The organism is Methylohalobius crimeensis 10Ki, from assembly GCF_000421465.1.
In the GTDB taxonomy this organism is placed as follows: domain Bacteria; phylum Pseudomonadota; class Gammaproteobacteria; order Methylococcales; family Methylothermaceae; genus Methylohalobius; species Methylohalobius crimeensis.
In genome coordinates this window covers 2,361,029-2,417,906 of sequence record NZ_ATXB01000001.1, presented here as the reverse complement: position 1 = coordinate 2,417,906, position 56,878 = coordinate 2,361,029, and the positions used below count along the sequence as shown (strand labels likewise).

Annotated in this window: 54 protein-coding genes and 1 tRNA gene (2 of these 55 cut by a window edge); 23 read left to right on the top strand and 32 right to left on the bottom strand. The window is 57.8% G+C overall.

What is annotated here, in order from left to right:
- The 10 genes from H035_RS0111915 to amoB form a co-directional block, all read left to right on the top strand.
- A protein-coding gene (locus H035_RS0111915; protein ID WP_022949204.1) for a type IV pilus assembly protein FimV crosses the window boundary here: on the top strand, nt 1–634 show its 3' portion. 47 nt of this gene lie to the left of the window's left edge; only the last 634 of its 681 coding nucleotides appear in the window; the start codon falls outside the window, past its left edge; the stop codon is at nt 632–634.
- Nucleotides 635–640: 6 nt separating this feature from the next.
- Complete coding sequence (locus H035_RS0111910) at nt 641–1,729, top strand: hypothetical protein (RefSeq protein WP_022949203.1); 1,089 nt, start codon at nt 641–643, stop codon at nt 1,727–1,729.
- Between the two features lie 6 nt (nt 1,730–1,735).
- A complete protein-coding gene (locus H035_RS0111905) occupies nt 1,736–2,305 on the top strand; it encodes a GTP-binding protein (protein ID WP_022949202.1) in 570 nt (189 codons plus the stop codon).
- On the top strand, nt 2,280–2,933 hold the full coding sequence (locus H035_RS0111900; RefSeq protein ID WP_235044576.1) for a hypothetical protein: 654 nt from the start codon (nt 2,280–2,282) through the stop codon (nt 2,931–2,933). The genes H035_RS0111905 and H035_RS0111900 overlap by 26 nt, the downstream gene beginning before the upstream one ends.
- 25 nt (nt 2,934–2,958) lie before the next feature.
- On the top strand, nt 2,959–3,321 hold the full coding sequence (locus H035_RS0111895) for a roadblock/LC7 domain-containing protein (RefSeq protein ID WP_022949200.1): 363 nt from the start codon (nt 2,959–2,961) through the stop codon (nt 3,319–3,321).
- A 114-nt stretch (nt 3,322–3,435) separates the two neighbouring features.
- Entirely contained in the window at nt 3,436–3,939 is a 504-nt protein-coding gene (locus H035_RS0111890; protein WP_022949199.1) for a PAS domain-containing protein, read from the top strand.
- The gene (locus H035_RS0111885) at nt 3,936–4,694 is read left to right on the top strand and encodes a phosphate/phosphite/phosphonate ABC transporter substrate-binding protein (protein WP_022949198.1); all 759 of its coding nucleotides are present in this window, start codon (nt 3,936–3,938) and stop codon (nt 4,692–4,694) included. Before H035_RS0111890 ends, H035_RS0111885 begins: the two co-directional genes overlap by 4 nt.
- A 261-nt stretch (nt 4,695–4,955) precedes the next feature.
- Nucleotides 4,956–5,762, top strand: a complete 807-nt coding sequence (amoC, locus tag H035_RS0111875; protein WP_022949196.1) for a bacterial ammonia monooxygenase, subunit AmoC — start codon at nt 4,956–4,958, stop codon at nt 5,760–5,762.
- A gap of 142 nt (nt 5,763–5,904) precedes the next feature.
- Nucleotides 5,905–6,648: a bacterial ammonia monooxygenase, subunit AmoA gene (gene amoA, locus H035_RS0111870; protein ID WP_022947315.1), complete on the top strand. Its 744-nt coding sequence runs from the start codon at nt 5,905–5,907 to the stop codon at nt 6,646–6,648.
- A 52-nt stretch (nt 6,649–6,700) separates the two neighbouring features.
- A complete protein-coding gene (gene amoB / locus H035_RS0111865) occupies nt 6,701–7,942 on the top strand; it encodes a bacterial ammonia monooxygenase, subunit AmoB (RefSeq protein ID WP_022947316.1) in 1,242 nt (413 codons plus the stop codon).
- Nucleotides 7,943–8,039: 97 nt separating this feature from the next.
- Here amoB and H035_RS0111860 read toward each other — a convergent pair whose 3' ends face one another.
- The 9 genes from H035_RS0111860 to H035_RS0111820 form a co-directional block, all read right to left on the bottom strand.
- Nucleotides 8,040–9,497, bottom strand: a complete 1,458-nt coding sequence (locus H035_RS0111860; RefSeq protein WP_022949195.1) for a c-type cytochrome — start codon at nt 9,495–9,497, stop codon at nt 8,040–8,042.
- Between the two features lie 10 nt (nt 9,498–9,507).
- Nucleotides 9,508–9,927: a hypothetical protein gene (locus H035_RS0111855; protein ID WP_022949194.1), complete on the bottom strand. Its 420-nt coding sequence runs from the start codon at nt 9,925–9,927 to the stop codon at nt 9,508–9,510.
- Nucleotides 9,928–9,937: 10 nt separating this feature from the next.
- On the bottom strand, nt 9,938–11,440 hold the full coding sequence (locus tag H035_RS0111850) for a c-type cytochrome (RefSeq protein ID WP_022949193.1): 1,503 nt from the start codon (nt 11,438–11,440) through the stop codon (nt 9,938–9,940).
- 19 nt (nt 11,441–11,459) lie between these two features.
- Complete coding sequence (locus H035_RS21990) at nt 11,460–11,627, bottom strand: hypothetical protein (protein ID WP_022949192.1); 168 nt, start codon at nt 11,625–11,627, stop codon at nt 11,460–11,462.
- Nucleotides 11,628–11,644: 17 nt separating this feature from the next.
- A complete protein-coding gene (locus tag H035_RS0111840) occupies nt 11,645–12,982 on the bottom strand; it encodes an NADH:flavin oxidoreductase (RefSeq protein WP_022949191.1) in 1,338 nt (445 codons plus the stop codon).
- Nucleotides 12,979–14,295, bottom strand: coding sequence for a patatin-like phospholipase family protein (locus tag H035_RS19510; protein WP_022949190.1), 1,317 nt, complete (start codon nt 14,293–14,295; stop codon nt 12,979–12,981). The genes H035_RS0111840 and H035_RS19510 overlap by 4 nt, the downstream gene beginning before the upstream one ends.
- Nucleotides 14,296–14,308: 13 nt before the next feature.
- Nucleotides 14,309–16,822 (bottom strand): hypothetical protein, encoded by a 2,514-nt coding sequence (locus H035_RS0111830; protein ID WP_022949189.1) that lies wholly within the window; start codon nt 16,820–16,822, stop codon nt 14,309–14,311.
- Nucleotides 16,819–18,840 carry a GMC family oxidoreductase gene (locus tag H035_RS19505; protein ID WP_022949188.1) on the bottom strand — a complete coding sequence of 674 codons (2,022 nt, stop codon included), beginning with the start codon at nt 18,838–18,840 and terminating at the stop codon, nt 16,819–16,821. The genes H035_RS0111830 and H035_RS19505 overlap by 4 nt, the downstream gene beginning before the upstream one ends.
- Before the next feature lie 280 nt (nt 18,841–19,120).
- Entirely contained in the window at nt 19,121–21,970 is a 2,850-nt protein-coding gene (locus tag H035_RS0111820) for a valine--tRNA ligase (protein WP_022949187.1), read from the bottom strand.
- 85 nt (nt 21,971–22,055) lie between these two features.
- Between H035_RS0111820 and H035_RS0111815 the strand changes: the two genes are divergently transcribed.
- The 3 genes from H035_RS0111815 (at nt 22,056) to H035_RS0111805 (ending at nt 24,312) form a co-directional block, all read left to right on the top strand.
- Nucleotides 22,056–22,673: a DNA-3-methyladenine glycosylase family protein gene (locus H035_RS0111815; RefSeq protein WP_022949186.1), complete on the top strand. Its 618-nt coding sequence runs from the start codon at nt 22,056–22,058 to the stop codon at nt 22,671–22,673.
- Nucleotides 22,674–22,692: 19 nt separating this feature from the next.
- A complete protein-coding gene (locus H035_RS0111810; protein WP_022949185.1) occupies nt 22,693–23,010 on the top strand; it encodes a DMT family transporter in 318 nt (105 codons plus the stop codon).
- 96 nt (nt 23,011–23,106) lie between these two features.
- Entirely contained in the window at nt 23,107–24,312 is a 1,206-nt protein-coding gene (locus H035_RS0111805) for a nitroreductase family protein (RefSeq protein ID WP_026596555.1), read from the top strand.
- Between the two features lie 12 nt (nt 24,313–24,324).
- On the opposite strand, the gene H035_RS19500 is transcribed toward H035_RS0111805, so the two are convergent.
- From H035_RS19500 to rplM, 19 genes are all read right to left on the bottom strand, one after another.
- Nucleotides 24,325–24,729 carry a DUF779 domain-containing protein gene (locus H035_RS19500; RefSeq protein WP_022949183.1) on the bottom strand — a complete coding sequence of 135 codons (405 nt, stop codon included), beginning with the start codon at nt 24,727–24,729 and terminating at the stop codon, nt 24,325–24,327.
- On the bottom strand, nt 24,729–26,249 hold the full coding sequence (adh, locus tag H035_RS0111795) for an aldehyde dehydrogenase (protein WP_022949182.1): 1,521 nt from the start codon (nt 26,247–26,249) through the stop codon (nt 24,729–24,731). Before adh ends, H035_RS19500 begins: the two co-directional genes overlap by 1 nt.
- A gap of 151 nt (nt 26,250–26,400) precedes the next feature.
- Nucleotides 26,401–28,782 (bottom strand): endopeptidase La, encoded by a 2,382-nt coding sequence (lon, locus tag H035_RS0111790; protein ID WP_022949181.1) that lies wholly within the window; start codon nt 28,780–28,782, stop codon nt 26,401–26,403.
- 17 nt (nt 28,783–28,799) lie between these two features.
- Nucleotides 28,800–29,207 (bottom strand): Hsp20/alpha crystallin family protein, encoded by a 408-nt coding sequence (locus H035_RS0111785; protein WP_022949180.1) that lies wholly within the window; start codon nt 29,205–29,207, stop codon nt 28,800–28,802.
- Between the two features lie 10 nt (nt 29,208–29,217).
- Entirely contained in the window at nt 29,218–30,279 is a 1,062-nt protein-coding gene (locus H035_RS19495; RefSeq protein WP_235044575.1) for an alpha/beta hydrolase, read from the bottom strand.
- Nucleotides 30,251–30,826 carry an IMPACT family protein gene (locus H035_RS0111775; RefSeq protein WP_022949178.1) on the bottom strand — a complete coding sequence of 192 codons (576 nt, stop codon included), beginning with the start codon at nt 30,824–30,826 and terminating at the stop codon, nt 30,251–30,253. Before H035_RS0111775 ends, H035_RS19495 begins: the two co-directional genes overlap by 29 nt.
- Nucleotides 30,823–32,160: a nicotinate phosphoribosyltransferase gene (locus H035_RS0111770; RefSeq protein ID WP_022949177.1), complete on the bottom strand. Its 1,338-nt coding sequence runs from the start codon at nt 32,158–32,160 to the stop codon at nt 30,823–30,825. Before H035_RS0111770 ends, H035_RS0111775 begins: the two co-directional genes overlap by 4 nt.
- Complete coding sequence (locus H035_RS0111765; RefSeq protein WP_022949176.1) at nt 32,157–32,738, bottom strand: isochorismatase family protein; 582 nt, start codon at nt 32,736–32,738, stop codon at nt 32,157–32,159. The genes H035_RS0111770 and H035_RS0111765 overlap by 4 nt, the downstream gene beginning before the upstream one ends.
- On the bottom strand, nt 32,735–33,934 hold the full coding sequence (gene ccmI, locus H035_RS0111760) for a c-type cytochrome biogenesis protein CcmI (protein WP_022949175.1): 1,200 nt from the start codon (nt 33,932–33,934) through the stop codon (nt 32,735–32,737). The genes H035_RS0111765 and ccmI overlap by 4 nt, the downstream gene beginning before the upstream one ends.
- Entirely contained in the window at nt 33,931–34,407 is a 477-nt protein-coding gene (locus tag H035_RS0111755) for a cytochrome c-type biogenesis protein (RefSeq protein ID WP_022949174.1), read from the bottom strand. Before H035_RS0111755 ends, ccmI begins: the two co-directional genes overlap by 4 nt.
- On the bottom strand, nt 34,404–34,934 hold the full coding sequence (locus H035_RS0111750; RefSeq protein WP_022949173.1) for a DsbE family thiol:disulfide interchange protein: 531 nt from the start codon (nt 34,932–34,934) through the stop codon (nt 34,404–34,406). The genes H035_RS0111755 and H035_RS0111750 overlap by 4 nt, the downstream gene beginning before the upstream one ends.
- A 1-nt stretch (nt 34,935) precedes the next feature.
- Nucleotides 34,936–36,909 carry a heme lyase CcmF/NrfE family subunit gene (locus H035_RS0111745; RefSeq protein ID WP_022949172.1) on the bottom strand — a complete coding sequence of 658 codons (1,974 nt, stop codon included), beginning with the start codon at nt 36,907–36,909 and terminating at the stop codon, nt 34,936–34,938.
- The gene (gene ccmE / locus H035_RS0111740; protein ID WP_022949171.1) at nt 36,906–37,367 is read right to left on the bottom strand and encodes a cytochrome c maturation protein CcmE; all 462 of its coding nucleotides are present in this window, start codon (nt 37,365–37,367) and stop codon (nt 36,906–36,908) included. The genes H035_RS0111745 and ccmE overlap by 4 nt, the downstream gene beginning before the upstream one ends.
- Nucleotides 37,364–37,534, bottom strand: a complete 171-nt coding sequence (ccmD, locus tag H035_RS21400) for a heme exporter protein CcmD (RefSeq protein ID WP_022949170.1) — start codon at nt 37,532–37,534, stop codon at nt 37,364–37,366. The genes ccmE and ccmD overlap by 4 nt, the downstream gene beginning before the upstream one ends.
- The gene (locus H035_RS19490) at nt 37,531–38,307 is read right to left on the bottom strand and encodes a heme ABC transporter permease (protein ID WP_022949169.1); all 777 of its coding nucleotides are present in this window, start codon (nt 38,305–38,307) and stop codon (nt 37,531–37,533) included. Before H035_RS19490 ends, ccmD begins: the two co-directional genes overlap by 4 nt.
- A gap of 61 nt (nt 38,308–38,368) precedes the next feature.
- On the bottom strand, nt 38,369–39,049 hold the full coding sequence (ccmB, locus tag H035_RS0111725; RefSeq protein WP_022949168.1) for a heme exporter protein CcmB: 681 nt from the start codon (nt 39,047–39,049) through the stop codon (nt 38,369–38,371).
- A gap of 44 nt (nt 39,050–39,093) precedes the next feature.
- Nucleotides 39,094–39,167 (bottom strand) — tRNA-Gln (locus H035_RS0111720).
- 10 nt (nt 39,168–39,177) lie between these two features.
- Complete coding sequence (gene rpsI / locus H035_RS0111715; RefSeq protein WP_022949167.1) at nt 39,178–39,573, bottom strand: 30S ribosomal protein S9; 396 nt, start codon at nt 39,571–39,573, stop codon at nt 39,178–39,180.
- Nucleotides 39,574–39,583: 10 nt separating this feature from the next.
- The gene (rplM, locus tag H035_RS0111710) at nt 39,584–40,012 is read right to left on the bottom strand and encodes a 50S ribosomal protein L13 (protein WP_022949166.1); all 429 of its coding nucleotides are present in this window, start codon (nt 40,010–40,012) and stop codon (nt 39,584–39,586) included.
- Nucleotides 40,013–40,183: 171 nt separating this feature from the next.
- Here rplM and H035_RS0111705 point away from each other — a divergent pair, with 171 nt between their 5' ends.
- On the top strand, nt 40,184–41,557 hold the full coding sequence (locus H035_RS0111705) for a KamA family radical SAM protein (protein ID WP_022949165.1): 1,374 nt from the start codon (nt 40,184–40,186) through the stop codon (nt 41,555–41,557).
- A gap of 19 nt (nt 41,558–41,576) precedes the next feature.
- Here the strand turns inward: H035_RS0111705 and mobA are convergent, their stop codons facing one another.
- A complete protein-coding gene (gene mobA / locus H035_RS0111700; RefSeq protein WP_235044574.1) occupies nt 41,577–42,197 on the bottom strand; it encodes a molybdenum cofactor guanylyltransferase MobA in 621 nt (206 codons plus the stop codon).
- Between the two features lie 134 nt (nt 42,198–42,331).
- Between mobA and proC the strand changes: the two genes are divergently transcribed.
- The 5 genes from proC (at nt 42,332) to H035_RS0111675 (ending at nt 48,058) form a co-directional block, all read left to right on the top strand.
- On the top strand, nt 42,332–43,162 hold the full coding sequence (gene proC, locus H035_RS0111695) for a pyrroline-5-carboxylate reductase (RefSeq protein ID WP_022949163.1): 831 nt from the start codon (nt 42,332–42,334) through the stop codon (nt 43,160–43,162).
- Nucleotides 43,159–43,737, top strand: a complete 579-nt coding sequence (locus H035_RS0111690; RefSeq protein WP_022949162.1) for a YggT family protein — start codon at nt 43,159–43,161, stop codon at nt 43,735–43,737. Before proC ends, H035_RS0111690 begins: the two co-directional genes overlap by 4 nt.
- Before the next feature lie 140 nt (nt 43,738–43,877).
- Complete coding sequence (locus tag H035_RS0111685; RefSeq protein ID WP_321162850.1) at nt 43,878–45,827, top strand: dynamin family protein; 1,950 nt, start codon at nt 43,878–43,880, stop codon at nt 45,825–45,827.
- Nucleotides 45,828–46,471: 644 nt separating this feature from the next.
- Nucleotides 46,472–47,311 carry a 4'-phosphopantetheinyl transferase family protein gene (locus H035_RS19485; protein WP_022949160.1) on the top strand — a complete coding sequence of 280 codons (840 nt, stop codon included), beginning with the start codon at nt 46,472–46,474 and terminating at the stop codon, nt 47,309–47,311.
- Nucleotides 47,312–48,058: a TonB-dependent siderophore receptor gene (locus H035_RS0111675; protein ID WP_022949159.1), complete on the top strand. Its 747-nt coding sequence runs from the start codon at nt 47,312–47,314 to the stop codon at nt 48,056–48,058. It begins immediately after the preceding gene.
- An 81-nt stretch (nt 48,059–48,139) separates the two neighbouring features.
- Here H035_RS0111675 and H035_RS0111670 read toward each other — a convergent pair whose 3' ends face one another.
- Both H035_RS0111670 and H035_RS0111665 read right to left on the bottom strand, forming a co-directional pair.
- The gene (locus H035_RS0111670; protein WP_022949158.1) at nt 48,140–48,871 is read right to left on the bottom strand and encodes an SIMPL domain-containing protein; all 732 of its coding nucleotides are present in this window, start codon (nt 48,869–48,871) and stop codon (nt 48,140–48,142) included.
- Between the two features lie 62 nt (nt 48,872–48,933).
- Nucleotides 48,934–50,355, bottom strand: a complete 1,422-nt coding sequence (locus tag H035_RS0111665) for an aminotransferase-like domain-containing protein (protein WP_022949157.1) — start codon at nt 50,353–50,355, stop codon at nt 48,934–48,936.
- A 242-nt stretch (nt 50,356–50,597) separates the two neighbouring features.
- On the opposite strand from H035_RS0111665, the gene ilvE reads away from it, so the two are divergent.
- On the top strand, nt 50,598–51,476 hold the full coding sequence (gene ilvE, locus H035_RS0111660; protein ID WP_022949156.1) for a branched-chain-amino-acid transaminase: 879 nt from the start codon (nt 50,598–50,600) through the stop codon (nt 51,474–51,476).
- Entirely contained in the window at nt 51,473–51,985 is a 513-nt protein-coding gene (locus H035_RS0111655) for a DinB family protein (RefSeq protein ID WP_022949155.1), read from the top strand. The genes ilvE and H035_RS0111655 overlap by 4 nt, the downstream gene beginning before the upstream one ends.
- On the opposite strand, the gene H035_RS19480 is transcribed toward H035_RS0111655, so the two are convergent.
- Nucleotides 51,982–53,595: a tetratricopeptide repeat protein gene (locus H035_RS19480; RefSeq protein WP_022949154.1), complete on the bottom strand. Its 1,614-nt coding sequence runs from the start codon at nt 53,593–53,595 to the stop codon at nt 51,982–51,984. The genes H035_RS0111655 and H035_RS19480 overlap by 4 nt on opposite strands.
- A gap of 309 nt (nt 53,596–53,904) precedes the next feature.
- Here H035_RS19480 and H035_RS19475 point away from each other — a divergent pair, with 309 nt between their 5' ends.
- Both H035_RS19475 and H035_RS20865 read left to right on the top strand, forming a co-directional pair.
- Nucleotides 53,905–56,814 (top strand): chemotaxis protein CheB, encoded by a 2,910-nt coding sequence (locus H035_RS19475; RefSeq protein ID WP_022949153.1) that lies wholly within the window; start codon nt 53,905–53,907, stop codon nt 56,812–56,814.
- A 15-nt stretch (nt 56,815–56,829) separates the two neighbouring features.
- Nucleotides 56,830–56,878 carry the start of a PAS domain S-box protein gene (locus H035_RS20865; RefSeq protein ID WP_084684901.1) on the top strand. Its footprint extends 2,156 nt past the window's final position, so 49 of the gene's 2,205 nt are visible here — the first part of the coding sequence; its start codon is at nt 56,830–56,832; its stop codon lies beyond the right edge, outside the window.

Below are 56,878 nucleotides of genomic sequence, written 5' to 3'. Positions count from 1 at the left end.
GTTCCTTCATTTACATGTGCCTGGGCACGTGGATTCGGAATCCGTTTATGATTTTTTGACGCGGCAAATCCGTCGGTGTCCGAATCTGTTGGCCTTGCATGTATGCCGCATTCGGGTTGCATTGAATCAGGATCCGGAAACACTGTTTGGCGCGTTGGTGGATTTGTTTTGGATGCTCGGGGAGAAAGGGCGGGGATTACGCAAGCGGATGTTGCGGGAATCGAGCGCGCGCATGCCTGAAGCCCGCGTTTCCTTATTGGAACAATGTCTGAGAGGGGAATTAGCGGTCCGGCAGTTGCCGTTTTCTCCCGCTTCGGTGCTGCATGACGGTATGCAGGCGAGTCAAACAAGCTTGATCCCATCCACTGAGGAGATATCGGAATCTGTGGATCCGGTCGCAGCGGCAAGGTTATGCCTGGAAGTGGGGCAACTGGAACAAGCTCAGGAGATATTGAGCGCACAGTTGCAGATTCAACCGGAAAGCGAGGTGGTGCGTCGGAATTTGCTGGAACTGTATCGAGCGAGCCGGGATACGGAAGGATTCTGGCAAGGTTACCGCTGGCTCAAAGACAACGGCCATCTGGATGAAGCCTGGGAGGCATCCGTCCCATGGTTCGAACGGAAGCGTGTTTAATTCGACATGGCTGCGGAACGCTTGAAAATCGCGGTACTGGGGTCTGCTGGTAAATTTCCCGATATCATTCGCGCATTTATCCGAAAGTATTACGGGGCAGGTATTTTAGTCGAGCCCTCGCTGGCGGATGTTTGCATCATCGATTTGGATGCCTATGAAGGAAAGTCCCTGTTGCAGGATTTGCGTCGGCAATATCCGGATCGGCAGGTGATTGCTTTGTCCCTCCGCGATCTAAAGGCAGAGAAAGTCATTCGGGTAAAAAAACCGTTACAGGCGAATGATTTGATCCAGTCTTTGGAGAAAGTACGCACGGAGCGGAATCCGACCAAATTGGTCGTAAAAGAGGAGGCGGACGAACAGTTGTCTCAGGCGGCGGCCGGCGTGGGAGAAAAGCATCGAGCGGATCCTTCCTATATCCGCTACGGTTGGGCGGGAGAATCCGATGGTACGCATTACAAGCCGGCCGACTATTTACAAGGCTTGTTGACCAGGGCTTATCGCCAATCCAGCCTGACAGGTATCGCGGTTAGAGTGGAAACGGGGTGGGAGCCGATTTTCATTTTTCCGAAAACGCGGAAAGTCTGGATCAGCGTCGACGACAAGAAATTGCACGCCTTTTGTCGAGTGCCCTTAAAGGTGTTTGCTGCTCTGCACGGCGATAAGGCGACGGCCTCTTCTATCGGGATCCATCCGGAGCCGGTGGTGGATCTTCGGGATTTTCCAGAACCCTTGCGGCCCATGGACGCTTTTTTGTGGAAGGTGGCGTGGTGGAACTCAGGCGGCCGTTTACCGGAGGCATTTCAACCTTCCTCTCCGGTTCGCATGAAGCACTGGCCCAATTTGACCCGCTGTGCCGGTCCGCCCGATTCGGTTCGGATTAGCGCGCTCCTGGTGCAGCAGTCTGTGTCGCCGCTGCGGGCGGCGAAAATGCTCGGTGTGGCCCCCAATACGGTATTTGGTCTAGTCAGCGCCGCTGCCGCTTTGAATTTAATCGAGCGGCTAAGGGAACCCGGCCCTGTTCAAAAGGAATCCGCGGCGCTCGTCCGGCATGCGGGATTGTTACAACGAATCTTACAACGACTTGGAAAAGGATAAGGAACGGTGGGGCAGTACAAGCTCATATTCACGGGACCTGTAGGTGCGGGAAAAACGACCGCCATCACCACCCTCAGTGACGAGCCGCCGGTTAAGACCGACGAAGTGGCTCGAGACATGACTAGGCAACGTAAGCCTGATACAACGGTAGCGCTCGATTACGGGGTGATGCGATTGGATAAAGGAGAAAAGTTGCATCTGTACGGAACCCCGGGTCAGGAACGATTCGATTTCATGTGGGATATTTTATCCAGCGGCGGGATCGGCTTGATTTTGTTGATCAACAATAACCGCCCCGACCCTTTTCAGGATCTCCGTTTTTTTCTGCAGCGTTTCCGTTCTTTGGTCGATTCGACGGCGGTGGCGGTCGGGGTGACCCAAATGGATCGCAAGCCCGAACCGCTCCTGGAAACCTATCATCAGGCCTTGGGAAAACAAGGATTGGAGGGAATCCCCTTATTTGAGGTGGATGCTCGCTCCCGAACCGATATGTCTTTGCTGGTGCAATCGTTGCTGTTCACATTGGATCCCGGTCTCAAGATGGATAAGGATGATGGCGAAATCTCGACTGCGTGAGGATGTATTTCTGTGGCCGACTCCGGCAGGAGCCTATTACGCGGTTTCCGAGGCGGAAAATACTTCTCCGCGAAGATTCCTGTGCAATCTATTGGGTTGCACGGAAACCCCTCGCTTGACCCAAGATTTTTTGGAGCAAATCAAAGAAGGGGAGTCCCTTGAACAAACGCTATCGTTGTTGCGTAGGATTCAATCTCTGTATTGGTTGCAAGGACTCAATGCCCCCTTATCCGTATTAAATCAACCATTGGAAGATATTCTGCCGGAGTTGCTTGCTGATTTGACGGAAAAAGGCAAGTCCCTGTTGGCCGACCCGCAGGGCTTTTATTTGGCTTCCAACGGTTTTCCTCATGAAACCGCCGAGGAATTGGCGGCCTTGAGTGCCGATGTATTGAGTTTGCAGGACCGCCATAAAGGGTTGCTGTTGAATAACCTGAATCTGGCTTCCCAGGCTTGGGGCGTGGTGGATGCCTCAGGTTGCAGCCGCCTGGGGATCTGGCCCTTGCAGGTGGGTAAATACCGCTTCGCATTGCTCATGACCGGAATTCCCCATTTCAATCATCCCAATTTCGTCCACTTGGTCTGGACACTGATGACCAGGTATGCCCCTTCATCGGTGCTTATCTGAAGCAGTTTTTTAAAGGAGATAATTTATGCGCGCTGATATGCTTTCATCCATTTTGACCGAATTGAACGGCACCTCCGCGGATATCGAAGCGTCGGGGGTGGTTTCCACCGATGGTTTGATGATGGCCGCGGTTTTGCCCCAAGGAATGGACGAGGACCGAGTGGGGGCCATGAGTGCGGCGATGCTGTCGCTCGGAGACCGCACCGCCCAGGAATTGGCCAGAGGGGAATTGGAGCAGGTATTGATCAAGGGAAAGCAAGGCTATGTGCTCATGACCCATGCCGGAAAAGAGGCGGTTTTGACCGTGTTGGCCAAATCCCAGGCAAAGCTCGGTTTGATTTTCTTGGACGTCAAACGTTCGGCGGAAAGCATTGCCGAATTGATCTGAGGGGTAAAAGCGCTCGATGAGGATTTCCGTATCATTTCCTTTGCAAAACCGAATTCGATGTAAAAGTGAGCAAAGCGCAGCAAGAATCGCGTCCCACTATCTATGAGAAAAACGATGTTTAAGGATATGGAACCTGCCGACGTCCAAGGAGATTATCGAACCGAAGTGTTGCAACTCCATGGCATCGGGTCTCGGCGGGTACTGGTAACGAAAGAGGAAGTGCCCTATCCGGACGGTCGATTAATCGTCTCGTGCACCGATCTCGAAGGTGTCATTACCCACGCCAACCGATCCTTCGTGGATATGTCGGGTTATACCAAGGAAGAGCTGATTGGCGCACCGCACTCCATTCTGCGTCATCCGGACATGCCCAAGGCGGCATTCCAGGAACTCTGGGATACGGTTCAGGCAGGCGAGATTTGGCAAGGCCATGTGAAAAATCTTCGCAAAGATGGGCGCTACTACTGGGTAAAGGCGACCGTGATCCCCAACGTTCGCGCCGGGAGAGCCGTTGGGTATACCTCGGTAAGACGAAAACCCAGTCGGCGCAGGGTAGAAGAATGCATCGCCCTCTATGCTCGAATGCGGGAGCAAGAAAATAAGGAGACTCGTGGATGACGAATACGTTCACCGTCAGCCCCGATTTTAGTCCGGATTATCTGGCCGGGTGGTTCGTCTTTAATACTTGGCTGCAAAGAACTTTGGGTTGCCCCTTTCATTTCGAGTTGATGAACGACTTCCAATCCCTTCATCGGGCGATCGAGGCGGATCGTATCGACCTCATCTATGCTAATCCGTACGACGCCGCTATGTTGGTGCGGGATAAAGATTTTACCTCAGTGGTAAAACCCCGCAACCGTCCCGATGAAGTGGTGGTCGCCGTGCCAGAAACCAGCGATCTACAGGCGGTGGAGGATTTGCCGAAAGGCGTCAGGGTTGCCAGTACCGACGATCCCGACGTCCATTTAATTGGTATGGTCATGCTTGAACCCTCCGGCTTGGTGGCGGAGGACATCGAGCTGAAGGTTGCCGGCAATTATGTGCTGGTGGCCAAACAATTACTTCAAGGCGCCTGTGATGCGGGCATTTTTCTGGACCGAGCTTTCCATGAGCTGAGCCGCCCGGTGCGTGATCAGCTGCACCCATTAGTGCGAAGTGATATCCAGGTGATTCACCACTCGTTGATGGCCGGTCCACGATTGAACGACCGGCTCGGTTCTCTGAGGGATGCATTGCTCGATATGGAGAATGATGCCAAAGGACAGGCTATCCTGAAGCAACTGGGTTTGTCCGCTTGGGAGAAGGTGGCGCCTGAGGAAACCGAGTTCATGATCGATCTGATGGAAACCTTGACCTATAGCTCGTTGATCTAAAAGGCCCTAGGATGTAGCGTTTCGGATTTTAAACCCGGCTTGCGGAAGCCGGGTTTTGGGTTTTCAGGAAGCTGCGAAGAGCGCTTGCTCCGCCGAATGGATCGGATTCGAAACGAGTCTTGACAACTTTCAACCGAATGCTAGACTGCCCGTTACCGAAAGGAAGGAGGTCGCCTTCTGGGTTAACCTGGGGGGTGAAAGGTTTTAAGGAAGGAGCGATTAAAAATAAACTTTGAGTGAACTGATAAGGAGGTAACTCAAATGGCTGCAACGACACAAGCAGTAGGCGCGGCAGCGCAAGATGCCCCGCTTCTGGACAAGAAATGGCTGGCGTTCGCGCTGGGCATTTACACGGTTTTCTACGCGTGGGTACGTTGGTACGAAGGGGTTTATGGCTGGTCGGCCGGTCTGGACTCGTTCGCTCCGGAATTCGAAAAATACTGGATGAACTTCCTGTACACCGAAATCGTACTGGAAGTGGTGACGGCCTCGGTGCTGTGGGGCTACCTGTGGAAGAGCCGGGACCGCAACCTGGACGCCTTGGCGCCGCGTGAAGAACTGCGTCGCAACTTCACCCACCTGATCTGGCTGGTGGCTTATGCCTGGGCCATTTACTGGGGTGCGAGCTACTTCACCGAGCAGGACGGCACCTGGCACCAAACCATCGTTCGGGACACCGACTTCACCCCGAGCCACATCATCGAATTCTACCTGAGCTACCCGATCTACATCATCACCGGGTTTGCGGCGATGATCTATGCGCACACCCGTCTGCCCTACTTCAACTACCAGAAGAAGGGTTTTTCGGTGGCTTATATGATCACCGTGGTGGGACCGTTCATGATTCTTCCCAACGTGGGTCTGAACGAATGGGGTCACACCTTCTGGTTCATGGAAGAGCTGTTCGTGGCGCCGCTGCACTATGGCTTCGTGTTCTTCGGTTGGATGGCGCTGTCGATTCTGGGCTTGCTGCTGCAAGTGTTCGCCAGCTTCGCCAACCTGATTGGAAGCGACCTGTGCGGTTCGGACGTATACAGCAGCGGCGACGCTGCCACCTGGGCGGACTAATCGCCTGCCGAGGTTAGAATCCATAGGAAGCGCGACCTGGGGGGCCGCTGGGGTGCTGGCGGCTCTCCTGCCAGGGAGGCGAAACCACAAGGCGTGAGTTCAATTAATGAACGAGCAACAACAAGAGACTTGGAGGTAAGTAATGAGCACTACAACGTCTGCAGTTCGGTCACACGCCGAAGCAGTGCAGGTGTCCAGGACGGTTGACTACCTGGGCCTGTTTATCCTGTTCTTCGTATTGACCGGTTCCTACCACATTCACGGCATGCTGACCATGGGCGACTGGGACTTCTGGTCCGACTGGAAAGACCGTCGTCTGTGGGTGACCGTCTACCCGATCGTCATGATCACCTTCCCGGCCGCGGTGCAAGCGGTGATTTGGGAACGTCTGCGCCTGCCTTTCGGGGCCACCATTTCCATTCTGGGCATTCTGCTGGGTGAATGGATCAACCGCTACTTCAACTTCTGGGGATGGACCTACTTCCCGATCAACTTCGTCTTCCCGACGGCGGCGGTCCACATGGCCATCTTCCTGGACGTGGTCCTGATGCTGTCCAGCAGCTTCCTGTTCACGGCCGTGGTTGGCGGCTTGGGCTGGGGTCTGTTGATGTACCCGGGCAACTGGCCGGTGATCGCACCGCTGCACGTGCCTGTGGAATACAACGGCATGCTGATGTCCGTGGCCGACATCCAAGGCTACCATTACGTCCGTACGGGTACGCCCGAATACATCCGGATGGTTGAAAAAGGCACCCTGCGTACCTTCGGTAAAGACGTGGCGCCGGTATCCGCGTTCTTCTCCGGCTTCATGTCCATCCTGATCTACTTCATGTGGCACTTTGTGGGCCGTTGGTTCGGCACTGTGAAATTCGTCAAGAAGACCTGATGAAGAATAGTTTGACGAACGACACACGAGACAACAATTGAGGAGGAAATCGATGAAAACGATAAGAGACAGGATCGCGCGCTGGTCGCTGGTTGGTCTGTTGATGACCCTGGCGGCGGCGATGATGTACACCCCGACGGCCTCGGCCCACGGTGAAAAATCCCAGGCAGCCTTCCTGCGGATGCGGACCATTCACTTCTTCGACCTGAACTGGTCCACGGACATGCTCAACATCAACGAAGAGATGGAAATCTCGGGCAAGATCCACATCTTCGAAGGCTGGCCGGACTCGGTGGATCCCCCGTCCGTCTCCTTCCTGAACATCGGCATTCCGGGCCCGGTGTTGATTCGTAAAGAATCCTACATCGGCGACCAATTCGTGCCGCGTTCGGTGGAACTGCACCTGGGTGACACCTACAGCTTCCGCGTGGTGCTGAAAGCACGTCGTCCCGGGGAATGGCACGTTCACCCCATGGTCAACGTCGAAGGCGGCGGTCCGATCATCGGCCCGGGTAAATGGGTCACCATCAACGGCTCCATGAGCAACTTCAAAAACCCGGTGACCACCCTGACCGGGCAAACCGTGGACCTGGAAGGCTACAACGAAGGCAACGTTTGGTTCTGGCACGTTCTGTGGTATGCCTTGGGCGTTGCCTGGATCCTGTACTTCGTGCGCAACCCGGTCTTCATTCCGCGCCTGTTGATGGTCAATGCGGGCCGTGGTGACGAACTGGTCACCCCGCTGGACAAAAAGGTCGGCATGCTGTTCGGTGCGGCCACCATCCTGCTGGTGATCTTCGGCTACAGCAGCGCGCAAAGCAAATACCCGGTGACCATTCCGCTGCAAGCGGGCACCATGCGGGGTATCAAGGCGCTGGAAATGCCGGCACCGCAAGTGTCGGTGAGCGTGGACGAAGCCACCTATCGCGTGCCGGGTCGCGCCATGCGGATGGTTCTGACCGTGACCAACAACAGCGATCGTCCGCTTCAGCTGTGCGAATTCAACACCGCCTCGGTTCGCTTCATGAACCCGGCAGTGTGTGAAGACGACAGCGGCTATCCGGAAGACCTGCTGGCGGAAGAAGGCCTCAACGTCGACGGCGGAGCGATCGGTCCGGGTGAAACCAAGACCATCAACGTCACCGCCTCTGACGCGGCCTGGGAAGTGTATCGTCTGTCAGACATCATCTACGATCCGGATAGCCGGATGGGTGGCATGCTGATGTTCTACGACGATGCCGGCAACCGTCAAATCGTGACCATCGACGCACCGCTGATCCCGACCTTCATGTAAGGTCCGGACCGCGACTGCGGTCACATATAACAACAATAACGACTGACCTATTCAAAGCCCCCTCATTGAGGGGGCTTTTTTAATGGCGCTGGAAAGTTCATAAGGTTTTGAGAAATTCCAGCAAGGCGTCTTTTTCCATCGCCGAAAGATTGATGCCATAAGTGTGTCCCTGGTTGCCATTACCCGGGATTCGGGTATCGAAACGAAAACCGGCTTGTCGAGCTTCCCTGCCGTGGGAGATGAAACCCAGATTGACCGGGTCGATTAGATCATGGCCGCGGTAAAAAACTTGAGGCCGCTGATCCGGCCCATTCAGCAAATCTCTGACAGTGGGTACAGAACCATTATGCAAATAGGGGCCTCGCAACCATAGTCCATCTAAAAGTACGGCTACGTATCCGTCTACGTTACGAAAATGCTCCATTCCCCAGTCGTATTCCTTTTGGTAGGCGTTATAGCGATTGGCTGCTTCTTGGGTCCACATATCCACCCGATGACGATCGGTGCCTAATTCTTTAACCGGAATTACTTTGCCGGTATGCTTGCCCTGCCGGGAATGACATTCTCCGCAATGCGCAATGAATAAGCTCTCGCCTGCCGCTAATTTGTCGGGGTCGAGGCGGTATGGCGATCCTTGGGGTTGCTCAGTATTGAAGGGAGATTTGGGGGCAGGGAATTCTTGAAGCCACTGCTCGATCCGGGCCAGATTTTCCTCCGGAATGGATTGATAGGTCATTCCGTCGCCGATAGCGGAACTTACAACCACTTCGTGATAATCCGTGTTAAGACCGTCCCAATGCAGATCGAAACCGGATCGCGCCGCCATGTCCCAAATGGGGACCATATCGGCACTTCCGATCGTGTTGTCGATACCCATCTGCAGGATGCCGAACTTGATCGGGTTGAAGGGATCGATGCGGCCCGGGCCCCATTCGGGTTTAGTAATGGTCCAGGCCAGTTGCCAGCCGTTTTTGACGAGTGCTTTTTTGGTGGCGGGAATGATGAAGTAGCGATAGAACAGTGTTTGGATCCACGACATGTCGTAGATGCGATCGATCTCCGGCATCAGCGTATCCGGGTTGAAACGGTCGTCGTTGCCGGCCCGGGCCAGGAATCGGGCGTAGTCCTGAGCGCGAATAGTATGGCCCGGTCCCGCCGCCACATGATGCGGTAGCTGATCGGGTTGCAAGCGGTAGCGGGTAATGTGACAAAATGCGCAATTGAAAGCCACGCGCTCGAAGCCGATGGTTTTCTTGGAAAACCCCACCGGCAATTCCCGGCCTTGTTCCCATACGAAACCGAATGACGTATAGCCACCCGGACCGGGTATATAATCGGGAAAAACTTTCGGTAACACCAGCCAGATCCAATAGGGTACGCCTTGACTGGATTCACTGCCGATGGAGCCGTACTTGAACCACTCTTCCGCCGTGGCGTCGGCAAGATGTTCCTGGGATCCTTCCCGAAACAACTGAACCCAGACGGTGATGCCGACGCTCACAGCTAAAAACAACAAGACGGCCAGCCATGTCAATTTTTTACCACGTGTGGTCATGGTGTTTCTCCTATTTCAAAGGCACGGGACTTCCGGAGGCGGCTTCGGCCTGAGTGACGTGCCAGAGGCAGTAACAGGTGCTCAGTCCGATAAGAGCGTCGACGATGGCAATCGATAGAAACCCCTTGGGGTGTCCGAAAACGAACACTGCGATAGTGAAGAAAGTGGCCCCGAAGGTACGGGAGGGAAAAATCGCAAACCAAGCCACCGCTCGGTAGCGTTTCAGATCCCAAGTAGGCGGGATATAAAACACGCTGATGATAAACAGCAGCATTCCCGAAGCACGTGCCCAGATCAGATGCTCCAGCGGGATGCTCAGAAAATCCAGAAGTTGCCGTGGAAAGAAGCATAAACCGACGACAAACAGCAGATTGATGGCGATTCCGATTTGGACCAGACGGGTATGCCAGATTTCATAGGAGGTTGTCATGGCGGGTTCCTCAAAAGGTTTTCATGTATTCAACCAGGGCGTCCTTGGCGGCGGGATCCAGATAGGTGCCGTATTCTTCGCCTTCGTGGCCGCTGTTGGAGTTGCCTTCCTGTCCGGTATCGAAACGGAAAAATGCCTGGCCGTTTTCCTTCGCTACCCTGGATACGAATCCCACCTTGTCCCAGTCATAGACGTCGTAGCCACGGTAGAAAACCGGGGGACGCCGGGATGCCGGTTCCAACAGGTCGCGCAAAGTGGGTACGGAGCCGTTGTGCAGGTAAGGTGCCCGAAGCCAAAGGCCATCCAGCGGCATATTGGCGTAACCGTTGGTCTTGCGGAAATGTTTGAAGCGCCAGGGATAGCCCGCGTAGAGGGTATTCTGAACGGCGGCGAGGGCTTCGGTATAGGAGTTCAATCTGCCCGGATCGGTACCGATATCGGCCAGCGGTTCCACCTTGCCCAAGCGTTTGAAGCGCTTCGTATCGAACACGTAGGTATCCTTTTCCTTTAGACCGTGACAATCGGCGCAGTATCTTTCATACAGCATCTTCCCCTGGGCGGCTTTGGTCCGGTCGATGGGTTTGGGGTAGGGCGGCGGCATGAGTTCCCAGAGCCAGTCCTCGATGCGCTCGATTCGCGCCAGGTCGATGGTCACGGGAGTTACCCCGGCCCCCAAGGCGGCGCTTTTGTTGCGTTCTTCCACCGAGGGATTATTGCCGTCCCAGTGCAATTGCATTCCCTGACGCGGACGTTGATGCCAGATGGAGGGGTAATCGGCCGGTCCGATCAGTTCCTCTCGAGGTACCCGATCCATGGGGAAATTGAACTGAATGGCCTTGTAGGGGTTGAAGGTATCCACCCGCCCCGGTCCCCACGGATGCTGTTGATCCAGAAAGGCGAGTTGACGCCGAAGATCGATCAGGGAGCCCCTCACCCGATCGACGACGAAAAAGCGATAAGCGATGGTTTCGGTCAAATCCAGATCGCCGTCCAGGGAATCAATCCGGGCCAGGACGTTGTCGGTATTGAAACGGTTGTCCAGAGCCGCATCGCGCAGAAACTGCACGAAGGCGTAAAGCTTAAAGTTGTTGGCCGGCATGCCCAAATAGGTCTTCCTGGGGGCATCCGGCGATTCGCGTACGGTGCCGGTGTGGCAGACGGCGCAATTGAGCCAGACGAAGTCGATACCTTGCACCCGCCGCTTGGATACCCCGATGGGAAGATCCCGGTCTTCCTCGTAAAGAAAGCCGAAAGCGCGGTAATCGCCGCCGCCGGGTATTTTTTCCGGGAACATCACCGGAAGGACCTTCCAGATCCAATAGGGCAGCCCGCTCATGGGTTCGCTTCCGATGGAGCCGTATTTGAAATGTTCTTCGATCTTTGAGTAATCCACCGGTCGTTCCACCTTGTAGCGATAGATTAAGGCAACGGCAAACACCGCCACCACGAGCACAATAATCAGGAGTACCGGATGCCGTTTGCATTTATCCCACCAGGATTTGAAAACGTTCATGGCGATCGCCTTTTTAAGTTCAATCGATCAGTTCGAGCGCAATCAGCGCCGCGAGCAAGACCAGTAAGGCCCAGAGGAGGCGAGTCCGAAACCGGGATTGATGGATGTCCACCGGACTTTCATAGACTTGGTCGGTCAATAGCCGGTCCCGGGCGGTTACTTTGACTTGGTCGGCTTTGCAAAACATGGCAGTCTCTCCTCTGCTCATTCGGGAAAGGCGGGGGGATGGAATACGCTCATGATGTCGGCGATCATGGCGTCGTAATCGCCGTCGAAGCGACGCAGGTCATAGCAGCCGAGGGGATTGGCCGGGGCGTTGAGCAGGCATCGGTTGCAGAAAGAGCAAGGTTTGTCCGGTTCGTCCCTGCCTTCGGCCAGGATATGGGGAAGGTCCGGGTTGGCGATGAGGGGACGGGCGATGGCCACGCCGTCGCAGATTCCAGCTTCGATCACCTTGCGAATCAGGACGCCGTTCTGATAGCCCCCGGTATTCAGGACAGGCACATTGACCTTGGCCTTGATTAGGCCGCAGGCCTCGGAGCTGACTCCCTCGATGGGATAACGTTTCTTGGTTCGGTTCCAGAGCCAGGCGAACAAGGGACGCAGGCAGCGATAGTGGAAGAAGGTGTAATTGAAATAGCCCCGCACCCCGCTGGAGATCATCGCTCCGTAGGTCCACTTGGCCACGTCCAGGGGAAAGCCGCCTGGGGGAACCAAGGGATGGGGGAACAGACTGCCGGCGGAGATGTGAAGGCAATCGACGTTTTCTTTTTCCAGCCACTGGCAGAGCTGAATGGATTCTTCCACCGAGTTCCCTTTTTTCTCCCAGGGGTAAAGGGCGTTGTTTTCGTCGAACGCGTTGATTTTCACCTGGAGGTGGTAATCGTCGCCCACTTCCTTGCGGATGGCGCGTACGGTCTCGATCAAGAAACGGGCCCGGTTCTCCAGGGAACCGCCGTATTCGTCCTTGCGGTCGTTGATGCCCGAACTCAGAAACTGGGTGAACAGGTAGCCGTGGGAGGCGTGTAGCTCGATGCCATCTAGTCCCGCTTCCCGTGCGCGGCGAGCGCCGGCGACGAAATAGCCGGTGACGTCGGCGATCTCTTTTTGAGTCATCGCTCGACAGAGCAGGCCGTGGAAGGTGTCCATCTTGTCGGTGGACGACAGGCCCACGTTCATCTGATTTTCGATTCCCGGCACGTCGCGCTGGCGGCCGGAATGGCTGAGCTGCATGATGAGTTTGCAATCATGGGTATGGACCCGCTTCACCGCCTCGCGCCAGAACGGGATTTTGTCGTCGTGGTCGATCATGGCGTAATTGGGCAGGATGCGTCCGCGCACGTGAACCGGGACGAAGGAAGTGATGATCGCGCCCACGCCGCCGCGGGCGAATTTTTCTTCCCAGTTGAGGCGGGCGTGGGTGCCGGAGCCGTCGTAGTTGTCCCAGCGCCCGGAAATGCTGGAGCGGAACAGGCGGTTTTTGACCGTGAGATGGCGGAACAGAAGCGGTTGAAAAATGCGGTCGGTGTTGTCGTTGTTCATGGGGAACCTCTGGTGGTAGGCGGGGAACGCCACCGGCAAATGGTGGCGTGATCGGGATTGTCTTGATCTTCCATCAGACGCATGATTTGCCGGAGACAGGCGTTTTCGGGCACGATCAGTTGGGCGGTGGCAATATCGATGGCATCGGCGTTTTCCGCCGCGATCTTGAAATCGGTTTTGATGGTTTGCAGTTGCTGGCGCAGCCCCTCGTCGCCCACTTCGTCGAAGCGCAAGTGGTAGAACACACTGCGATCGCCGAAAGTACGATCCAGGTAGGCGGAGAAAATTTCCAGAATCCGAGCCCGATTGACCGACAGCAGGGTGTCGAAGCTATCCAGGAAATTCAGGTCCACGCCGAAATCCAGGGTCCCGCGGCCGTCGTACGCATGGTGATCGATTCCTCCGCCGGGGGTGTAGGAATCGATCAGAATCACCACCGCCCGGTCGAATCGTTGAGCGTTGCTGGCCAATACCTGCATGGCGCTGAAAAGTCCCAAATTGTCGTAATTGCCCCCGTCGAATACATGAAAATAATGGCGGTCGTTTCCGTAGTCTTTCAGGGTCATGTAGTTGAACGCCCCGGGGAAGGCGGCCGAAGCCATCACCGCCCGAGCGATATCGTAATCGGCCAGATCGGAATCCATGGCTTGAAACTGTTCATAGGTGAATGTGAAAGGCAGACCGAAGTGATCGGCGGTGCCGTTGGTGGCGTTGATGATCAGGTTGGGCCGCTCCGGATTGAGATCCCGGTAGCGCAAATCCCAGCCGATGAACGACTGATCATAGAGATTGTCGGCCAGGGTCTGGGCCATGATGTCGGATCGATCGTAGGCGGTGAACCAATAGCGGGCGACGTTGACGGGCCAGAACCAGTTACCGATCCATTTGCCTCGGTAATTCTTGCGCATCAGTTCCCGCACCGTGGCGCGATCCCAGACCCGTCCCGACGACAAGCGCCCGGCTTCGGTTGGGCTATCGGCGCTGATGGCGTAGTAAGCGGCCGGAAGCGAACCGCCCGATACCGAGGAGATGGCATCCACTTCGTGGAGGAGGTTCCAGCCTTCGGTCTCGAACACTTTTTCCAAGGCCAGCATCACATCGCTCGACCAATAAGCGGCGCGGCTGCCGCCTCCGGACAAGGCCAAAATCATCAAAGTTTTTTCCGATCGGCCGCGGGGTTCGCCGATATGGAAGCTCGCTTTGCTTGCGGCAGGCTCCCCGGTGGTTCCCTGAACGTTGGTATGGGAGTACAGGGAACAGCCGGTCAGCAAGGCCAGAGCCGGTAGCCATCCCATGGTGGGTATTCGTTTCATTTTCCCTCCTCGTTCATAAGCGCTTCAGAAATGCGATCAGCGCCTGTTTGTCGGCATCGCTCAATCCGGTTTCCCCGGGAAGATAATCGGTGCCGAAGTAATGGCCCCGGTTGACCACGAAATCGGGGCATTTGTTGAACGCCAGCATCTCATCCACCAACGGGGAAAATACTTGGCGCGCTTCTTCGTCGCCCGCATCTTTGGGCAACGCCTTGAGCGCCTTGACCAATTTTGGCAACAGGTGGATGACTCCGGATTTGTTCTCCAAGTCCAAGTTGGCGATTAGATTGACCGGCGTGCCTTGCGGGATGGGACCCAGGTCGATGCCGTCCCGGAAGTCGGGCAAGACGCGTAGGAACTCGGGCACGAACCCAGGCGGCACCCTCAGATAACTGGTGGCGGTGGTGCGGTCGATGACGCCGGGCAGGTGCTTGCCCGAGCGGGTCAGGTATTGTCGATCGCCCTGGCGTTTCTCCGGCCACAGCATTTTTTCGATACCGTCATAGAACGCTTTCATCCGATCTTCGGTGGTTCCGGTGCAGACGTATTCGTCGCCCGCATCGTTCGCGTAGTTATGAGAGCGGGCGTAGTTTTGGCCTTCCGGTTTCTTCCAGCAAAATTCCCCTACCGTATTGTTCAGCAGGTAAGGAGCGGTGGACCAAAGGCTGATCAGGGAAGGTACTCGAAGATACCCCAGACCACCGGCCGGCATGGGGAATGCATAAGGCCGACCGGTGGTGGGGTGGTGGACTATGACTTCGCCCACCGCAGGCAGGGACTTGTACGAGGAGGAGGAGAAGTCGTGCCAGATGTTGTCCCGGATCGCGTTGGTGGCCAGAGTGCTGCAGGCGTTGCTTTCCAGCAAGGTCACCGGAATGCGCAGTTCGCTGGAGAGGTAATTGTCTTCGAGAAAATCTTCCTTGAGTACGATGGTTCGCATCTGCTTGTTGAATTCCTCGGTTCGGGTCCAGTTCCAATAGTTGTTCCAACATTGCAGATAATTGGGGCCGTTGCAGCCGTCGTCGGGAAAGAAACTGAAGGTTTTTTCCGGCAGCTTGCTGGAGTGGCAGCGGCCGCAGTTTTCGGCGAAAACGACCTTGCCGCGCTTCACCGTCGCCGGATCGTCCTGGAGATATCGGCTGCCGCCGGGAGCGTCCTTGAGGTAATCCGGGCGGGCGGTGACGAGGAAAAACAGCGCCACGTCGGGCGTTTGCATCTCGGTGGCGCGCCAATAGGCCGAGTTTTCCTCGGCTGTGGCGATTTTGAAGGGAGTGATGGGCTTGCCGCCGATAAAGGGCCTGAAGTGGCGCAACCACTCTTCGCTGAACAAGCCGATGTTGACGTAGACTCGGTTCAAAGCGCCCAAGGCGCCCACCGAATCGGCGCCGTCCTTGAGCACCATCGGCGTCCAAACCGTATCCGGTGCCTCAAAGAAGCGGTGCAGCGGACTGTTTTCGGGAATCGAGGGATAATCGCTGAAGCGCTTGTTGTCCAGTTCCCCGTCGGTGAGCTTTTCTTTGCCCAGCCTGAGCGCCACCGCCAGCCGGGGCCCCAGGTCGTAGACCGCGTTCATGGTGCGGGGATTGTTGATGTAGTCGGTGGAGACGAACGACGTATCCAAGGCGCCGGGACGGGAAGTGTAGAACAGCTGGTAGGTGAACTCCGAAGGGTCCGCCTGCCAGATAGCGATCCGATCCCACCAGAAATACTGGGCGCCGGGGTTGGAGGTGAGGTTTTCCCACTTGGGATTTTCGAAGTCCCGGGGGGGATTCACCGGGCTCGGTCCCACGTGGCAGAATCCGCACGACATTCCGACCCGATAGGGGCGGACCAGATCTTTGCGGTTGTAGTAACTGGGGTCGGTGTAGTAGCGCTCCGGGTCCCATTCCTCGGCCGCTTGTTCGTCGAAATTCGGATTGGGAAACAGGCGCAGGCCGACGATGCCGGTGGCATAGCCGTAATAGGAACCCACCGGGACGGTTTTACCGCGGGCGCCGATTGCCACGCCGGGATATTTTTGGGCGTTTTCGAAGGGGTCGGGCGGGCAGTCCGAGTCGCGCACGTCCAGCCACAGCCCGAACCGGTCCTGGCGAGGCTCCGGACCCTTATGGAAGCAAGGCTCGTTCACCAGACCCAGATAAGACCAACGGTTGTCGCGGCTGAATTTGAGACTGGGGTGGTTGGAGACCACCTTGAGCAGATCGAAGTTGCCCACGCTGGCGCGGTTCAGCTCGTCCCACAGGCGGTCGTTGCCGCCGGTCCAGACGATCCAGTTGTTGCGTCCGCGAACCACCGCCGCGACCGCATCGGCCGGAGCGATTCCGGGAAGGTAGGGTGCCAGGGCGGCGGCGACCGCTTGCGGATCCTTGGTGATGCCGTAGTCCATGTCATGGAAATAATCCTCGTCGGCGCCCGGGAAAGACTGCTCGTCGCGGTCGACTTGTTCGGCTTCGTCCACCACTGTGGCGCAGCCGCCGAGAAAAAGCAGGAGGAAGAGCGTAAGAAGCCAACGGCGCAGTTTGTTCATGATGTTTCTCCACTGATGGAAAGTTGAGGGGGCGGCCCGCGTGCCGCCAGGGCGTCGGCGTGAATCGTGTCGGTCGCCTTTTCCGCGATCATGTAAACGGCGCTGACGATGAAAAATCCGGGAATGCGCGGGAAGACCGAGGCATCCACGATGCGCAGCGCTTTCACCCCACGTACCCGGAAGCGGCTGTCCACGACCGCCAGCGGATCGTCCACCGGACCCATTCGGCAGCTGCACGATGCATGATGGCCCCAGGCATTGGCTTTGAGAAACGCTTCGATTTGTGGGCGTGTTCGTACCGTTTCCCCCGGCATTAGTTCGCGCCGGATATGCTTTCGGCCTGCGTCGGTAATGGTGCGCACGAAACGCAAGCCTTCGATGACCGCGGCCAGATCTTCGCCGCCGGCATCGCTGCCTTCCTCGAAAAAGCGAAAATTGACCTGGGGAGGATCGCGAGGGTCCGGAGATCGGAGGCGGACGCCGCCTGCGTCGTTACGGGTGTGGGCCTTCAGAATGACCCAACTGAACAAATCCTTGCGCGCGGTGGCGTCGCGGGAATAGCCGAGGTAATATCCCCGGAACATTCCCGGCATGCCGAATACGAACAGATCCGGATCGGCCAACTCCGGCTGCGAGCGCCGCGCAAAGCTGATCAGCGCGCCATTGGTGGTATACAATCCTTCGCCCTTCTGCCATTTGCGATAGAGGAGGTCGTTCGGAGTGAAGGCCGCTTCCTTGAGAAGGGCGAAGTTTTCCCGCATTTCCGTCACTACCGATATTTCGTAGCGATCCTGCAGGTTGCGTCCCACCCCCGGCAAATCCGCCCGCAGCGGGATTCCATGGCGGGACAGTTCCGCTTCGGGTCCGACACCCGAAAGCATGAGCAGTTGAGGGGTGTTGAAGGCGCCTCCGGCGAGAATCACCTCCCGGCGGGCAGCAATTTGAACGATCTCATCCGGTTCGCGTCGAAAATCGGCACTCCGGTCGGCGCGATAGAGTTTTTTTCCCCGCCACACCTCGACGCCGGTGGCGCGCTGGTTGCGATCGAACAATACCCGGCTGACCAGGCTGTGGGTCTGGATGGTCAAATGCCCGGGACAAGCCCGCGCCACTGCCAGGACGTATTCCCGAGGCCCCGCACGGCGGCCGTCGACGGTGGTCAGCGGCATCAGATTCAGTTCCGTGGGACGGGTGTGGCGGTAGCGTTGATCGTTGGGATCGACGGTTTCTGGATTCTTCAGGTCCGCAAGCAAGGCTTTGAGATAATCCAGCGGGGAATCCAGGTCGGGTCGAATGGCCTGCAGGGCGGGCTTGAAGATTCCGTCGCGCAACTGCTTATCTTTGATCGCGCTGAAAAGAATTTGGTGGATGACCTCGCGGCCGGGCAGGTCGACCGGCAGCCAGCCGCGAAAGCCGTGTCCGGAGGGGTTTCCGGATATGGGGGTGACATAAGCGCAGCGTTCCAAACGCCGGAAGTATGGACGCATGGCGCTACTGTGCCAGGACGGGTCGCCGGTCAGTTCGGCGATCCGATCCCAGTCGCTGGCGTGAGGGGCGATGAAGATCAATGCATTATGGGCGGTACATCCGCCCAGAGTGCCGCTGCGGGGATAGAATACGCCGTCGTGTTCCTGGTAGAACTTGGGATCTCGCCGCGAGAGGGTTTCGTTTCCATAGTGGCGGACGAAAAAATCCCAACGCATGTCCGAATCCTCGGTGGCCTGAGGGTGGAAGAGGGGGACTTGGTAGTGGGGATTGTCCACGTCGCCACCGGCTTCCAAGAGCAATACCCGATGACCGAGACGGGCGAGGTTGGCTGCCAGAGGTCCGCCACCTGCCCCGGAGCCCACCACGATGTAATCGTACTCATGAGAGGCTGCGGCAGTTCTTCCCGGACGACAGGAAAAATCCGGAGCGGTCGGTTTCGATGGCTTCAAGCCGCAGGCATGAAGGAAGGCGGTGCAGGCAAGGCCGGCCTTGAAGAGAAATTGACGTCGGTTCAGGAGGCTATTGCTCATCGGACGCCACTTAAAGTTGTTATTGGGCGTATCGTCCGACCACGATGCGCAATAGCAGGATTACTCGCTTTGGGTTAAAAGATCAATGCGAAATTTCTTACAAAATGGGAAAAGAAATGGTTTTGATTGTTAAATCAGAACATTGGCTGATGATCAATATTTCTGATCGTTTGGGGGTATAGGATCAGAAATACTGGAAGCTTTTGGAAAACTTGGAATCTTTAGTGTGAAAGCCCGCTTTGAGCGGGCTTTCACGAGTTTAGAAGACGAGAAAGGAGGGTTAAAGCGCCTGAATCCGGGTCCGCTGTTCCTCCAGTCGGGATAGAGAAGCCTGCATTTCCTCCAGCTTTTGACGTTCCTTGGCGACCACCTCATCCGGAGCGCGCTCGAGAAATTTGGGATTGTTCAGTTTGCCCTCCACCCGGGGAAGTTCCTTGTTGAGTTTATCGATCTCCTTGGTCAGGCGCTGGAGTTCGGCCTCCTTGTCGATTAGCCCCGCCATGGGAATCAAGATTTTAAGTTCTCCCACCAGGGCGATGGCCGATTCCGGCGGGGTTTGGTCGGCGCCCAGCCAGTCGATCGATTCGATTCGCCCGAAGCGCTCCAAATAGGCGCGGTAAGCCTCCACACGCTGTCGGTCGAGGTCCATGCCTTGTTGCAGCAAGACCGGCAGGGATTTGCCCGGCGGAATGTTCATCTCGCCGCGGATTCGCCGCAGCCCCAGGATGAATGCTTGGAGCCAAGCGATTTCGCTTTCCGCGGCGTCATCCAGCGCCTCCGCGTCCGGTTCGGGGAAAGGTTGTTGCATGATCGTATCCCCATCGACGTCGGCGATGGGCGCCGCTGTCTGCCAGATCTCCTCGGTGATGAAGGGGGTGATCGGATGGGCCAGGCGCAGGAATGCCTCCAGAACTTCGATCAGGGTGCGGCGAGTGGCGCACTGCTGGGCTTCGGTGCCGGTTTGGAGGGACACTTTGGATAGCTCCAGATACCAATCGCAGTATTCGTCCCACAAGAATTCATAGATGGCGGCGGCGGCCAGATCGAATCGATACCCCTCGAGTGCGTCGGCGGCGGTTTGGATGACCCGTTGCAGGCGGGAGCGGATCCAACGGTCCACCGGCGTGTATTCCAGCACTACGTCGTCCGTGACGATCAATTCCCGGCCGTCGGTGTTCATGAACACATAGCGGGCGGCGTTCCAAAGTTTGTTGCAAAAATTGCGGTAACCCTCGATTCGGCCCAAATCGAAACGGATATCGCGGCCGGTGGTGGCCAGGGCGGCGAAAGTGAAACGCAAGGCGTCGGTCCCGTAGGAGGGAATGCCTTCGGGAAATTCCTGCCGGGTCTGCTGTTCGATCTTCTTGGCCATTTGCGGTTGCATCAAGCCGGCGGTGCGTTTTTCGACCAGGTCTTCCAGGGTGATGCCGTCGATCAAGTCGATGGGGTCGAGCACATTGCCCTTGGATTTGGACATCTTTTGGCCGTGGGCGTCGCGGATCAGACCGTGGATATAGACGTCGCGGAAGGGGACGTCACCCATGAACTTGAGGCCCATCATCACCATCCGCGCGACCCAGAAGAAGATGATGTCGAAACCGGTCACCAGCACGCTGGTGGGATAGAAACTCGCCAATTCCGGGGTTTCGTCGGGCCAGCCCAAAGTGGAGAAGGGCCACAGCGCCGAGGAGAACCAGGTGTCCAGCACGTCCTCGTCTTGGCGCAAAGACCGGTCGCCCAAATCATATTTGGCGCGGACTTCGGCTTCCGAATGGCCCACGTAGAGACTGCCTTCCTCGTCGTACCAGGCCGGAATCCGGTGTCCCCACCAGATCTGGCGGCTGATGCACCAGTCCTCGATGTTCTCCAGCCACTGAAAGTAAGTCTTGGCCCAGTTTCCGGGAATGAAGCGGATTTTGCCTTCCTCCACCGCCCGCATGGCCGGTTTCGCCAAGGGTTTGGTCTTCACGAACCACTGGTCGGTCAGATACGGTTCGACCACCGCCCCGGAACGGTCGCCGCGCGGCACCTTGAGCACGTGGTCCTCGATCTTTTCCAGCAGACCTTGTTGTTTCAGGTCTTCGACGATCCGTTGGCGAGCCTCGAAGCGGTTTAGGCCGCGGTAGGCCTTGGGTATGCAATCCGATGAAACTTGAGGCGAAGGGATTTTTTTCCCTTGGATATATTCGCCTTCAGGGCCCAAAGGAGACGTTACGAAAATATCCGCTTTTTCTGAGATTTTCCCATCGGGGGTCATTATATTGACTTGTATCAGTTGGTGACGCTTGCCCACATCATAGTCGTTGAAGTCGTGGGCCGGGGTAATCTTCACGCAACCGGTGCCGAATTCAGGATCCACGTATTCGTCGGTGATGATGGGAATTTCCCGATCCGCCAAAGGCAGCCGGACGGTCTTGCCGATCAAATCTCGGTAACGTTCGTCGTCGGGGTGGACCGCCACCGCCACGTCGCCGAGCATGGTTTCCGGACGGGTGGTGGCGACCACCAGGTGGCCGGAGCCGTCGGCGAGGGGATAGCGCATGTGCCACAGATGGCCCTTTTCCTCCTCGGCGACCACTTCCAGGTCGGAGACGGCGGTGTGGAGGACCGGGTCCCAGTTGACCAGCCGCTTGCCGCGATAGATCAGGCCTTCCTCGTAAAGCCGCACGAACACTTCGCGTACCGCCCGCGACAGGCCCTCGTCCATGGTGAAACGTTCCCGCGACCAATCCACCGACGCGCCGATCCGGCGCAGTTGGCGGGTGATGGTGCCGCCCGAGTGGGCTTTCCATTCCCAGATCCGCTCGATGAATCGTTGTCGGCCCAGGTCGTGACGGGTCTTGTCTTCCTTTTCCAGGAGCCTTTCCACCACCATCTGGGTGGCGATGCCGGCATGGTCGGTGCCCGGCTGCCAAAGGGTGTTGTCGCCCCGCATCCGGTGATAACGTATCAGACCGTCCATGATCGTATCCTGGAAGGCATGGCCCATGTGCAAGCTGCCGGTGACATTCGGCGGCGGAATCATGATGCAATAGGGTTGTCCTTTCCCGGAAGGCGCGAAATAGCCTTTCTCCTCCCAGGTTTTGTACCAGTGCTGTTCGATTTTGTGCGGATCGTAGGTTTTTTCCATGAGGATGCGGTCGACTTTGGTTTTGTAAAATCGTCAAATTTTAACATTCAATTTTACCGCGTTACGTTTCAGAGCGCTTTAATCCATGACCAGTCCAATTTATTGGCCTTTGGCCCAACGTCATCTCAGCCGGCAAGATCCGGTGATGGCCGATTTGATCCAACGCTATCCCGAGCCCCTGGTCCAGGGAGGCGATTCCTTTCACACCCTGGTCCGTGCCATCGTCGGCCAGCAGATTTCCATCCGTGCCGCCGACACCGTCTGGCAGCGCCTGGAAACCGCGGTGGAAGAGGTCGCGCCACAAAATATCCTGGCCTGTCCTCTGGAATCCTTGCGGCGAGCCGGCCTTTCGCGCGCCAAGGCCGATTATTTGCAGCAGGTGGCCGGATATTACCAGGAGCACCGCATCGATGATGCCTACTGGGAAGGGCGAAAATTCGACGAAGTCCGCCGGGAATTGCTCGGCATCAAGGGAATCGGTCGTTGGACGGTGGAGATGTTCGCCATCTTCCATTTGCACGAACCGGACATTTTTTCCCCCGCCGACATCGGCTTGCAGAAGGCCGTCGCCGGCCTCTATTTCGACGGCGCGCCGATGGACAAGCAGACACTGGACGCCTTTTCCCACCGCTGGCGTCCTTATCGCACCGTGGCCGCCTGGTACTTATGGCGCCATTTGGACCCGGTGCCGGTTTGTTATTGAGTGCAACAGGATAGAAACGATGCTCGCTTGGTTCATGTTGTTGTTGGCGATCTTGCTGGAAGTCTCCGGTACCCTGGCGATGAAGTTGTCCGACGGCTTCAGTCGACCCTGGTTTGCGGTTTCGACCGTTATTTTTTATCTGGCTTCTTTCGCAGTGTTAGCATGGGTGCTGAAGAGGCTGGAGATCGGCATCGCTTATGCCGTTTGGGCCGGCTTGGGAACGGTGCTGGTGGCGTTGTTGGGGGTGGTGATATTTCAGGAATCGATCTCTTGGATCAAAATGGTTTCCATGAGTTTGGTCGTGATCGGGGTGATCGGGCTTTATCTGGGGGCGTAGCGATTCGGCCTGGCCGGCGAGCGGGGCGAGAGACAGATGGAAAAGATGTTCGATGAAGGGCATCGGGAGTTTAACCTTCTATCGAAGGAGGCCGAAATGAGCTGTGAAAGACAACACGTCCAGGCGCCCATCCACCCATTGATGGCGAGTCGCTGGAGTACGCGCGCTTTCGATGCCCGGGCGGTGGAAACGGAAAAGTTGGCCGCATGTTTGGAAGCCGCGCGCTGGGCGCCGTCGTGCTACAACGATCAGCCCTGGCGTATTCTGGTGGCGGATCGTTACCACAATCACGAGGCTTGGCAGGACTTGTTCGACTGCCTCGCGTCGGGCAATCAAGCCTGGGCGCAGCGTGCGCCGGTATTGCTCTTGGCCTGTGCTTCGGGGCGATTCGGCCACAACGGTCAGCCCAATCGTTGGGGGCAGTACGATGCCGGTCAGGCGATGATGGCGCTCTGTCTGCAGGCGACCGCCCTGGGGCTAGTCACCCACCAGATGGGAGGTTTCGATCCGGAAGCGGCGCGGGGCAAGTTTGAAATTCCCGAGGATTTTAGCCTGATGAGCGTGACCGCCCTGGGGTATCCGGGCGATCCGTCGGTATTGGAGGACGAGGAATTGCGCGGCCGGGAACTGTCGCCGCGTCAGCGCAAGCCCTTGGAAGAGGTCGCCTGGGCGGGTTGCTTCGGCCAGTCCTTCGAGCCGCCCGCTCATGCCGCTTGGGAAGCCAGGTATCAGGAAACGCCTTCGGAGGCGTTACCCTGGTACCACCCCGAACTGGATCCGGATGTCGCCGCCGCATTGGAGCGATTGGAAGTCACGGGAGGTCGGGTGTTGGACTTGGGGACCGGTCCCGGCACCCAAGCGGTCGCCCTGGCCAAACGCGGCTTTCAGGTGGTCGCCACCGACGTTTCCGCCACCGCGCTGACAGGGGCGGCGGAATTGGCTAGCCGCGAAGGAGGAAGAGTGCATTTCGTCCGCGACGACATTCTCACTACCGGGCTCGATGAAATGTTCGATCTGATCGTGGATCGCGGTATCTTCCATATTTTCCCGCCCGAGGCTCACGCCGATTACCTCGACTCTCTGGATAAATTGCTCGAACCAGGAGGATATCTCTTGCTCAAGTGTTTCAGCCACCTTGAAACCCGCCCGGAAGGTCCGCCGGGACGTTATTCTCCCGAGGACATTAAGCGGATATTCGGCGGCCGATTTGAAGTCTTGGACGTGCGCGATTCGGCTTTCCGGCGCCCGGATGACAATGAGCCTCCCAAGGCTTTGTTTTGCGTGTTGCGGAAAAGAGAATGAAATGTCGGAGAATTAAGTCGTATTCCAGTTAAATTGTTGATGGCGTTCCGCTTCCAGCCGTCTCCACTCCTCGTCGTTGAACAGCCGCGAGCGGGTATGAAAACGAACCCCTTCCGGTCCTTCCAGGGAGAACATCCCGCCGCGGCCTGGCACCACGTCGATGATCAGTTGGGTATGCTTCCAGTAGCCGTACTGGGCTTTGCCGATGTAGAAAGGGCAGCCGCCGATTTCCCCCAGCAGGATGTCCTGATCGCCCACCAGGAATTCTCCTTCCGGGTAACACATGGGAGAACTCCCGTCGCAGCAGCCGCCGGACTGATGAAACATCAACGGGCCGTGTTTGGCCTTGAGTTTTTCGATGAGGGAGAGGGCGGCCTCCGTGGCGATCACCCGCCGAGGCGTTTCCGCTTCCGGCATCAAAACAACCCCAAGGGGTTGGCATCGTAGCTGACCAAGAGGTTTTTGGTCTGCTGGTAGTGGTCGAGCATCATTTTGTGGGTTTCGCGCCCGATGCCGGATTGTTTGTAACCGCCGAAGGCGGCGTGGGCCGGGTACAGATGGTAGCAGTTGGTCCACACCCTTCCGGCCTGGATGCCCCGGCCCATGCGATAGGCGGTGTTCATGTCCCGGGTCCAGACGCCGGCGCCCAGGCCGTACAAGGTGTCGTTGGCGATCTCCAGGGCTTCTTCCTCGTCGCGGAAGGTGGTCACCGCCAGCACCGGCCCGAAAATTTCCTCCTGGAAGACGCGCATTTGATTGTGGCCCTTGAATATGGTCGGCTGAATGTAATAACCGCCTGCCAGCTCGCCTTGCAGTTGGGCCCGTTCCCCGCCGATCAGGCATTCCGTCCCTTCCTGCCGGGCGATGTCGATGTAGGAAAGGATTTTTTCCATTTGCTCGGCGGAGGCTTGGGCGCCGATCATGGTTTCGGTGTCCAGGGGGTTGCCCTGGCGAATGGCTTTGACCCGTTCCAGTGCGCGGTGGATGAAATCGTCGTAGATGGATGCCTGAAGCAAGGCCCGAGACGGACAGGTGCAGACTTCACCTTGGTTGAGGGCGAACGAGGCGAAGCCTTCCAGGGCCTTGTCGACGAAGGTATCCTGCTTCGCGGTGACGTCCTCGAAGAAAAGGTTGGGGGACTTGCCGCCCAATTCCAGGGTGACCGGAATCAGGTTCTGGGAGGCGTACTGCATGATCAACCGCCCGGTGGTGGTTTCCCCGGTGAAGGCGACTTTGGCGATGCGCGAACTGCGGGCCAGGGGCTTGCCCGCTTCGACTCCGAAACCGTTGACCACGTTGACCACCCCGGGCGGAATCAGGTCGCCGATCAATTCCATCAATACCAGAATGGAGGCCGGGGTCTGTTCGGCCGGCTTGAGAACCACGCAGTTGCCTGCCGCCAGGGCGGGAGCCAGTTTCCACGAGGCCATCAACAAGGGGAAATTCCAGGGGATGATCTGCCCTACTACGCCCAAGGGTTCATGAAAGTGGTAGGCGATCGTGTCGGCGTCGATTTCGCAGACGCTGCTTTCTTGGGTGCGGATCGCCGAGGCGAAATAGCGGAAGTGGTCGGCGGCCAGGGGAATGTCGGCGGCCAAGGTCTCGCGGATGGGTTTGCCGTTGTCCCAGGTCTCTGCCACCGCCAACATTTCCAGCTGCTGTTCCATCCGATCGGCGATCTTGAGCAGGAGATCGGCGCGCCCTGCGGGCGAGGTTTTTCCCCAGGCATCCTTGGCCGCGTGGGCGGCATCCAGGGCTTTTTCGATATCCTCGGCGGTGGATCTGGCCACCTCGCAGAAAGGGGTTCCGGTGACCGGGGTGATGTTCTCGAAATACTGGCCATTGACGGGGGCGATCCAGTGCCCGCCGATGTAATTGTTATAACGGGAGTTGAAGTTGACTTTGGCGCCTTCGGTGCCGGGTGCTGCGTAAAGCATGAATTGCCTCCTCGGATCGATGTGAGTCGTGCTCATCCGGATTGTTTATTCTAAACCCAACGCCGGTCATTTATTAGAAAGTCCTTGCTTTGCCTTCCCTGCCGTCTCTCGAGTTTTCTTGACGATTATAGCCTCTCATCAAGGAAGGCGTCTAAGCTTGTTGCCCTTGGAGAACCGTCGGGCCGATGGCTTCCTCAATGGCTTGGTCCACGTTCTCCAGCCACACGAAGCGCAGTTTTTTTCGCGCTTCTTCCGGGATGTCGTCCCACTCCTTGCGATTGCGGGTCGGCAGCATGACGGTTTGGATGCCCGCCTGAAGGGCGGCGAGGACTTTTTCCTTGATGCCCCCCACCGGCAGCACCAGGCCGCGCAGGCTGATTTCACCGGTCATGGCCACGTCCGGGCGTACCGGTTTGTTGGTGAACAGGGACACCAGGGTCGTGAAGATCGCCACGCCGGCGCTGGGGCCGTCCTTGGGGGTGGCGCCGGCCGGGACGTGCACATGGACGTCGCTTTCGGCGAACAGCTTGGGATCGATATTCAATTGTTCGCAGCGGGCCTTGGCCAAGGTGAGGGCCGCCTGGGCGCTTTCCTTCATCACGTCGCCCAGGTGGCCGGTCAGGATCAGCTTACCGTTGCCCGGGGTTCGGGTGGCTTCGAGGAACAGGATATCGCCGCCCACCGAGGTCCAAGCCAAACCGGTGGCCACGCCGGGAATGCTCGTCCGCATCGCTACCTCGCTCTCGTAGCGGGGCGGACCGAGGATCTTTTTGACATCCTCCGAATGGAGGGCGATTTTATCCGCCTTGCCCTCGGCGATTCGGACCGCCGCCCAGCGGAAGACCGCGCCGATTTCCCGCTCCAGGTTACGTACGCCCGCCTCCCGGGTGTAGTGGTGGATGAGGGACAACAGGGCCTCGTCGTCGATTTCGCACTGCTCCGGGTCGAGGCCGCACGCCTCGAGTTGGCGCCGGACCAGATAACGGCGCGCGATTTGGAGTTTGTCGGTGTCGGTGTAGCCGGGAATTTCGATGATTTCCATCCGGTCGCGCAGCGGTCCCGGAATGGTATCCAGCACGTTGGCGGTGCAGATAAACATCACCTTGCTCAGATCGAACGCCACCCCCAGATAGTTGTCGGCGAAGTTGACATTTTGCTCCGGATCCAGGACTTCCAGCAGCGCGGCGGAGGGATCGCCGTGGAACGCGCCCATGCCGAGTTTGTCGATCTCGTCGAGCATCATCACGCAGTTGCGGGCTTCGGCCTTGCGGATCGCCTGGATGATCTTGCCGGGCATGGCGCCGACGTAGGTGCGCCGGTGACCGCGGATTTCCGCCTCGTCGTGAAGTCCGCCCAGGGCCACGCGCGTGAACTTGCGTCCGGTGGCTTTGGCGATGGATTGTCCCAATGAAGTTTTCCCCACTCCCGGGGGGCCGACGAAGCACATGATCGGTCCCTTGCCGGTGGGATTGAGCTTGCGTACCGCCAAATATTCCAAGATCCTGCGCTTAACCTTGTCCAAATCGTGGTGATCGGCGTCCAGGGTTTCGCGGGCCTCGGAGATATCCAGTTTTTCTTCCGTCTCCCGGGACCAGGGCATTTCCACCAGCCATTCCAGGTAGGTGCGCAGCATGCCGTATTCGGCTTGGGATTCGTGCATCCTCTCAAGCCGCTTGAGTTCTTTGAGCGTGTGTTCCTTCACTTCGTCGGACATACCGGCTTCTTCGACGGCCTGGCGCAGTTCCTCGATATCTTCCGCCTGCTCCTCTTCTTCGCCCAGCTCCTTTTGAATGGTCTTGAGCTGTTCGCGGAGCAGGAATTCCCGTTGGCGCTCATCCATGGTTTTTTGGGTTCGTTCGCTGATTTCCTTGGACAGGCGCAGCACCTCGAGGCGTTCGGTGAGATACTCGAGAAGCCGATCGAGGCGGGCGGTGACATCGGTGGTTTCCAGAAGCTTTTGTTTTTCCTCCGATTCGATGTCGATGAATGCCGCGATCATGTCCGTCAGCATCGCCGGCGAGGTGATCTGCTGGACCGCGTTGACCAGTTCGGAGGGAGCTTGCGGCATCAATTCCAGCGCTTCGCCGATCAGTTTCCGGAGCTCCAGTATGCGCGCCTCGATTTCGGCGCCGATTTCCTCTTCTTCCGAAATCGGCTCGATTTCCGCCACCAGAAAGGGATAGCCCTCCAGATATTGCTTGATTCGGAACCGCTCTTCCCCTTGACAGACGATGTGGTGAGTGTCGTCCGGGCCGGTCACATAGCGAAGGATGGTGGCGCTGGCGCCAACGGTGTAAAGATCGCTGGGCATCGGGTTGTCGATGCCGGGATCTTTCTGCAGCAGCAGACCCACCGGCTGTTCCGACTTGAGCGCTTGTTGGGCGGCGGCGATGGAACGGTCGCGGCCGATGCTCAAGGGAATGATCACGCCCGGAAACAGCACCACATTGCGGACCGGGATGATCGGAACGGTGTGCTCGGGCAGCTGCAGCGCGGTTTCCTTCTCTGGGGTTGGCTGTTGTGTTTCGGTCATGGCGGTGTCTATGTGTTTCAAATTCGTTTGCGAAAGCGAAGTTCCAGGCAACCGCAGTGGTAGCGGGAGTCTAGCAGCTCGTAATGTCCCGGAGGCAAATGAATGCGGCGTTCGAAACGACCGTAGGGGATTTCCAATCGGTGAACCCGGGTGGTGCCGGCCATCACCGGTGGCGGACGTTGCCCGGCAATCCTGAGCATCCCGCCTTCCAGGGTCACTTCCACCATCTCCGGCGAGATACCTGGAATGACCGCCGTGATGCGCAAATCATCGAAACCTTCGACGATATCCACGGGCGGCTCCCACGCAGGGAGCCGCCCGTGCGAACGCCGAATGTTGAACAGGAGCCGATTGCAGCGCTCGACTCTTTCCAGTATTTCGATGGCCTGAAGCCACATCCGTTCGAGCGGATCGGATCGGCGCACGGTATTGCCCTCAGTTGGGTTGCATGGTTGCCGTCTCGTAGCGGTTCGCGTCTCGTTCGGCCACCAGGGTTTCGATCCGCCGATCGGCGCCCGATGGAAGAGGGGCGTCGGGTGTCTCGATCCAGGCGAGGATATCGCGCCAATAACGCTCGGCGTCGAGATCCCGCAACAGCATATGATAGCCTTTCTCATACCAGGCAAGATGCACGGTGGCAGGATCGACCCGACGCAGGAACCGGCGTGTCGGAGACGGCGGTATGATTTCATCCTTGTCGCCATAGAGATACAGGGTGGGCGTGTCCAGCTTGGAGCCCGCCGTCATCGCTTGATCCATCAGATCGGTCAAGCCGGCGATGGCGCCGATGCGGGTTTCCTTGATCACCAGCGGATCGCGGCTCAGGGCGCGCAGCATATCCAGATTGTCCGAGGGCAGGATTCCCAATCCGTCGCCGGTCAAGGTCATCCATGGAACAAGGGCATTGGCCACCCACAACAGGCTGCGCTGATACCAGGGCATGGTCCAGCGTGCCCAGACCGCCGGGGCGGCCAGAATCAGGCCGTCGGTATGGACGTGCAGGCCCCGATTGGCGGCGAGGATGGCCACCGCCCCGCCCATGCTTTCTCCCAGGACATATAAAGGCGCGTCGGGATAGCGCCGGCTGAGCTCACCGGTGAAATCGATCAGGTCATCCACATACTGTTCCACACCGGCCCATCGACCCCGGCCTGATGTGGCGCCGAAGCCGCGTTGGTCGTAGGCGTATACGGCGATACCGTGGGCCCGGAAGAATCGCGCGGGTTCGTCGATGAAATGGCCGTAATCGTTGAATCCGTGGAGGGCGACGATCACCGCATTGGGTTTTCCCTTCGGCAGCCAGGAGTGAAGGGGTAGCGGCTTGCGGTCGTCGGTAATGTAATGCCGGGAAGTCAGTCTGGGTTCTACTTCAGCCGAGGGAGGGCGGGGCGTGCTGCAAGCATTCAGCAGCACCAGCAAGCTAAAGAGAGTGAGGTAAGTGATCTTCAATAGGTTTTTTTGCAACGTTCTAATACCGGGATCGGAGTAATTGTTCAACTGCTTCGACCTGGGTCTCGGGAACCCGTAAGACCGCGTTTACTCGGGCGCCGAATTCGGCGTCCACCACGCTTGCTCCGAGGGGGGCCAAGCGTTGTTCCAGGGAATGATAATCCGCGTAATCAATGGTCACTTCCAGGGTTTGGTACAAAATATGGGGTTGGATGACGGCGCTTTCAAGCACTTGACGCGCGGCTTGACCGTAAGCGCGGGCGAGCCCGCCTGCGCCCAACTTGATCCCCCCGAAATAGCGGATGACTGCCAGGGAGATGTTAATCAATTGCTTTCCTTGTAGGTGTTGCAATATTGGACGCCCTGCGGTTCCGGACGGTTCCCCGGCGTCGAAGCAGCGTTCGCGCAGTCCTTCCGCAGTTTGGATCCGCCAGGCATAAGTGATGTGACTGGCCTGGGGATAGTCGGCGTACAGTTGCTGCAGAAAATCCGCGAGGGTTTCCGTGTCGTCGCAAGGGGCCACGCTCGCGATAAAGCGCGAGCGTTTAATCACGTACTCGCTTGAGTAGGAACGGTCGACGGTGAATTCGCTCAAACCAGATTTAATCTGCGGTTGGTTTCGTCGGTCAAGCGTTGGAGGGCGGGAGAAATTTCGACCGGATAGTCGGCCGATTGTTCGATTTGCTCGAGGGCTTCGGGCAGTGCATCCAGCTGGTCCGCGCAGCGTGCTTGAATAGTCGCCAGCTTTTCCGCCGCCTCCAGGCGCTGTCCTTGCCGCATCACGGGTTGCAGCAGGGCCGCGCCGTCCTGCTTGTCGTCCAGGGTAGTGAGCACATCTTTCTCGAATCGACCGTTGGAATCGTAATAGCGAAAAACCTGCTTGCGTCCCGGCCAGGTTTGTTTGCCCTCCGAGACCTTGCGCCGCGGAACGCCGGCGTATTCCTGCAGCTTATAGGCGCAGTTGAGAAACGGGGCGTCGGTGGAGGTGGTGAGTTTGGTGCCCACCCCGTAGCCGTCGATGGGTGCGTGGTGCTCACTGAGTTGTTTCAAGGCGTATTCATCCAGATCGCCGCTGACCACGATCTGGACCGATTGGAGACCGGCCGCATCCAATTTTCGGCGCGTTTGGAACGCCAAGGCTTCCAGATCCCCGCTGTCGATACGAACCGCTTTGACGGGGATATTTTCTTTAGCCAATTGGGGTGCCAGGTCGACCACTTTATCCACTCCCGCCAGAGTGTCGTAAGTGTCGATCAAAAGAGTCACGTTGTTGGGTTGGGAACGGGCGAATCCTCGAAAAGCCTCGATTTCGTCGTCGTGGGCCATGATGTAGGAATGGGCCATGGTGCCGGAAATGGGGGTGCCGAATTCCATGCCGGCGAGCACGTTGGAAGTGGCGGCGAATCCCGCCAGATAGGCGGCTCGGGCGGCCAATAATCCGGCCTCGAATCCGTGGGCGCGGCGCAGGCCGAAATCCACCAGGTTTTTGCCCGGGGCGGCGAGCACGCAGCGGGCCGCCTTGGAAGCGATCAGACTCTGAAATTGAAGCAGATTGATCAGGCGCGGCTCCACCAATTGGGCTTGGGGCAGGGGGGCGGTCACGCGCAAGACGGGTTCGTCGGGAAAAAAAATCGTCCCTTCCGGCATGGCGTCCACATCGCCGGTGAAACGCAGGGTCGCCAACCAGTCGATGAATTGCGCGTCGAAATAGCCGGTTTGCGCCAGATAAGCGCATTCATCGGCGGTAAATGCCAGATTCTCCAGATATTGAAGTGCCTGCTCGAGTCCCGCCGCGATCAGAAAATTGCGGCGGGAGGGAAATTTGCGCACGAACAACTCGAACACGGCGGTCTCCTCCATGCCTTCGTACCAATAGCCTTGCAGCATGGTGAGCTGATACTGGTCGGTGAGGAGCACGGATTGGTTCATGCCAGATCCTGAAGAGTAATGAAACGAGTTTCCAGGCGTTGCATTTCGTCCAAAGCTTTTTGTTCGTCGCCGGGGTTGATGTTGACGGCGCGGACCGCATCGCGTAGCAGGAACACTTGATAGCCGCAGCTGCGGGCGTCCCGTACCGTATTGAGGACACAATAATCGGTGGCCAATCCGCCGATGAAAAGACGCTTCATGCCCAGTCGTTGGAGCTGCCTGTCCAGGTCGGTTCCGTCAAAGCCGGAATAGGCTTCTCTCTCCGGCTCGGTGGCCTTGGAGATGATTCGCGTTTCGCTGGGCAAGCAGAGCTCGGAAGGGAATTGGGCGCCGTGGGTTTCGGCGATGCAGTGAGGCGGCCAAGGCCCGCCCCGCGATTGGAACGAACAGTGGTGGGAAGGATGCCAGTCGCGGGTTGCGAGGATCGGGAGTCCTTCGGCCGTGAATCGGTCGATGTAATGATTCAAAACAGGGATGATTTGATCCCCCTCCGGGATCGCCAGCGTGCCGCCTGGAAGAAAATCGTTTTGCACGTCGACGACGATCAAAGCGTCGGTGCTTGGTTGCAACTCGATCATGATCGAACCTCGTCGATGACGATGACGTGGGGTTCATCATCAGTGATCGACACCGGATTTGTCCAGCCCTCCAGATCGCCGGGTGCACCCTTGGCGTTGCCGGATTTGGCCACCCGAGCGCCGAGAACGACGCGATCGAAATTGGAAAGCTTCATCTGCGGCATCATGGCCATGGAGTCATCCAAGATCACCGTCACCGGCAGATCTTTCACCCGCTTGCGGACGATGGCCAGGGGCATGGGAGGGCCTTGGGCGGCGCGAGCGAAAATATAGACCTGATCTTCGGGGGTGGCGTGGGAGAGCAAATCGGGTGCCAGTTGCACTTTGGCCCGCACTTGGACAGTCGTCGTCGCGGTCGGCTGGGCATCCAGGGCAAGTCCCGCCTTGGTGATCATCGCGCGCAGCTGTTCAGCCGAGGAGCTCCCCGGCGGCATCTGATCGAGCAAGGCTTGCCAATGTCGGCGCGCTTGCTCCCGATCGCCGGCATGGAGCGCCGCCAGGCCCGATAGCCACAAGGCATAGGGGTGCTTGGGATCGGCGTCGAGGATCTCCCGTACCAATTGAAGCGGCTTGCCGCGCAAATCTCCCTGTTGACGCTGGGCCAGCACTTCGGCATAGCGGGCCTTCAGATCCAAATCCTCGGGAACCAGGCGCAAGGCCTGCTCGTACGCGTTTTGGGCTTCATCCAGCCGATTCATGGCCTGGAAGGAGCGGGCCAGCAGCATCCATCCCCGAGGATCGTCGGGGTTGTCCCGGAGGCGTTGTTTCAGCCGTTCGATACCGGCTTGCAAAGAGTCGGGTACGTTTTGAGATGGGGCTGAATTGACGCCGGCCCCGATCAGGTCCGGACGTCCGAGACCGAAATAGAGGGCCAAGGCGATCATCGGCAATATCGCCAAAGTGACGGCGATGGAGGTCAGTCCCTGGAAGCCTTCGGCGCGCTTGGCTTCGGGGCGAGGGGATGCCGCATCGAGCAATTCCCGGTCCAATTCGGCGACCAGTTGATCGAATTCATGGGAAGAAAGTTTTCCTTCGCGCCGTTCCTGCTCCAGTTCGAGGCGGCGGCTGCGGTGAACGTTCAAATTGGCGTTCAATTGAGCTTGATCGTCCACCTTGGGTGGGCGACGCAAACTCCACCAGAATAGGGCATAAGCCAGCAACACCAGGCCGGCTGCAACGAGCCAAAAAGTGGTCATGGGTTATCTTGTCGGTCTTTTAATAGGGAATCCAAGCGGCGGCGTTCTTCTTCGCTCAAGGCCGAAGGGGTCTCAGGCCGGCGCTTGCGGGTGAGGAACCAGAGAATGAATATCCCTCCCAATAAAGCGATGAAGGGGCCGAACCAGAGCAGGGCGGTGGTGGTTTTCACCGGCGGTCGGTAGAGGACGAAGTCTCCGTATCGGTTGACCAGGAAGTCGATGATTTCCCGGTCGTCCTTGCCGGCCATGAGCATGGTATAGACCTCGTCGCGCAAATCCTCGGCCAGATCCGCCTTGGAATCGGCCAGGGATTGATTTTGGCAAACCAGGCAGCGAAGTTCTTCGATCAGGTCTTGATAACGGGCTTCCAATCGGGGGTCGGGGAATTCGCGTACTTCTATACCTGCCCAGGCCGGGGCGATTAAAAGATTGAGGAAGAGGGCGAGAAACAGGCTGGGTAAAGTAAAGGTCACGATTGCTTCTCCAGGTAGCGTACCAAGGGGGCCAGCTTTTCCTCCCAAATCTGGGCAGTAACGGGACCGATATGCTTGTAGCGGACGATGCCGTGTCGGTCGATGACGAAGGTTTCCGGAACGCCGTAAACGCCCCAATCGATGCCCACCTTGCCGTCGGCATCGAAGGCGCTCAACCGATAGGGATTGCCGGAGTGTTCGAGGACCGACCGGGCGGCGGCCCGACTATCCTTGTAATTCAGCCCGATGAGCGTCACCTCGCCTCGGCGGGCCAGATCCATCAGTACCGGATGTTCCTGCCGGCAAGCGGTGCACCAGGAGGACCAAACATTAAATAAGGTGACTCGGCCTTGGAAAATTTCCTCGGAGACGGGCTGCTCGGCGTTGTCAAGGCGCGTCAGTTGAAATCCGGGCGCCGGTTTTCCGACCAAGGGGGAAGGCACCTCGCGCGGATTCAAAGTGAGACCCACGCCGAGAAGAATCAGCAAACCGATGAATAATCCTAGGGGCAAAATATATTTGAGCATGTCAGGGTGATACGGTGATGGATTGATCCGTTGCCTCAACCCGGCGGGTCGCCTGGGCAGCTCGATAGCGCCGGTCAGTGGCGGCCAACCCGCCTCCCAGCATCATCAACAAACCGCCCAGCCAGATCCAGCGGATCGCGGGTTTGACGTAGAGGCGCACGCTCCAGGCTTCGCCGTCGAGGGATTCCCCGAGGGCGACGTAAAGATCGCGTCGCAGGGACGGATCGATGGCGGCCTCGGTCATGATGTTGCGTTGGACGCGGTAAAACCGCTTTTCCGGTTCGAGAATCGCGATCCGTTCGCCGTTTTTGCGTACCTCGAATTGCCCGATATCCGCCCCGTAATTGGGCCCGTCGATCTCACGAATACCTTGGAAGGCGAAGGTGTAGCCGGCCAGCTCCACCGATTCTCCCGGCGCCAAACGGACGGTTTTTTCCACGCTGAACTGATTGGAAAGGGCCACCCCGATCAGGAATACCGCCAAGCCGAAGTGGGCCAGGATCATGCCGTAAAAGCTGCGGGGTTGTTTCCAACCGGCCACACCGGGGCGGTTGCGCACCCGTTGCCACAAGGGTAGGAGGGCGGTGGCGGCCAGCCAGAAGGCGCAGCTCAAGGCGGCCAGGGTTTTAAGATGGGTGGGATCGAACCAGATCGCGCTTACTACGGCGGCGATCACCATGCTGGCCGGAATCAGCCATCGCACCTGGCGCCACAGGCGGGACAACTGCCCTTGTCGCCAGGCCACCAGCGGGCCGATGCCGGCGAGCAAGAACAGGGGCGCGGTGAGGGGAGTGAACACGCTGCCGAAATAGGGCGGTCCCACGGAGATTTTGCCCAAGCCCAGGGCGTCCAGCACCAGTGGATACAGGGTGCCCAGCAAAACGCTGGCGCTGGCGGTGACCAAGAGAATATTGTTGAGCAGCAGCAGGGCTTCCTTGGAGAACCAGTGGAAGCGGGCGTGATCTTTGACCGTGGGCGCGCGCAGGGCATACAGAAGCAGCGAACCGCCGATCACCAATCCCAGGAAGATGAGGATGAATACCCCCCGTTCGGGGTCGGTGGCGAAAGCGTGCACCGAAACCAGAACCCCGGAACGCACCAAGAACATGCCCAGCAGGCTCAGGGAGAAAGCGAAGATGGCCAACAGCACGGTCCAGGCCTTGAAAGCGCCGCGTTTTTCCGTCACCGCCAGACAGTGGATCAAGGCGGTGGCCATCAGCCAGGGCATGAAGGAGGCGTTCTCCACCGGATCCCAGAACCACCAGCCGCCCCAGCCCAGTTCATAGTAAGCCCACCACGAGCCGAGGGTGATGCCCAGAGTGAGAAACGCCCATGCCACCAGGGTCCAGGGACGCGACCAGCGTGCCCAGGCGGCATCGAGGGAACCCGAGAGAAGGGCGGCGATGGCGAAACTGAAGGGAACCGCCATGCCCACGTAGCCCATGTAAAGCATGGGCGGATGGACCGCCAGACCGAAATCCTGCAGGAGCGGATTGAGATCCTGACCGTCCATCGGTGCCGGCACGATCCGTTCGAAGGGATTGGAGGTGAGCAGGATGAACAGGAGGATGCCCACGCTGATCAGTCCCAATACCCCCAGCACGCGGGCGACGAAGGGTTCGGAAAGCCCTCGGTTGAAAATGCTGACCGCACAGGTCCACAGCCCCAGAATCAAGGCCCATAAAAGCACCGACCCCTCGTGGGCACCCCAAACGGCGGTGATTCGATAAAACAGGGGTAAGGCCGTATTGGAATGCTGGGCGACGTAGAGCAACGAAAAATCGTTCACCACGAAACTCTGTACCAGGCAGTAGAACGCCACGCCCAGGAACAGGCACTGGGCGCGAGCGGCCGGGCGCCCCACCGTCATCCAGGTTGGCAACCGGAAGAGGGTTCCGGCGAGAGGAAAAAAGGCCTGCAGGGCCGCCATCAACAAAGCCATGATCAAGGCCAATTGGCCGATTTCCGCAGTCATGGGCGCACCTCTTTGAAATCATCCACGGGCGGAAGTTTGCCGCTTTTTTCGAGCGCTTCGGCCACTTCCGGCGGCATATAATTTTCATCGTGCTTGGCAAGGACCTGGGATGCTTTGAAAAGGCCATCCGATTGGAGTTGGCCGATGGCGATGATGCCTTGGCCTTCCCGGAATAAATCCGGCAGGATCCCTTCATGAAACACGGTGACTCGAGCGCTTCCGTCGGTGAGGATGAACCGCACCGCCAGGTTGTCGGGATTGCGCCGGACACTGCCTTCTTCCACCAAGCCCCCGACCCGGAAGGCATAGCCGGTGGGGGCCTCTCCCGCTTCGATTTGGGACGGCGTGTAAAAATACAAAAGATTTTTCTGAAATGCCGCCAAGGCCAGGAAGGTCGCTACGCTGACGCCGATTACGATGACGCCGACCAGGATCATACGCCGCCTACGAGGGGTCATGAAGGTAAATCCTCTTGCCGATAAAGTCGTTTTAATTTGCGCATGACTTCACGCCGTTTGAGCCAGGGAGTGATCAGGTTCCAAACCAGCACCCCAGCGGCCAGGCCGTATGCGCTCCAGACATAAGCGCCGTAACCGCCCATGTGAAAGAATTCGGGCCAGTTCATGGGGTGGCCTCCTGGCTCTTTGAGAGGTTAGGCTTGTCGGAGTTCCCGAACAGTTCCTGCACCCAGCGGCTGCGTCGCTCGCGCCACAGAAGTTCGGACCGCGCCCGCAGGAGCAGCACGGTGAAGAAATACAGCTGGAAAGCCAAGGCCATGAGCAGCAACGGCCAAAGCATGCTGATATGCATGGCCGGTTTGTCGAAGCGGGTCACCGTGGGTCCCTGATGGAGGGTGTTCCACCATTCCACCGAGTAGTGAATGATGGGAATGTTGACGCTGCCCACGATGGCCAGGATCGCACCCGCCCGGGCGGCGATGCGAGGGTCTTCGATGGCGGCCTGGAGGGCGATGTAGCCCAAATAGAGAAACAGCAGAATCAGTTCGGAAGTCAGGCGCGCATCCCAGACCCACCAGGTGCCCCACATGGGTTTTCCCCAGATGGAACCGGTGGCCAGCGCCAAGAAGGTGAAGGAGGCGCCGATGGGAGCGGAGCCGGCCGCCATGATGTCGGCCATTTTAATGTTCCAAATCAGGCCGATACCGCCGGCCACGGCCATGAAAACGTATATGAACAGTGACATCCAGGCGGCGGGGACGTGGACGAATATGATCCGGTAGCTGTCCCCTTGCTGATAGTCGGTCGGGGCGATCCACAGCCCCAAATATAAACCGGCGATCAAAAGCGCCGCGGTGGCGGCACCCAGCCATGGAATCCACGCGCCGGTAATGCGATAGAAATGTTTGGGAGAAGCCAGTTTGTGCAGGAACGCCCACATAATTCTTGCGTCCGATTGATTTCGAATAAAAACTAAAATGATACCAAAAAAAGCCACCTCATCAGCTTAAACTGATTCGCACCGCTGCCGCCAGGGCGATCGGTACCAGCGTCAGAGCCAGGGCCAGAAGGGAGGCCAGGAAGTACAATTGCCCGGAAATCGGCATGCCGACCGTCGCCGCCGTCACCGCGTTGGTGGCGAAGATCAGGACTGGAATGTACAAGGGCATGACCAACAGCGTGAGCAGGACGCCGCCGCGCTGCAATCCGACGGTCAGGGCCGTTCCGATGGCGCCGATCAGGCTCAGCAGGGGCGTACCCAGAGCCAAGGTTTCGATCAAGGCCCATTGGCCGGCGGCGGGTAGATCGAGCAAAAGCCCCAGCAGCGGTGCCAAAAGCAGCATCGGCAGGCCGCTGACCAACCAGTGGGCCAGGACCTTGGCCAGGATGAGCACGGCCAGGGGATGGGGACTGAGGAGCAATTGCTCCAAAGTGCCGTCCTGGAAATCGTTGCGGAAGAGGTTCTCCAGCGAGAACAAGGCGGCCAGCAAGGCGGCGATCCACACCACCCCGGGAGCGATGATGCGAAGGATATCCGGTTCCGGACTGATGCCCAGCGGATAGAGGCTGACAATCATTAAAAAAAACAGCATGGGATTGGCCAGTTCCCCGCGGTGGCGATAGGCCAACACGAGATCCCGGCGCAACACCGCCCAGAAAGCCAGCAAAGGAGAATTCAGCATGGATGATGTAAAAAAGCCGCCTGGAAGGGCGGCTTTCGGCTTGATGGCTGGGGGACCAGGATTCGAACCTGGGTTAACGGAGTCAGAGTCCGTTGTCCTGCCGCTAGACGATCCCCCAATAATCCGAATCAGCGCTTCGAGTATTGCGGCCGCTTCCGGGCTTTGTGCAAGCCGATTTTCTTGCGCTCCACTTCGCGGTCGTCCCGAGTCACGTAGCCCGCCTTGCGTAGCGGCGAGCGAAGCGTCTCGTCGTAATCGATCAACGCTCGGGTGATGCCGTGGCGAATGGCGCCCGCCTGGCCGGTGGGACCGCCGCCCTTGACCGTAATCATCAGATCGAACTTGTCGGTCATTTCCACGCATTCGAGCGGCTGGCGAACGAGCATGCAATCGGTTTTGCGACCGAAATAGGAATCCAGGGGCTTGCGGTTCACCAGGATTTGCCCCGAACCGGATTTTACAAAGACGCGCGCGACGGCATTCTTGCGGCGTCCGGTGCCATAGTTGTGTTGGATTTGTGCCATGGTTCTTTACTTACAGTTCCAAAACTTGGGGTTGTTGGGCGTGATGATTGTGTTGCGGTCCCATATATACCTTGAGTTTGCGGAACATGGCGCGGCCCAGGGGGTTCTTGGGCAACATCCCGCGAATGGCGTTTTCAATGATCCGTTCCGGATGCTCGGCGCGTTGTTTGCCCAGGGTGCGCGACTTGATCCCGCCGGGGTAACCGGTGTGGTGGTAGTAGACTTTATCTCTTTCTTTGTTGCCCGTCACCCGGACTTTTTCCGCATTGATCACGATGATGTAATCGCCGGTATCCACATGGGGGGTGTATTCGGGTTTGTGCTTCCCCCGCAGACGCCGGGCGACTTCGCTGGCTAGGCGCCCCAATGTCTTCCCTTCGGCGTCGATGACGTACCAGTCGCGTTTCACTTCGTGAGGTTTGGCGCTAAAGGTTTTCATTGTACTCCTTCTATAGATCAATCTTTGGGGCTTAGTAGAAACGAGAAATGTTAGAAGATCTGAAAGGCGAATGCAAGAGAAATTCGGTATTTGAGAAATGCGGCAACTTGAAATGAGCACCGGATTTATGTTTCGGTATACCGATTTTGGTTTAGCAGGAGAGACAATATCATGCAGCAGACCGCCGTTTTGCAACCTCGATCTTACGCGCGACCTAGTCGCCGTTTCGAGGTTTATACCTTATCCGATCTGGAGCGAGGACGCATTTCGCCCATTGCTAAATTGCCTCGAGAAACGCGTTTTGCCATGCAGGTTGTCGCGCAAGTCCTGCCATTCCGAGTGAACGCATACGTGGTCGAGGAATTGATCGATTGGGGCAGGGCTCCCGACGACCCCATCTTTCAATTGACGTTTCCCCAACCGGATATGCTGGCGCCGGAAGATTTTTCCGCTCTGGCCGATCTCTTAAGCCGAGGCGCTTCCAAGGCCGAAATTCAAGCCCGGGTTCAGGCGATTCGCCAAACCCTCAATCCGCATCCGGCCGGGCAGATGGAATTGAATATGCCGCGCGACGAGGAAGGCAATCCGATCAACGGCTTGCAGCATAAATATCGGGAAACGGTGCTGTTTTTCCCCAGCCAAGGACAGACCTGCCACAGTTACTGCAGTTTTTGTTTCCGTTGGGCGCAATTCGTCGGCGATCGGGAGCTGCGCATCGCCAGCCGGGAGTCGGATACCTTGCATAGGTATCTCCGCAAGCATCCGGAAGTGACCGATGTGCTGATCACCGGGGGAGACCCCATGGTCATGAAAACCAAGCACCTGGAAAATTATTTGCTGCCGCTGCTTGGCCCGGAATTCGACCATGTTCGGACGATTCGTATCGGCACCAAATCCTTAAGCTTTTGGCCTTACCGTTATTTGACCGATAATGATAGCGACGATTTGCTCCGTCTGTTGGAGAAGCTGGTCCGAGGTGGCAAACAGGTGGCTGTGATGGCGCATTACAACCATTGGCAGGAGCTGGAAACCGACGCGGCCCGCGAGGCGATCGAACGGGTGCGGGCCACGGGTGCGATGATCCGTTCTCAGGGACCTTTGCTTGCCCACATCAATGACGATCCTGATGCGTGGGCGCGGCTTTGGCAGACCCAAGTCGAATTGGGGATCTCACCTTATTATATGTTCGTGGAGCGCGATACCGGTGCGCGGCGCTATTTCGAGGTGCCCTTGGCGCGCTGTTGGGAGATTTACCGAGAAGCGATCCAACAAGTTTCCGGCTTGGCGCGCACGGCTCGAGGCCCCAGCATGAGTGCCGGTCCGGGTAAAGTGGAAATTCAAGGAGTCACCCGAATCGGCGATGAGAAAGCATTCGTGCTCCGGTTTCTCCAAGGACGCAATCCCGACTGGGTGCAGCGGCCCTTCTTCGCGCGCTACGACGATCGGGCCACCTGGCTGGATCAATTGCGCCCCGCTTTCGGCGAGGATCGGTTCTTCTTCGAACCCGAGTACGACGCCATGCAAGGGGTGGTTAAGGCTGCCTAGGCGGGGGCATCGGGTGCGTTCATGCGCCATGTCCGTTCAGCTGTTTGGCCAAGGCTTCAAGTTCTTCCGGCGTGTTGATATTGGCGAACTGGCCGGGACGGTCGCCGCAGTCCACTGGGGACCAAGCATGGCGCTTTACCCAACGATCGACTTTTCGCTTTCCGGCATTCAGGTAGGCCGCCAAATCATCGGCCAAACCGGTGCGTAAGGCCATGACCACCGGATGGAGGCGTTCGCCGTCGTGGGCGAGGGCGATATCCACCTGGTTTTCCATCAGTGCGCGAAGCAATCGGGTCAGGGTCGCCGTTTCCAGGCGAGGGCTGTCGCAGGGGATTACCACCAGGTACGGGGTGTCCGCCGCCTTCAGCGCGGTGAGGATGCCGGCCAAGGGCCCCTGAAAACCCGTCACTTCGTCGCTGATCACCGGCACGTCGAAATCCCGATAATCCTCAAGGGAACGGTTGGCGTTGATCAGCAGCCGGCCGCATAGCGGACGAAGAATGTCGAGCGCGTGGGCGATCAGAGGCCTGCCGGCGCATTCCAGCAAGCCTTTATCCCGGCCTGCCATGCGGCGTGCTCGGCCGCCGGCCAGAATGACGCCGGTCACTTGATCGGGGGCGGGCATCGTCGTTGTAGCCATGAGGGGTAAACAAGTGTTGAGCTTTTTTAACAATCTAGCCCACGTTAGAATAGCCGGGCACACCGGGTGCGTGAACTTTAATTTTTTCGATGGGGGTTTAGTGTATCCATCATCGTTTTGGAGAGGCAATCATCATGGAACAGGGTAGGATCGGCTTTATCGGTGCCGGCAATATGGCGAGCAGTCTGATCGGCGGGTTGCTGGCCGACGGCGTGCCCGCCGATAGCATTTGGGTATCCGCCACCGGGCAGGACAAACTCCGGCTTTTGGCGAATCGCTGGGGAGTGCATACCACCACCGATAACCGGGAGTTGGCATCCTGCTGCGATAGCGTGGTGCTGGCGGTCAAGCCCCAACAAATTCGCGCGGTGGCCGAGGAAATCGCGCCCCTGGTTCAGGAGCGTAAGCCATTGATGGTTTCGGTCGCCGCCGGCGTGCTGGAGCGGGATTTGGAGCGCTGGCTGGGAGAAAAGGTGCCGATCGTGCGTTCCATGCCCAATACCCCGGCATTGGTTCAATCCGGTGCCACCGGCCTGCATGCTAACGCGTGGGTGAGTTCGGAGCAGCGAGACCGGGCCGAATCCTTGCTGCGGGCGGTGGGTTTGACGATGTGGGTCGAACAGGAAGATCTGTTGGATGCGGTGACCGCGGTTTCCGGATGCGGTCCGGCCTATTTTTTCTTCCTCATGGAAGCGTTGGAAAAGGCCGGTTGCCGGTTGGGGCTGGACGCCCAAACCGCAAGATTGCTGGTGGAGCAAACCGCCTTGGGGGCGGCCAAGCTGGCCCTGGAAACCCAGGCCGGTCCGGAGGAATTGCGCCGCCGGGTCGCCTCTCCTGGCGGCGTGACCGAAAAGGCCTTGTCGGTGTTGCAGGCAGGAGACTTTGAAGGGCTTATCGACAAAGCCCTGGAAACCGCCAGAGCGCGGTCGAAGGAACTATCCGAACAATTGGGAGAAAAAGCATGAACGGCTATCTGGCCAATCCGGCGGTCTTTCTGGTCAATTCCGTCTTCGAATTATATGTTTTGGCGGTGCTGTTGCGCTTTTTGTTCCAATTGGTGGAAGCGGAGTTTTACAACCCGGTTTCTCAATTTCTGGTCAAAATCACCCATCCGCCGCTTAAAATTCTGCGTCGCTTCATCCCTTCCATCGGTCGGGTGGATACGGCGGCCATCGTCCTGATGTTGGCGGTCAAGATGCTGGGGGATTTTCTGGTCTTTCAGCTCCAGGGAGGCGGTGCGGTTGGTATCGGAATTCTGACCGGCTCCGCGGCGGTGCAATTGGTCAGTCTGACTTTCAATGTATTTATTTACGCTATTATTATCCAAGCGATCCTGAGCTGGATTAACCCCGACCCGTACAATCCGGTGTATTCCCTGTTAGCCGATCTGACCGAACCCGTCTTGCGTCCGTGTCGCCGCTTGATTCCCACCCTGGGCGGCCTGGATCTCTCTCCCCTGATTGCCCTGATAGGACTCCAGTTCTTGAAAATTCTGATCATTCCGCCGTTGCATCAATTGGCCTTGATGCTGACGTTCTAAACGCTCGAACGGATCGAAGAGGCGGAAATTCGTCATGGATATCGCACTCTTTCATTTCTTCCGCAATTTTTAGACTACACTTTTGTTAAGCCCGATTGGGCTTTAGTGCCACTGAGTAGTTATTGCCGGAGATGAGTACGATGCACTTTCAGCAACAGCTGCAAGCCTACGGGCAATGGAAAAGCCGTCTGGTCGAAGCGATCGACAAGTACCATGCCTGGCTCAAGAAGTATGAACTGAGCACCACCCAAGTCGAGGAGGTCATTCTGGGCATGCGCCGGAATTTGGCTTCCGAACGGATGACGATCGCTTTCGTGGCGGAGTTTTCCCGCGGCAAGACTGAATTGATCAACGCGTTGTTTTTCGCCGAAACCGGTGTCCGGCTGTTGCCCTCCACGCCGGGGCGAACCACCATGTGTCCCACCGAGATTTTTTACGATCCCGAGGGGGGCGGCTATATTCGGCTGTTGGCGATCGAAAGTCGGCTCGACAATGCTTCTTTGAGCGAATACAAAGATCAACCCGGTCAATGGCTTCAGATCGAACTGGATCCGTCTTCTCCGATTCAGATGCAGGAGGCGTTTCAGGAATTGGTCGCGGTCAAGCGGGTGAGCTTGGAGGAAGCGAAACGATTGGGCTTGTATCACGACGATATGAATCATCCCGGCGATATTCCGCCGGATAGCGTGGAAATTCCCTGTTGGCGCCACGCCCTGATCAGCTTTCCCCATCCGCTTCTCCAGGAGGGCTTGGTGATTCTGGATACCCCCGGACTCAATGCCTTGGGGTCGGAGCCGGAACTGACTCTCAGTATGTTGCCCAGCGCTCAAGCGATATTGTTCGTTTTGGCCGCCGATACCGGCGTGACCAAAAGCGACATGGATATGTGGCAACATCACGTCCGGGGGCTGGACAGTGACGAGCAGCGCCATCTGGCGGTGGTGATGAACAAGATCGACACTTTGTGGGACGACCTGCAAAGCGAATCCCATATCGACAAATCCATTCAATCTCAGGTAAAGGAAACCGCCCGGATATTGGGGGTAGAGGAAAAGCTGATTTTTTCCCTGTCCGCCAAGCAGTCCTTGCTGGCCAAAGTGAAAGACGACGAGACTCTGCTGGAAAAAAGCCGTCTGACGCACTTGGAAAATTATTTGGGCAAGGACGTACTGCAAAGCCGGCAGGAGATCATGCGTCGTTCCATTACTCGGGGAATCGGTCATCAAGTGGCGGAATCGCTGGAAGTGGTCGGATCGGAAGTCGGACAGTTGCGCAAGCAGTTGGACGAGTTGCGCGGTCTCGATACCAAAAACGAGACCATGACCATGAAGCTGATGGAAGAGACCCGAGCGCATCAAAGCCAATATTTGCAAAGTGTGGATCGTTTCCAGGCCAGCCGCCGGGTATTCACCATGCAGGCCAAACGGATGTTGGATGTGCTGTCACCCAAGCGGGTGGACAAGATTATCAAAAGCCATACCCGTTCGATGGAAGCCAGCTTCACCACTTACGGGATGAAGCAATCCATGAAGGCGGTATTCGACGATTTGGCCGCTATTCTCCACGAGGGAATTCAAGTGGTGGAAGATACTCAGAAGCTGATCGGCAATGTTTATCAAAAGTTCGCCAACGAACCGGGATACGGAGATCTCAAGCCGCCGGCGTTTTCCATTCGGGAATACCAAGTGACCCTGGAGGATTTGTTTCACGAGGGGGAGTCGTTTAGAACCAGCATGTCTTCCACCTTGATGGAGCAGCATTTGGTGATCCAGAAGTTGTATATCACCATTCTCGCCAAGGCTCGAAAAATGCTTCACCAGGTCCACCACGAAACCGCCAACTGGGCCGCGGTGGCTTTGTCGCCCTTGGTGCATCAGATCAAAGAGCGCAAAAAAGTGATCGAGCAACGTCTGACCGTCCTGCGCAAGGTCAATCAATCCAAGGAATCGTTGGATGCGGAAATCCAGAAGTTGGAGCAGAGTTTGGCGCCGGTACTGGAGCAACAACGGGAGCTGGAGGAGATCGTAAGCTTGATCGAAGGCAAAGAGGCGGTTGCCCCTCCCGAGGAATCCATAGCGGTAGCTTCTTGAGTACTCGGATAAGCCTCTCATGAGGCTTTCCCGTGCGTTTCTCCAAGTGCCTTATGGGTAAAGTCCGATCATTTTCGTGATCTTATGCGGCGCAGCGAGTCATCCGATTCCGTCTGACGGCTGCGGGTCGGTGGCGCGATATGGAAAATCTTTGATCTCATTCTGAACCGCTTCGAAGCGGTTATCTCCTGCCTCGAGTTGCACGTCCTTCGCCAAAGTGCTTGCCTAGCGGAGCGCTTTTTCGGCGCCTTGATGCGTTCTCGTCTTCCCCCTTCACGTTCCGTCGAACCGGCCATCATGGTTCCCGAAAAAAATCCGTCGTTGTTTGGAACCGATCCAAACATGTGGTTTACCGGATTGGGAGAATACGGCCGGATGTGAGGGATATGCCGCATAGTTACGGCAAATGCCACAGAGCTCAAATGCTAACGAAGCTAAGATTTAATCTTATGTTATTGATAATTATAGGATAATTATTATTGGCATGAGTTCTGCATTAATTTAGGACAATTACCGGATTGGCGAAGCGCCTCATGACGTCCGAAGAGACCCGAAGCAGGGGGGGCGCTTCGTTGACTGACCACGGGATGTAACCCTTCTGGTGGAAAGGAAACTTAACCTGACGGGAAGAAGGAGTAACGTCTATGAACACCGTAAGCGTTCGATCTGTGACCACTCTACAGCAGGGCTTGCAAATCCCTGAAGAAGAAGCCGTGGAAGCATTATCCCGCCCCGGTGATCCACATATTGTGGATGCCGGGGAAGTCCAACTGATCGCGGTCGAGGTAAAACGTTTTTTCCCCCTGACCGAAAAACTGGCGGCGATATTGTCGGAGGACGAACTCGCCAGAGCCGCCCGATTTCGCTTTCAAAACGCGCGTTTGAGCTATATCACCGCGCGAGGCTTGCTGCGTCATCTTTTGGCGGCTTATCTCGACACATCTCCCGAGGCGGTTCGGTTCGCCTACAACACCTACGGAAAGCCGGTGTTGAAAAACGGCGTGCGTCCGCTTCAATTCAATCTTTCCCATGCGGGCGCGTGGGTATTGTACAGCTTGTCCCGCGATCGCCAAGTGGGTGTCGACCTCGAGCCCATACGGCAGGAATTCCCTTGCGAGTATTTGGACCCCAACGTATTTTCCGAGCGGGAGCAGGCTGAATTCGACCGGCTTTCGTCCGGGGCGAAACATCGGGCCTTTATCCGGGGATGGACTCGCAAGGAAGCCTTGCTCAAAGGCGACGGTCGGGGGTTGAGCGTCCCCTTGCATCGGGTGGAAGTGCCGCTGGGAGATCTCATGTATCCGGCCCCGGTGACCATCCGGGGAGACCGAGCCGGGACGCGCTGGTGGCTTTATAGCCTCGAATCGCTGCCGGAAGGCATCGGCGCTTTGGCGGTGGAAGGCGGTCCGGTCCGCGTCAGCATCGATCGCGGAGCTTGGCTTGCCGAATGGATCGAGCATGGAGCGCTTCATGCAGTGGCTTGAATGGGCCGCACCGAACGTGCGACCGTACCGGCTGACTGCCTCCTTATTGTGACCGATTCCGTCCACGTATTCGCCCGGTTCGGAACGGGTTTCAATTTTGACAACGCAGTCAGTTTCGGGACCGCCGACGGGTCTCCCTTCAAGCTTGTCGAATCGGAGCAAGTGGAAGCGGGCGTCAAGGTGAATTTTCCCTGGGGTCTGAGCGGGACCGCATCGTATTTTGAAATCACGCGCACTAACGTTAATGTTCCGGATCGGGATAATCCTGGATTCCAAGTACAAACCGGGGAAGTCCGTTCTCGCGGCGCGGAAGTGGAACTGGCCTATCAGGTTACCGACCAGTGGCATGTTCAGGGTGGTTATTCTTATATCAATGCCGAAATTACAGATGACCCCTTCAATAAGGGAAATCGATTTCAAAATACCCCCGAGCATCAGGCCAGCATTTGGACCCATTATCACTTCGAAAAGGTTTGGCTAAGCGGTTTGGCCCTTTCCACCGGTGTAAACTTCGTCGGCGACCGACCGCTGGACAATGCCAATACCGTGGATCTTCCCCACTTCACCACGTGGGATGTGGGCGCTTCCTATACGTTCAAAAACGTCAAGCCGCTTGAGCATGTAAAACTCGAGTTGTTCGCCAACAACCTGCTGGATAAGCGCTATTTCACCGCGAATGACTTCGGGCCGACGGTGATGCCCGGCGATCCGCGATCGGTCGTGGGGCGCATTTCGCTCAAATATTGACCCGGAGGCATTCGCTCATGACTCGAAATATTTGGGTATTGCTTCACCGCTGGGCGGTTCATTCGGTAGTCGATCGGTTGTCTACTCCCGGGCTTCCAAGCACGCCGTGCCCCGCGCCTCGAGACGGATATCCCGTTTGCCCGGCGCGACCTCGAGCGGGGCGGCGGCGGCCTCGCTTCGCATCATCGCCCGCATGGGCATCGGTGGGGGTTCACCGCCGGAGGCCTGGCCGATGTGGATTTGCCCCCACCGGATCAGCTTGCTCCCCATGGCGCGGGCTACTAACTCCCCCCGTTCCCGAAGCTTTCGGATGGCCTCGAGGGTCAGGGTTTCCTCGACCGCCTCGCGGCGCGCCTCCGATACTTGAAATCCGAGGGAGGATAACTCGGCCGCTTGCTGCTGATCGGCGATGAACGCCATCGCCGTCTCGAAATCTTCAGAGCGCACTTCGAGGGTGTGGACGACCTGCCAGCGGTCGATTTTGCGGTCGTCCTTCCGATAGATCGGTTGCGTCTGGTATCTGCCGGAAGCCAGTTCCAATGTCTTCAAACGGCGGCCGGCGGAGAGAATGTCATTGGCGAGGGCGTTGACCTCGGCGGCGGCTCGCGCCGGATCCTCGTCCTCGTGCCGGATGGTCAAGGTGGCCACCATCGTGTCGGCTTCGATGGATTGTTGGGCGTGTTCGGAAAACGAGGCGGACGTCATCCCGGCGGCGCAGAGGGGTGTTTCGGCGGCCGAGAGCGGGGCGGAGATCAAGGCCAGGATAACGGGACAAACGGGCAGGACGGCCCGAAACAGTCGATACGAGGGCATACCGGTTCCTCCCGGATGTTGGAAAAGTCCTATCCTAACTCGAAGGATCGGAGGGCGAAAGATCAAGTCATCTCCCGTGCCAGTCGGCCCACGGTCATCAACGCTTTTTCGAGCTTATCGTTCCAGATTTGGGCGCAGTTGAGGCGAATGAAATGGGCATATTTCCCGGCGGCGGAAAAGATGGGACCGGGGGCGATGCTGATGCGTCGCTGCAAGGCCTCCTGACACAGGGTCACGGCATCGACCGATTGGGGCAATTCCACCCAGATCACGAAACCGCCCCGTGGTTGGGTGACGCGGGTGCCTTCCGGAAAGTATCGGCCCACCGCCCGGATCATGAGGGCGACGTGGCGTGAATACTCTTCCCGGACTTGGCGCAGATGGTGATCGTAGCCGCCGTGGCGCAAGAAATCGGCGATGGCGAATTGCGGCCAGGTGGGGGTGGCGAGGTTGGTGACGCATTTCAGGAATGCCACTGCTTCCCGCCATCGGCCGGGAATTATCCAACCCACGCCCAGACCGGGCGACAGGGTTTTGGAAAAGGACGAGCAGTAGATCACGCTTCCTTCCTCATCGAAGGCGCGCACCGCCGGCGGGCGGTCGCCGTCGAATCCTAGATCGCCGTAAATGTCGTCTTCGATCAAGGGAGTTCCGTGGCGGGCCAGCAAGGCGACCAAGGCCTGTTTTTTCTCCGCCGGCATGCAATACCCCAAAGGATTGCTGAAATTGGCGGTCAAGGCACAGGCCTTGACCGGCCATTGTTCCAGCGCCAGGGTCAACGCCTCGAGGCTGATTCCGGTGGTGGGATGGGTGGGAATTTCCAGCGCCTGGAGCCCCAGCGATTCGATTGCCTGTAGGAGTACGTAAAAGCAAGGCGATTCGATGGCGATCACGTCTCCCGGTCGGGCGACCGCGCGCAGCGCCAGGATCAACGCCTCCTGGCAGCCGCTGGTGACGACGATTTCATCGGGTGGGATCCGGCAGCCGCTGTCCGCCATCCGGCGGGCGATCTGGCGGCGAAGCTCCGGGTTGCCGGGTGGAAACTGATAAGTGGCGAGGTGTTCGCCGCTGTTGCGTGCCGCGGCGCTCAGTGCGCGCTGAAGCGGGCGGACGGGAAGGAAGCCGGGATCGGGGACCGCCGCTCCCAATTGCACGAAGTCCCGCTCATTGGTGGCTTGAATCAGACGCAACACCAATGCCTGGCCCGTCACGGGAATCGGTCGGACGGTGGGGCGGGAGATATCGGGCGGATCGGGCAAAGGCCACGGACGAACCCGCACATAGTAGCCCGAACGGGGCCGCGCTTGGATGCGTCCGTCGTCCTCGAGACACCGCTGCGCCTGCACGATGGTCGAGATGCTGACGCCGTATTGCCGACTCAGGCGGCGTACGCCGGGTAGCCGATCGCCCGGCCGGTACATGCCCTGATCGATCTGCTCGGCGATCTGGCGGGCGATTCGCTGATAAAGTCGTGCCGTCGACATGTTCCGGAGAATGCCCTCGATTGAATACAGTTGGTTGGCGAAATGACCGGTACAGTGGGTAAAAACTTCAATCTGTACCGTTTTTATTTTCTATTTTCTGGAACTGTACTTGTTTCATGGGGTGTTTTACGCTGTATCGAGCCTGGAATCAACCCGAAATCGCTTGCTCGCGTTAACATTGAGTCGATGACTTCCAATCCATCCGATATCACTGGACCTAACTGATCGTCAGGAGAGTTGTTATGACCGATCCGACTTTGTGCTGGATCAATGGCCGCTTACTGCCGGGAAACGCCGCCACCGTCCCGGTGACCGACCATGGCTTGCTCTACGGGGATGGGGTATTCGAGGGCATCCGTTTCTACCGCCGCCGCGCCTTTCGTCTGGCGGCCCATTTGCAGCGCCTGGCCGATTCCTGTGCCGCCATTCGACTGACTTTGCCCTGTCCCCGGGAACGACTGACCCGAGCCGTGGAAGAGGTCATCGCCGCTTTCGCCGAGGACGACGGTTACTTGCGCCTCATCGTCACCCGGGGAAGCGGCCCCATGGGTTTGAATCCGGAAGATTGCACTCGGCCCAACGTGATTCTCATCGCCACGCGGCTGCAGTTGGTCAGCGAGCGGAAACGCCGGGAGGGAGTCCGGGTGATTATCGCCGCTACCCGTCGCCTGCCGGCGGATGGACTGGACCCGCGCATCAAGAGTCTCAACTACCTCAATCCTATTCTGGCCCGCATGGAGGCCCATCAAGCCGGTGCCGACGAGGCGGTGATGCTCAACCGCGCCGGGCGGATCGCCGAGGGCACGGCCGACAATGTGTTCGTGGTGCGCCAAGGGGAACTGGCGACGCCGCCGCCGGTGGAAGGAGCGCTGGCCGGGATTACCCGGGAATTGATCATGGGGTTGGCGCGCGATGCGGGCATTTCGGTGGCTGAAATCCCGCTGGCGCCTTACGACCTTTACACGGCTGGCGAGTGTTTTCTAACCGGTACCGGTGCGGAATTGATTCCGGTGGCCGAGGTGGACGGTCGGCCCATGGGGGATTGTCCGGGACCGGTATTTCTCGAGCTGCGGCGGCGTTTCCATGCCTTGGTGCAAGAAGAATGCGGCGATTCCCAATGAACGCCATCGATATTTTTCACCTGCAGGCGGAATACAATCGCTGGATGAACGACCGTCTGTATCGGGTCTGTTCCCTGATAAGCGACGCCGAACGCAAGCGGGACCTCGGCGCCTATTTTCGCTCCATTCATGGCACGCTCAATCATCTGCTGTTGGTGGATCGCCTATGGCTGGAACGGATGAACGGTCGTTCCCTCCCCATCGCTTCGCTGGCCGAGGAGCTATATGCCGATTTCGATGAGTTGCGTGTCCAACGAGCGGCGACCGATGACAAGATCATCACGCAGATGGACACGCTTTCCGCCGATCGATTGACTCAGCGGATCACCTATACCAGCGCGGTTACCGGGAAGGCGAACTCACTACCTCTCGGAGTGATGCTGACGCATCTGTTTAACCACCAGATCCACCATCGCGGACAGCTTACCGCCTTGATCAATCGGCTCGGCCATGGCTACGGCGTCACCGACCTGATTGGGATGCCCGGAGTCGCGGACGTCAGTAGCTAAAATCTCGACGTGGTCAGGCGCACGTCCGCCTGTGCCCAAGCCTTGGCAAAGCGGCGCTTTACGGCTTCGGCTTCCTGCGTCTTTCCTTGTTTCGCGAGACTCAAATGCAAGCCGTACAACGACCAGCCGTTTTTCGGATATTTGGCCAGGTCTTCGCGGTAGACCGTTTCCGCCTCCGCCGCGCGATCGGCTTCCAACAAGACGGCGCCCAGATTGTGGCGCGCCGGGAAATACCAGGGCGGCGGTTCGTCGTAGGTGAGTCGGTCCTCCAGGCGAACGGCGTTCCGGAGGTGATCGACGGCTTCCCCGTAGTTTCCCCGCTTGGCCGCGATTTCCCCGGCCAAGACTTCGGTGGCGATTTGCAATAGTTCGTAGGTGGTATTGATTTCCCAAATGGTGATTTGGCGTAAATCGGTATCGGCGGCGATTGTCCGCAATTGAGCCAGTGATCGATCGGCCTGGTCCAAGTGACCGCTTCGTGCGTAGGCCATCCCGCGCGCGAAGTGCCACACCCCGGTGGGATATAAAAGGTCCGGTTCCGGGGCCGGTTCGCGCAGAATTGGGTCCCATTGGCCGAATCGGACCATCGCGTAGAGCGGAATCATGAAGTAGTGCTGCAAGGTGCCGTAGCCCGGCTCGCGCATCAGTGCCGGGTCCTGACGGGAAGCCAGTTGGCGGGCGGAGGAGACGGCTTTCTCGCTCATCCCGGCCATGGCGGCGGCGGCCGATAGGAAGTGCTGATTGTGCGGCACATAGCCGATGGGATAAAGCCCTTGAGCCTGGGATTGGTTGAGATAACGTTTGTCGGCCTCGATCGCGAGCTCGTTGGCGGTGACCACGTCCGCATATCTGCCGGTGCGAATATAAATATGCCCGGGCATGTGCACCAGGTGTCCGATGCCCGGTACCAGGTGGAGGAGCCGGTCGGCGCTGGGGAGGGCGCGCTCGGGATGGGCAGAGGCCTCGACCGCGTGAATGTAGAAATGATTCAGCCCCGGATGCTCCGGCCAGCGCTGTAAGCCGGATTCGAGAACGCGCAGAATCTTGGGCGTCCACGGCTTCGGCCGACCGTCTTTTTCCCAATAGTCCCAGGGGTGCAAGTCCATGAGGGCTTCGGCGTAAAGGGCGGCCGCGTCGGCATCGTCCGGATAGCGTTGCGCCACTTCCCCCATGGCCTCGGCGTAGGCGCGATCGAGCGGCTTCCGGTCGGCTACCGGCTCGGGAGCGTAGCGCTTGGCAAGCGCTTGAATATAAGCTTGTTCCTTGGCACTCGCCCGGGGAGTCCGTTTCAGTGCTTGCTGAATTGCCCGATAGGCTTTGGGTACCGCCTCGTCTTCCATGGCGGCGTTGATGTTGGGTCCCAAAACCAGGGCGATGCCCCAATAGGCCATGGCGCAATCGGGGTCGAGGCGGGCCACTTCCCGGAAGGAGCGCTCCGCTTCCCAGTGATTGAAACCGAAGGCCAGGGTCAACCCCTGGTCGAAGAAGCGCTGCGCCAGTGCATTGTCGGCGGTGACGGAATGGTGAAGGTTCCCCATGCCTTCGAGCAGGGGCGCAGTGCGTTCCGTCGCCGCTTCGGGAGGGGCTTTATGGCAGGCCACGACCAGCATGCCAAGGAAAACCGGCAAGAGAAAACGGTGCCCAATTGTCGAGGGTGCCCAAAATCGGGGTCGGGATAACTGTTCGGTCGTAGTGGGCATGGTATTTCTATCCTCAGAGCAAACCGCGCCGGGCGGTACGTTCCGCCGGCGTCAACAGGAGCGACACCGACAGGGTGAATGTCAGTTATGATATTAAAAGAGATGATTAATTTATCACAGCGAAATTTGATGGCAACCAAACGAAGCGCTGGTACTACCAACAGCGCATCCCAAAAAGGCTCGACGGCTCAACCGAATTTGCAACCCGGCCCAATCTCAATGAAAAAAACAAATGCACCGGGTTCGGGAAAGCGGGATGGCGGTTCCGGCTTTCCGGTCGTCGGCATTGGCGCCTCGGCCGGCGGACTCGAAGCACTCGAAGAGTTGTTCGAAAACATGCCAACCGATACCGGCATGGCTTTCGTGGTGGTGACCCACCAACATCCCGGGCATACCAGTCTGCTGCCGGAGCTGCTCAGAAAAGAAACCGGGATGAAGGTGATCGAGGCGGCCGACGGCATCATATTGCGGCCGAATTCGGTCTATGTCAGCCCATCGGGCATTTATCTCGCCATCATGAATGCTACCTTGCACTGCATGGAAGCCGAAAGCGCACAAGCGCCACATTTGCCGATCGATTATTTCTTTCGTTCGCTGGCCGATGATCAGAAAGAGCGTGCAATCTGCATCGTGTTGTCCGGGACCGGCACCGACGGCACGCTCGGCGTCAAAGCGATCAAGGGCGAATCCGGGATGGTCATGGCTCAGCAACCGCAGTCCGCCAAATATGCGGGCATGCCGTCAAGCGCAATCGCCACGGGTCTCGTGGATTACGTGGTACCACCCGCCGCGATGCCGGAACAACTGGTCGCCTATGCCAAAGGGCCTTATTTGACGAATGTGCGAGTCGCTTCCAGGTTCCCTGCGATTCCGAACGAACCGTTCCAGAAAATTATCGTGCTGCTGCGTGCCCGTACCGGACACGATTTCTCGGCCTATAAGTGCAATACCATCCGCCGCCGGATCGAACGGCGAATGAATGTGCATCAAATTAAGCAACCCAATCAGTACTTGCGTTATCTTCAGGAAAACCCGCACGAGATCGATCTCCTTTTCAAGGAGCTGTTGATCACGGTCACCCATTTTTTTCGCGATTTCGAAGCGTGGGAAGCACTTTCTTCCTATCTCGACGAACTGATCCAATCCCGGCCTGAATACTATACCCTGCGGGTTTGGGTTCCCGGTTGCGCTACGGGCGAAGAAGCTTACAGCCTAGCCATCATGCTGCGGGAACGGATGGAGGCCGCGAAACGGTATTTCGACGTACAGATCTTCGGCACCGATTTGGACGCGAAAGCGATCGAAACGGCCCGGGCAGGACAATACCCCAATGGCATCGCATCGGACATTCCCACGAAATGGCTGGAACGCTATTTTCTCAGCGAGGACGGTTTCTATCGTATCCGCAAGGAGGTTCGCGAGATGGTTGTCTTCGCGCAGCAGAACGTGATCAAGGATCCTCCTTTTACCAAGTTGGACATTCTGTCCTGCCGGAATCTGTTAATCTACCTGAATAGTGATCTGCAGAAAAAACTGCAGCCAATGTTTCACTATGCGCTGAAGCCGGACGGGCTTTTATTTCTCGGACCTTCGGAAACGACCGGTGAATTTTCCGAGTTGTTCGAGCCGCTCGACAAGCGCTGGAAGATTTATCGCCGCAAGGAATGGACCACCGCCATGCGCACGTTGCCGGAGATACTCGCCCAGCCGAAGAACCAAGACCGAGGCACGCCGGTGTCGACCATGCCTGAACCTCCCGTCAAGGAAACACATCTGTCGATCTTGATCGAGCGCCTGCTGCTTAGCCGCTTCGCGCCGGCTAGCGTGGTCGTGAACGAATGCGGCAACATTCTCTATATCCATGGACGCACCGGCGCCTACCTCGAACCGGCCCAGGGGGAGCCGCGCAACAACCTGCTCGAAATGGCCCGGGAAGGCCTGAAGATCGTGCTGTCGGCGGCGCTGCGGGATTGCGCCAGAAAGGACATGGAGGTCATCCGCAACGCTTTCCAGGTCAAAACCAACGGCGACTATGCCCATGCCAATCTGAGCGTGGAGAAGATTCAGGAGCCGGAATCCCTTCGCGGATTGTTGCTGGTCACGTTTCGCCCCGCCACCCCGCCCTTGCCTGAAGCAGGCAAAAGTAAACGCAACCGCAAAGCGGCGGGCGACGGCGACCGCATAAAACAACTCGAGCGCGAACTGCAATACATGAAGGAATCTTATCAGACCACGTTGGAGGAACTGGAAACTTCGAACGAGGAACTGCAATCGACCAACGAGGAACTGCAATCGACCAACGAAGAGTTGGAAACCTCGCAGGAAGAAATGCAATCGCTCAACGAAGAACTGACCACGGTCAACGCCGAATTGCAATCCAAGGTGAATGAGTTGTCCCAGGCCAACGATGACATGCAGAACCTGTTGAACAGCACCGACATCGCCACGGTGTTCCTGGACAACGATTTGAACATTAAACGCTACACCGAGCAGGCGAAGGAACTCATCAAGCTGCGCCCGACCGACGTGGGACGGCCGGTCTGCGAATTGGCTTCGAACCTTAAAAGCGGCGGTTTGATCGAGGATTGCCGAGCCGTGCTCAAAACGCTGGTATACAAGGAAGCCGAGATCGAAAGTCGGGACGGTGGCCGTTATCTGATGCGGATCATGCCCTACCGGACTTCCGATAACCGGATCGACGGTCTGGTGCTGACATTCGTCAATATCGGCCCGCTCAAGCAGGGCGAGCAAGTCACCAAAAAGTTGCGTTTTTATTTCGAAAGCATCGTCAATACCGTGCGCTCGCCTTTGCTTGTGTTAAACGGCGAGTTGCGCGTCGTGACGGCAAGTAAAGCCTTTTACCGAACTTTTCAATGTACCGCCCGGCAGACCGAGGGCAAGCCGATTTACCAACTGGGCTCCGGTCAATGGAATATCCCCAAGCTTCGTGTTTTGCTCGAAGAAATTCTGCCTAAGAATACACAATTCGAGGATTTTGAAGTGGAAGTGGAAGTTCCGAAACTCGGCCGCCGTAAGTTCGTACTCAACGCCCGCCGGTTGAAGCAGGCGGAGGGCGTGAACGACTTGATCCTGGTGGCGCTCGAGGACAGGACACCCGGTCAACGGTGAGGAGACTAGCGCATAATGGATAAAAGTTCTGGGGAAATGTCTGGTTCGTTCAATAGCTTACGCA

Bases quoted from the DNA above. Each gene is read 5' to 3' on its own strand.
- H035_RS0111850 (WP_022949193.1), bottom strand. From the start codon at position 11,440: ATGAACGTTTTCAAATCCTGGTGGGATAAATGCAAACGGCATCCGGTA.
- ilvE (WP_022949156.1), top strand. From the start codon at position 50,598: ATGACCGATCCGACTTTGTGCTGGATCAATGGCCGCTTACTGCCGGGA.
- H035_RS0111745 (WP_022949172.1), bottom strand. From the start codon at position 36,909: ATGACTGCGGAAATCGGCCAATTGGCCTTGATCATGGCTTTGTTGATG.
- H035_RS0111770 (WP_022949177.1), bottom strand. From the start codon at position 32,160: ATGAACCAATCCGTGCTCCTCACCGACCAGTATCAGCTCACCATGCTG.
- amoC (WP_022949196.1), top strand. From the start codon at position 4,956: ATGGCTGCAACGACACAAGCAGTAGGCGCGGCAGCGCAAGATGCCCCG.
- H035_RS0111690 (WP_022949162.1), top strand. From the start codon at position 43,159: ATGAACGGCTATCTGGCCAATCCGGCGGTCTTTCTGGTCAATTCCGTC.
- amoB (WP_022947316.1), top strand. From the start codon at position 6,701: ATGAAAACGATAAGAGACAGGATCGCGCGCTGGTCGCTGGTTGGTCTG.
- H035_RS19475 (WP_022949153.1), top strand. From the start codon at position 53,905: ATGAAAAAAACAAATGCACCGGGTTCGGGAAAGCGGGATGGCGGTTCC.
- H035_RS19505 (WP_022949188.1), bottom strand. From the start codon at position 18,840: ATGAGCAATAGCCTCCTGAACCGACGTCAATTTCTCTTCAAGGCCGGC.
- ccmE (WP_022949171.1), bottom strand. From the start codon at position 37,367: ATGACCCCTCGTAGGCGGCGTATGATCCTGGTCGGCGTCATCGTAATC.
- amoA (WP_022947315.1), top strand. From the start codon at position 5,905: ATGAGCACTACAACGTCTGCAGTTCGGTCACACGCCGAAGCAGTGCAG.
- H035_RS0111655 (WP_022949155.1), top strand. From the start codon at position 51,473: ATGAACGCCATCGATATTTTTCACCTGCAGGCGGAATACAATCGCTGG.
- H035_RS0111830 (WP_022949189.1), bottom strand. From the start codon at position 16,822: ATGAACAAACTGCGCCGTTGGCTTCTTACGCTCTTCCTCCTGCTTTTT.
- H035_RS19490 (WP_022949169.1), bottom strand. From the start codon at position 38,307: ATGTGGGCGTTCCTGCACAAACTGGCTTCTCCCAAACATTTCTATCGC.
- ccmD (WP_022949170.1), bottom strand. From the start codon at position 37,534: ATGAACTGGCCCGAATTCTTTCACATGGGCGGTTACGGCGCTTATGTC.
- H035_RS0111670 (WP_022949158.1), bottom strand. From the start codon at position 48,871: ATGCCCTCGTATCGACTGTTTCGGGCCGTCCTGCCCGTTTGTCCCGTT.
- ccmI (WP_022949175.1), bottom strand. From the start codon at position 33,934: ATGACCACTTTTTGGCTCGTTGCAGCCGGCCTGGTGTTGCTGGCTTAT.
- rplM (WP_022949166.1), bottom strand. From the start codon at position 40,012: ATGAAAACCTTTAGCGCCAAACCTCACGAAGTGAAACGCGACTGGTAC.
- rpsI (WP_022949167.1), bottom strand. From the start codon at position 39,573: ATGGCACAAATCCAACACAACTATGGCACCGGACGCCGCAAGAATGCC.
- H035_RS0111840 (WP_022949191.1), bottom strand. From the start codon at position 12,982: ATGAACAACGACAACACCGACCGCATTTTTCAACCGCTTCTGTTCCGC.
- adh (WP_022949182.1), bottom strand. From the start codon at position 26,249: ATGCTTTACGCAGCACCCGGCACCGAAGGCGCCAAAGTCAACTTCAAC.
- H035_RS0111675 (WP_022949159.1), top strand. From the start codon at position 47,312: ATGGGCCGCACCGAACGTGCGACCGTACCGGCTGACTGCCTCCTTATT.
- H035_RS0111860 (WP_022949195.1), bottom strand. From the start codon at position 9,497: ATGACCACACGTGGTAAAAAATTGACATGGCTGGCCGTCTTGTTGTTT.
- H035_RS0111815 (WP_022949186.1), top strand. From the start codon at position 22,056: ATGACCAGTCCAATTTATTGGCCTTTGGCCCAACGTCATCTCAGCCGG.
- H035_RS0111900 (WP_235044576.1), top strand. From the start codon at position 2,280: ATGATGGCGAAATCTCGACTGCGTGAGGATGTATTTCTGTGGCCGACT.
- mobA (WP_235044574.1), bottom strand. From the start codon at position 42,197: ATGGCTACAACGACGATGCCCGCCCCCGATCAAGTGACCGGCGTCATT.
- H035_RS0111685 (WP_321162850.1), top strand. From the start codon at position 43,878: ATGCACTTTCAGCAACAGCTGCAAGCCTACGGGCAATGGAAAAGCCGT.
- H035_RS0111750 (WP_022949173.1), bottom strand. From the start codon at position 34,934: ATGCTCAAATATATTTTGCCCCTAGGATTATTCATCGGTTTGCTGATT.
- H035_RS19500 (WP_022949183.1), bottom strand. From the start codon at position 24,729: ATGCCGGAAGCGGAAACGCCTCGGCGGGTGATCGCCACGGAGGCCGCC.
- H035_RS19510 (WP_022949190.1), bottom strand. From the start codon at position 14,295: ATGAAACGAATACCCACCATGGGATGGCTACCGGCTCTGGCCTTGCTG.
- H035_RS21990 (WP_022949192.1), bottom strand. From the start codon at position 11,627: ATGTTTTGCAAAGCCGACCAAGTCAAAGTAACCGCCCGGGACCGGCTA.
- H035_RS0111805 (WP_026596555.1), top strand. From the start codon at position 23,107: ATGAGCTGTGAAAGACAACACGTCCAGGCGCCCATCCACCCATTGATG.
- H035_RS0111890 (WP_022949199.1), top strand. From the start codon at position 3,436: ATGTTTAAGGATATGGAACCTGCCGACGTCCAAGGAGATTATCGAACC.
- H035_RS0111885 (WP_022949198.1), top strand. From the start codon at position 3,936: ATGACGAATACGTTCACCGTCAGCCCCGATTTTAGTCCGGATTATCTG.
- H035_RS19480 (WP_022949154.1), bottom strand. From the start codon at position 53,595: ATGCTGGTCGTGGCCTGCCATAAAGCCCCTCCCGAAGCGGCGACGGAA.
- H035_RS0111765 (WP_022949176.1), bottom strand. From the start codon at position 32,738: ATGATCGAGTTGCAACCAAGCACCGACGCTTTGATCGTCGTCGACGTG.
- H035_RS0111810 (WP_022949185.1), top strand. From the start codon at position 22,693: ATGCTCGCTTGGTTCATGTTGTTGTTGGCGATCTTGCTGGAAGTCTCC.
- proC (WP_022949163.1), top strand. From the start codon at position 42,332: ATGGAACAGGGTAGGATCGGCTTTATCGGTGCCGGCAATATGGCGAGC.
- H035_RS0111895 (WP_022949200.1), top strand. From the start codon at position 2,959: ATGCGCGCTGATATGCTTTCATCCATTTTGACCGAATTGAACGGCACC.
- H035_RS19485 (WP_022949160.1), top strand. From the start codon at position 46,472: ATGAACACCGTAAGCGTTCGATCTGTGACCACTCTACAGCAGGGCTTG.
- H035_RS0111820 (WP_022949187.1), bottom strand. From the start codon at position 21,970: ATGGAAAAAACCTACGATCCGCACAAAATCGAACAGCACTGGTACAAA.
- H035_RS0111705 (WP_022949165.1), top strand. From the start codon at position 40,184: ATGCAGCAGACCGCCGTTTTGCAACCTCGATCTTACGCGCGACCTAGT.
- H035_RS0111665 (WP_022949157.1), bottom strand. From the start codon at position 50,355: ATGTCGACGGCACGACTTTATCAGCGAATCGCCCGCCAGATCGCCGAG.
- H035_RS0111855 (WP_022949194.1), bottom strand. From the start codon at position 9,927: ATGACAACCTCCTATGAAATCTGGCATACCCGTCTGGTCCAAATCGGA.
- H035_RS0111910 (WP_022949203.1), top strand. From the start codon at position 641: ATGGCTGCGGAACGCTTGAAAATCGCGGTACTGGGGTCTGCTGGTAAA.
- ccmB (WP_022949168.1), bottom strand. From the start codon at position 39,049: ATGCTGAATTCTCCTTTGCTGGCTTTCTGGGCGGTGTTGCGCCGGGAT.
- lon (WP_022949181.1), bottom strand. From the start codon at position 28,782: ATGACCGAAACACAACAGCCAACCCCAGAGAAGGAAACCGCGCTGCAG.